At 61.2% G+C, this 54,708-nt stretch carries 61 protein-coding genes (1 of these 61 running past the window's edge); 34 read left to right on the forward strand and 27 right to left on the reverse strand.

From position 1 onward, the window contains the following. A protein-coding gene (locus ACGVKB_RS01630) for a helix-turn-helix domain-containing protein (RefSeq protein ID WP_392349515.1) crosses the window boundary here: on the forward strand, positions 1–542 show its 3' portion. The gene continues 169 nt to the left of window position 1, outside the view; 542 of the gene's 711 nt are visible here — the last part of the coding sequence; the start codon falls outside the window, past its left edge; the stop codon is at positions 540–542. On the opposite strand, the gene ACGVKB_RS01635 is transcribed toward ACGVKB_RS01630, so the two are convergent. Further along, entirely contained in the window at positions 526–2,133 is a 1,608-nt protein-coding gene (locus tag ACGVKB_RS01635) for a Ppx/GppA phosphatase family protein (RefSeq protein ID WP_392349588.1), read from the reverse strand. The genes ACGVKB_RS01630 and ACGVKB_RS01635 overlap by 17 nt on opposite strands. An 88-nt stretch (positions 2,134–2,221) precedes the next feature. Between ACGVKB_RS01635 and ACGVKB_RS01640 the strand changes: the two genes are divergently transcribed. Together ACGVKB_RS01640 and ACGVKB_RS01645 are read left to right on the forward strand one after the other, a co-directional pair. Next, positions 2,222–3,121, forward strand: coding sequence for a 4-hydroxybenzoate polyprenyltransferase (locus tag ACGVKB_RS01640; protein ID WP_392349516.1), 900 nt, complete (start codon positions 2,222–2,224; stop codon positions 3,119–3,121). Next, positions 3,118–4,014 carry an LD-carboxypeptidase gene (locus ACGVKB_RS01645; protein WP_392349517.1) on the forward strand — a complete coding sequence of 299 codons (897 nt, stop codon included), beginning with the start codon at positions 3,118–3,120 and terminating at the stop codon, positions 4,012–4,014. Before ACGVKB_RS01640 ends, ACGVKB_RS01645 begins: the two co-directional genes overlap by 4 nt. On the opposite strand, the gene ispD is transcribed toward ACGVKB_RS01645, so the two are convergent. Then, entirely contained in the window at positions 3,998–4,678 is a 681-nt protein-coding gene (gene ispD, locus ACGVKB_RS01650) for a 2-C-methyl-D-erythritol 4-phosphate cytidylyltransferase (RefSeq protein ID WP_392349589.1), read from the reverse strand. The two genes, ACGVKB_RS01645 and ispD, sit on opposite strands and share 17 nt — an antisense overlap. Before the next feature lie 72 nt (positions 4,679–4,750). Here ispD and ACGVKB_RS01655 point away from each other — a divergent pair, with 72 nt between their 5' ends. Genes ACGVKB_RS01655 through fabG form a run of 3 tightly spaced genes read left to right on the forward strand, consistent with a single transcriptional unit; the run spans position 4,751 to position 7,459 of the window. Next, positions 4,751–5,587 (forward strand): glycosyltransferase family 9 protein, encoded by an 837-nt coding sequence (locus tag ACGVKB_RS01655; RefSeq protein WP_392349518.1) that lies wholly within the window; start codon positions 4,751–4,753, stop codon positions 5,585–5,587. Further along, positions 5,553–6,659, forward strand: a complete 1,107-nt coding sequence (locus ACGVKB_RS01660) for a potassium channel family protein (protein WP_392349519.1) — start codon at positions 5,553–5,555, stop codon at positions 6,657–6,659. Before ACGVKB_RS01655 ends, ACGVKB_RS01660 begins: the two co-directional genes overlap by 35 nt. A 47-nt stretch (positions 6,660–6,706) precedes the next feature. Next, entirely contained in the window at positions 6,707–7,459 is a 753-nt protein-coding gene (fabG, locus tag ACGVKB_RS01665) for a 3-oxoacyl-[acyl-carrier-protein] reductase (protein ID WP_392349520.1), read from the forward strand. A 7-nt stretch (positions 7,460–7,466) separates the two neighbouring features. Here fabG and ACGVKB_RS01670 read toward each other — a convergent pair whose 3' ends face one another. After that, on the reverse strand, positions 7,467–7,652 hold the full coding sequence (locus ACGVKB_RS01670) for a hypothetical protein (protein ID WP_392349521.1): 186 nt from the start codon (positions 7,650–7,652) through the stop codon (positions 7,467–7,469). Positions 7,653–7,782: 130 nt separating this feature from the next. Here ACGVKB_RS01670 and groL point away from each other — a divergent pair, with 130 nt between their 5' ends. Beyond that, positions 7,783–9,471 carry a chaperonin GroEL gene (gene groL / locus ACGVKB_RS01675; RefSeq protein WP_392349522.1) on the forward strand — a complete coding sequence of 563 codons (1,689 nt, stop codon included), beginning with the start codon at positions 7,783–7,785 and terminating at the stop codon, positions 9,469–9,471. 3 nt (positions 9,472–9,474) lie between these two features. Here the strand turns inward: groL and ACGVKB_RS01680 are convergent, their stop codons facing one another. The 6 genes from ACGVKB_RS01680 to ACGVKB_RS01705 are packed head-to-tail and all read right to left on the reverse strand — an operon-like array spanning position 9,475 to position 14,453. Continuing rightward, positions 9,475–10,164, reverse strand: a complete 690-nt coding sequence (locus ACGVKB_RS01680; protein WP_392349523.1) for an N-acetylmannosamine-6-phosphate 2-epimerase — start codon at positions 10,162–10,164, stop codon at positions 9,475–9,477. Between the two features lie 22 nt (positions 10,165–10,186). Then, entirely contained in the window at positions 10,187–10,597 is a 411-nt protein-coding gene (locus ACGVKB_RS01685; RefSeq protein ID WP_392349524.1) for a hypothetical protein, read from the reverse strand. A gap of 5 nt (positions 10,598–10,602) precedes the next feature. Further along, a complete protein-coding gene (locus ACGVKB_RS01690) occupies positions 10,603–11,457 on the reverse strand; it encodes an ABC transporter permease (protein WP_392349525.1) in 855 nt (284 codons plus the stop codon). 40 nt (positions 11,458–11,497) lie between these two features. Further along, on the reverse strand, positions 11,498–12,508 hold the full coding sequence (locus ACGVKB_RS01695) for an ATP-binding cassette domain-containing protein (protein WP_392349526.1): 1,011 nt from the start codon (positions 12,506–12,508) through the stop codon (positions 11,498–11,500). A gap of 48 nt (positions 12,509–12,556) precedes the next feature. Next, a complete protein-coding gene (locus ACGVKB_RS01700; protein WP_392349527.1) occupies positions 12,557–13,534 on the reverse strand; it encodes a heme o synthase in 978 nt (325 codons plus the stop codon). Further along, on the reverse strand, positions 13,527–14,453 hold the full coding sequence (locus ACGVKB_RS01705; RefSeq protein ID WP_392349528.1) for a heme A synthase: 927 nt from the start codon (positions 14,451–14,453) through the stop codon (positions 13,527–13,529). Before ACGVKB_RS01705 ends, ACGVKB_RS01700 begins: the two co-directional genes overlap by 8 nt. 245 nt (positions 14,454–14,698) lie before the next feature. On the opposite strand from ACGVKB_RS01705, the gene ACGVKB_RS01710 reads away from it, so the two are divergent. From ACGVKB_RS01710 to ACGVKB_RS01725, 4 genes are read left to right on the forward strand one after another with little or no spacing between them, the layout of a single operon-like run. Beyond that, positions 14,699–15,511, forward strand: coding sequence for a cytochrome c oxidase subunit II (locus ACGVKB_RS01710; protein ID WP_392349529.1), 813 nt, complete (start codon positions 14,699–14,701; stop codon positions 15,509–15,511). A 3-nt stretch (positions 15,512–15,514) separates the two neighbouring features. Further along, positions 15,515–17,182: a cytochrome c oxidase subunit I gene (gene ctaD, locus ACGVKB_RS01715; protein WP_392349530.1), complete on the forward strand. Its 1,668-nt coding sequence runs from the start codon at positions 15,515–15,517 to the stop codon at positions 17,180–17,182. After that, positions 17,179–17,781 carry a heme-copper oxidase subunit III gene (locus ACGVKB_RS01720; protein WP_392349531.1) on the forward strand — a complete coding sequence of 201 codons (603 nt, stop codon included), beginning with the start codon at positions 17,179–17,181 and terminating at the stop codon, positions 17,779–17,781. Before ctaD ends, ACGVKB_RS01720 begins: the two co-directional genes overlap by 4 nt. Before the next feature lie 54 nt (positions 17,782–17,835). Then, positions 17,836–18,261: an AbrB family transcriptional regulator gene (locus ACGVKB_RS01725; RefSeq protein ID WP_392349532.1), complete on the forward strand. Its 426-nt coding sequence runs from the start codon at positions 17,836–17,838 to the stop codon at positions 18,259–18,261. Here ACGVKB_RS01725 and ACGVKB_RS01730 read toward each other — a convergent pair. Continuing rightward, entirely contained in the window at positions 18,246–18,905 is a 660-nt protein-coding gene (locus tag ACGVKB_RS01730) for a riboflavin synthase (protein WP_392349533.1), read from the reverse strand. The genes ACGVKB_RS01725 and ACGVKB_RS01730 overlap by 16 nt on opposite strands. Before the next feature lie 60 nt (positions 18,906–18,965). On the opposite strand from ACGVKB_RS01730, the gene ACGVKB_RS01735 reads away from it, so the two are divergent. Together ACGVKB_RS01735 and ACGVKB_RS01740 are read left to right on the forward strand one after the other, a co-directional pair. Further along, complete coding sequence (locus tag ACGVKB_RS01735) at positions 18,966–19,517, forward strand: bifunctional nuclease family protein (protein ID WP_392349534.1); 552 nt, start codon at positions 18,966–18,968, stop codon at positions 19,515–19,517. A gap of 50 nt (positions 19,518–19,567) precedes the next feature. Further along, the gene (locus tag ACGVKB_RS01740) at positions 19,568–20,641 is read left to right on the forward strand and encodes an aldo/keto reductase (protein ID WP_392349590.1); all 1,074 of its coding nucleotides are present in this window, start codon (positions 19,568–19,570) and stop codon (positions 20,639–20,641) included. Here ACGVKB_RS01740 and ACGVKB_RS01745 read toward each other — a convergent pair. Genes ACGVKB_RS01745 through topA form a run of 5 tightly spaced genes read right to left on the reverse strand, consistent with a single transcriptional unit; the run spans position 20,630 to position 26,561 of the window. Next, entirely contained in the window at positions 20,630–21,640 is a 1,011-nt protein-coding gene (locus ACGVKB_RS01745) for an ABC transporter substrate-binding protein (protein ID WP_392349535.1), read from the reverse strand. The genes ACGVKB_RS01740 and ACGVKB_RS01745 overlap by 12 nt on opposite strands. Further along, positions 21,637–22,809, reverse strand: a complete 1,173-nt coding sequence (locus tag ACGVKB_RS01750; protein WP_392349536.1) for a nicotinate-nucleotide--dimethylbenzimidazole phosphoribosyltransferase — start codon at positions 22,807–22,809, stop codon at positions 21,637–21,639. The genes ACGVKB_RS01745 and ACGVKB_RS01750 overlap by 4 nt, the downstream gene beginning before the upstream one ends. Then, complete coding sequence (locus ACGVKB_RS01755; protein ID WP_392349537.1) at positions 22,781–23,434, reverse strand: DUF2232 domain-containing protein; 654 nt, start codon at positions 23,432–23,434, stop codon at positions 22,781–22,783. The genes ACGVKB_RS01750 and ACGVKB_RS01755 overlap by 29 nt, the downstream gene beginning before the upstream one ends. Beyond that, entirely contained in the window at positions 23,431–23,871 is a 441-nt protein-coding gene (locus ACGVKB_RS01760; protein WP_392349538.1) for a hypothetical protein, read from the reverse strand. The genes ACGVKB_RS01755 and ACGVKB_RS01760 overlap by 4 nt, the downstream gene beginning before the upstream one ends. Further along, on the reverse strand, positions 23,871–26,561 hold the full coding sequence (gene topA / locus ACGVKB_RS01765; RefSeq protein ID WP_392349539.1) for a type I DNA topoisomerase: 2,691 nt from the start codon (positions 26,559–26,561) through the stop codon (positions 23,871–23,873). Before topA ends, ACGVKB_RS01760 begins: the two co-directional genes overlap by 1 nt. Before the next feature lie 127 nt (positions 26,562–26,688). Here topA and ACGVKB_RS01770 point away from each other — a divergent pair, with 127 nt between their 5' ends. The 3 genes from ACGVKB_RS01770 to ACGVKB_RS01780 are packed head-to-tail and all read left to right on the forward strand — an operon-like array spanning position 26,689 to position 29,394. Then, positions 26,689–28,260, forward strand: a complete 1,572-nt coding sequence (locus tag ACGVKB_RS01770) for an NAD(P)H-quinone oxidoreductase subunit N (protein ID WP_392349540.1) — start codon at positions 26,689–26,691, stop codon at positions 28,258–28,260. Then, positions 28,253–28,993, forward strand: coding sequence for an ABC transporter ATP-binding protein (locus tag ACGVKB_RS01775; protein ID WP_392349541.1), 741 nt, complete (start codon positions 28,253–28,255; stop codon positions 28,991–28,993). Before ACGVKB_RS01770 ends, ACGVKB_RS01775 begins: the two co-directional genes overlap by 8 nt. Further along, positions 28,990–29,394, forward strand: coding sequence for a response regulator (locus ACGVKB_RS01780; RefSeq protein WP_392349542.1), 405 nt, complete (start codon positions 28,990–28,992; stop codon positions 29,392–29,394). The genes ACGVKB_RS01775 and ACGVKB_RS01780 overlap by 4 nt, the downstream gene beginning before the upstream one ends. On the opposite strand, the gene ACGVKB_RS01785 is transcribed toward ACGVKB_RS01780, so the two are convergent. Both ACGVKB_RS01785 and ACGVKB_RS01790 read right to left on the reverse strand, forming a co-directional pair. After that, a complete protein-coding gene (locus ACGVKB_RS01785) occupies positions 29,321–30,523 on the reverse strand; it encodes a sensor histidine kinase (RefSeq protein WP_392349543.1) in 1,203 nt (400 codons plus the stop codon). The genes ACGVKB_RS01780 and ACGVKB_RS01785 overlap by 74 nt on opposite strands. After that, complete coding sequence (locus tag ACGVKB_RS01790; protein WP_392349544.1) at positions 30,516–30,938, reverse strand: PAS domain-containing protein; 423 nt, start codon at positions 30,936–30,938, stop codon at positions 30,516–30,518. The genes ACGVKB_RS01785 and ACGVKB_RS01790 overlap by 8 nt, the downstream gene beginning before the upstream one ends. 51 nt (positions 30,939–30,989) lie before the next feature. Here ACGVKB_RS01790 and ACGVKB_RS01795 point away from each other — a divergent pair, with 51 nt between their 5' ends. Then, a complete protein-coding gene (locus ACGVKB_RS01795; protein ID WP_392349546.1) occupies positions 30,990–31,718 on the forward strand; it encodes a response regulator transcription factor in 729 nt (242 codons plus the stop codon). 13 nt (positions 31,719–31,731) lie between these two features. Here ACGVKB_RS01795 and ACGVKB_RS01800 read toward each other — a convergent pair whose 3' ends face one another. Genes ACGVKB_RS01800 through ACGVKB_RS01820 form a run of 5 tightly spaced genes read right to left on the reverse strand, consistent with a single transcriptional unit; the run spans position 31,732 to position 35,733 of the window. Beyond that, the gene (locus ACGVKB_RS01800) at positions 31,732–32,628 is read right to left on the reverse strand and encodes a M23 family metallopeptidase (RefSeq protein ID WP_392349547.1); all 897 of its coding nucleotides are present in this window, start codon (positions 32,626–32,628) and stop codon (positions 31,732–31,734) included. Further along, a complete protein-coding gene (locus tag ACGVKB_RS01805) occupies positions 32,628–33,365 on the reverse strand; it encodes a biotin--[acetyl-CoA-carboxylase] ligase (RefSeq protein WP_392349548.1) in 738 nt (245 codons plus the stop codon). Before ACGVKB_RS01805 ends, ACGVKB_RS01800 begins: the two co-directional genes overlap by 1 nt. 25 nt (positions 33,366–33,390) lie before the next feature. Then, entirely contained in the window at positions 33,391–34,587 is a 1,197-nt protein-coding gene (locus tag ACGVKB_RS01810) for an aminotransferase class I/II-fold pyridoxal phosphate-dependent enzyme (RefSeq protein WP_392349549.1), read from the reverse strand. Next, positions 34,574–34,900, reverse strand: a complete 327-nt coding sequence (gene trxA, locus ACGVKB_RS01815) for a thioredoxin (RefSeq protein ID WP_392349550.1) — start codon at positions 34,898–34,900, stop codon at positions 34,574–34,576. Before trxA ends, ACGVKB_RS01810 begins: the two co-directional genes overlap by 14 nt. A gap of 59 nt (positions 34,901–34,959) precedes the next feature. Further along, a complete protein-coding gene (locus ACGVKB_RS01820; RefSeq protein ID WP_392349551.1) occupies positions 34,960–35,733 on the reverse strand; it encodes a PspA/IM30 family protein in 774 nt (257 codons plus the stop codon). 65 nt (positions 35,734–35,798) lie between these two features. Between ACGVKB_RS01820 and ACGVKB_RS01825 the strand changes: the two genes are divergently transcribed. Continuing rightward, positions 35,799–36,326 (forward strand): DUF721 domain-containing protein, encoded by a 528-nt coding sequence (locus ACGVKB_RS01825; protein ID WP_392349552.1) that lies wholly within the window; start codon positions 35,799–35,801, stop codon positions 36,324–36,326. On the opposite strand, the gene ACGVKB_RS01830 is transcribed toward ACGVKB_RS01825, so the two are convergent. The 3 genes from ACGVKB_RS01830 to ACGVKB_RS01840 are packed head-to-tail and all read right to left on the reverse strand — an operon-like array spanning position 36,323 to position 40,187. Then, positions 36,323–38,125 carry an ArnT family glycosyltransferase gene (locus tag ACGVKB_RS01830; protein ID WP_392349553.1) on the reverse strand — a complete coding sequence of 601 codons (1,803 nt, stop codon included), beginning with the start codon at positions 38,123–38,125 and terminating at the stop codon, positions 36,323–36,325. The genes ACGVKB_RS01825 and ACGVKB_RS01830 overlap by 4 nt on opposite strands. Beyond that, entirely contained in the window at positions 38,122–39,240 is a 1,119-nt protein-coding gene (locus ACGVKB_RS01835) for a glycosyltransferase (RefSeq protein WP_392349555.1), read from the reverse strand. Before ACGVKB_RS01835 ends, ACGVKB_RS01830 begins: the two co-directional genes overlap by 4 nt. 5 nt (positions 39,241–39,245) lie before the next feature. Continuing rightward, the gene (locus ACGVKB_RS01840; RefSeq protein WP_392349556.1) at positions 39,246–40,187 is read right to left on the reverse strand and encodes a DMT family transporter; all 942 of its coding nucleotides are present in this window, start codon (positions 40,185–40,187) and stop codon (positions 39,246–39,248) included. 53 nt (positions 40,188–40,240) lie between these two features. Here ACGVKB_RS01840 and sppA point away from each other — a divergent pair, with 53 nt between their 5' ends. The 14 genes from sppA (at position 40,241) to ACGVKB_RS01910 (ending at position 51,734) form a co-directional block, all read left to right on the forward strand. Continuing rightward, positions 40,241–41,053, forward strand: coding sequence for a signal peptide peptidase SppA (gene sppA / locus ACGVKB_RS01845; RefSeq protein ID WP_392349557.1), 813 nt, complete (start codon positions 40,241–40,243; stop codon positions 41,051–41,053). Beyond that, the gene (aroH, locus tag ACGVKB_RS01850; protein WP_392349558.1) at positions 41,050–41,433 is read left to right on the forward strand and encodes a chorismate mutase; all 384 of its coding nucleotides are present in this window, start codon (positions 41,050–41,052) and stop codon (positions 41,431–41,433) included. The genes sppA and aroH overlap by 4 nt, the downstream gene beginning before the upstream one ends. Before the next feature lie 80 nt (positions 41,434–41,513). Continuing rightward, on the forward strand, positions 41,514–42,095 hold the full coding sequence (locus ACGVKB_RS01855) for a DUF2808 domain-containing protein (protein WP_392349559.1): 582 nt from the start codon (positions 41,514–41,516) through the stop codon (positions 42,093–42,095). 44 nt (positions 42,096–42,139) lie between these two features. Then, the gene (gene rpmH / locus ACGVKB_RS01860; RefSeq protein ID WP_392349560.1) at positions 42,140–42,277 is read left to right on the forward strand and encodes a 50S ribosomal protein L34; all 138 of its coding nucleotides are present in this window, start codon (positions 42,140–42,142) and stop codon (positions 42,275–42,277) included. Between the two features lie 113 nt (positions 42,278–42,390). Beyond that, positions 42,391–42,777 carry a ribonuclease P protein component gene (rnpA, locus tag ACGVKB_RS01865; protein WP_392349591.1) on the forward strand — a complete coding sequence of 129 codons (387 nt, stop codon included), beginning with the start codon at positions 42,391–42,393 and terminating at the stop codon, positions 42,775–42,777. Beyond that, entirely contained in the window at positions 42,774–43,184 is a 411-nt protein-coding gene (locus tag ACGVKB_RS01870; protein WP_392349561.1) for a PH domain-containing protein, read from the forward strand. The genes rnpA and ACGVKB_RS01870 overlap by 4 nt, the downstream gene beginning before the upstream one ends. Positions 43,185–43,238: 54 nt before the next feature. Continuing rightward, entirely contained in the window at positions 43,239–44,384 is a 1,146-nt protein-coding gene (yidC, locus tag ACGVKB_RS01875) for a membrane protein insertase YidC (protein ID WP_392349562.1), read from the forward strand. Further along, positions 44,381–44,905, forward strand: a complete 525-nt coding sequence (locus tag ACGVKB_RS01880) for a YceD family protein (RefSeq protein WP_392349563.1) — start codon at positions 44,381–44,383, stop codon at positions 44,903–44,905. The genes yidC and ACGVKB_RS01880 overlap by 4 nt, the downstream gene beginning before the upstream one ends. Beyond that, positions 44,902–46,392 carry an AAA family ATPase gene (locus ACGVKB_RS01885; RefSeq protein WP_392349564.1) on the forward strand — a complete coding sequence of 497 codons (1,491 nt, stop codon included), beginning with the start codon at positions 44,902–44,904 and terminating at the stop codon, positions 46,390–46,392. Before ACGVKB_RS01880 ends, ACGVKB_RS01885 begins: the two co-directional genes overlap by 4 nt. An 84-nt stretch (positions 46,393–46,476) precedes the next feature. Then, a complete protein-coding gene (locus ACGVKB_RS01890; protein WP_392349565.1) occupies positions 46,477–46,638 on the forward strand; it encodes a hypothetical protein in 162 nt (53 codons plus the stop codon). A 41-nt stretch (positions 46,639–46,679) separates the two neighbouring features. Beyond that, positions 46,680–47,957, forward strand: coding sequence for a serine--tRNA ligase (serS, locus tag ACGVKB_RS01895; protein WP_392349566.1), 1,278 nt, complete (start codon positions 46,680–46,682; stop codon positions 47,955–47,957). A gap of 24 nt (positions 47,958–47,981) precedes the next feature. After that, positions 47,982–49,064 carry an RIP metalloprotease RseP gene (gene rseP / locus ACGVKB_RS01900; protein ID WP_392349567.1) on the forward strand — a complete coding sequence of 361 codons (1,083 nt, stop codon included), beginning with the start codon at positions 47,982–47,984 and terminating at the stop codon, positions 49,062–49,064. A 62-nt stretch (positions 49,065–49,126) separates the two neighbouring features. Further along, positions 49,127–49,429: a 30S ribosomal protein S14 gene (gene rpsN, locus ACGVKB_RS01905; RefSeq protein WP_392349568.1), complete on the forward strand. Its 303-nt coding sequence runs from the start codon at positions 49,127–49,129 to the stop codon at positions 49,427–49,429. A gap of 139 nt (positions 49,430–49,568) precedes the next feature. Then, complete coding sequence (locus tag ACGVKB_RS01910; protein WP_392349569.1) at positions 49,569–51,734, forward strand: polyribonucleotide nucleotidyltransferase; 2,166 nt, start codon at positions 49,569–49,571, stop codon at positions 51,732–51,734. Here ACGVKB_RS01910 and ACGVKB_RS01915 read toward each other — a convergent pair whose 3' ends face one another. Further along, positions 51,735–52,649 (reverse strand): 3'(2'),5'-bisphosphate nucleotidase CysQ, encoded by a 915-nt coding sequence (locus tag ACGVKB_RS01915; protein WP_392349570.1) that lies wholly within the window; start codon positions 52,647–52,649, stop codon positions 51,735–51,737. Between the two features lie 91 nt (positions 52,650–52,740). Here ACGVKB_RS01915 and rsmI point away from each other — a divergent pair, with 91 nt between their 5' ends. Together rsmI and ACGVKB_RS01925 are read left to right on the forward strand one after the other, a co-directional pair. Further along, positions 52,741–53,607 carry a 16S rRNA (cytidine(1402)-2'-O)-methyltransferase gene (gene rsmI / locus ACGVKB_RS01920; RefSeq protein ID WP_392349571.1) on the forward strand — a complete coding sequence of 289 codons (867 nt, stop codon included), beginning with the start codon at positions 52,741–52,743 and terminating at the stop codon, positions 53,605–53,607. Between the two features lie 22 nt (positions 53,608–53,629). Further along, positions 53,630–53,857: a hypothetical protein gene (locus tag ACGVKB_RS01925; protein ID WP_392349572.1), complete on the forward strand. Its 228-nt coding sequence runs from the start codon at positions 53,630–53,632 to the stop codon at positions 53,855–53,857. Here ACGVKB_RS01925 and ACGVKB_RS01930 read toward each other — a convergent pair. Beyond that, entirely contained in the window at positions 53,845–54,627 is a 783-nt protein-coding gene (locus ACGVKB_RS01930) for a helix-turn-helix domain-containing protein (protein WP_392349573.1), read from the reverse strand. The two genes, ACGVKB_RS01925 and ACGVKB_RS01930, sit on opposite strands and share 13 nt — an antisense overlap. Between the last annotated feature and the right edge of the window lie 81 nt (positions 54,628–54,708).

Here is a 54,708-nt window from a genome sequence, read left to right on the forward strand (position 1 = left end):
AGTTGCCTGAACCGGTGTTCATTCGGGCGATGGTGCGGCGGATTGCCAGCCATCTCCACATCGACCCTGATCCCCTCGTCGCCCAACTGCAGTCGACGGTGACGGTTCCCTCCCCGACACCAGCGGTTGTGCGGCCGACCCGGACGAACAGACGCCCGTCTCTGCTCTGGTTGATGCCTCTGGTCCTTCTGATCGGAGGAGGGGCCGTCCTGGCCATCAACCGCATGCAACAACCAACAACGGCAACGGTTGAAACTGTGCCAACGCAGTCGGCATCGGACCAACGCCCTCCGGCGGTCAGCCAGCGTGCTGCATCGGTAGAAATCAGCAGCGTTCAACGCACCTGGATCGAACTGCAACGCAACGGTGAAACGGAATTCATGGGATGGCTCGAGGGATCACGCCTCATTGATGATCCCGAGGGCGTCAAAATCTACGCCGGGCGCCCCGATCTCATTGTGGTGAGCCGTGGTGAACAAGCCCCGGCCGCCCTTGGTCCCATCACCCCGCTGCGCTGGTATTCCCTCAGTCCTGAACCTTGACCTTCAGGTTCACACCAAGGGCATCACGCACCACATCGATGCAACTTTCCAGGCTCCACTTCTCCAGACTGAGATTCTGATTTTTGCGTTCTGAATGCAACTCAATGTCGAGCGACATTGGGTGGGCCTTGACACGCAGTGAAGACACCACCGGTTCGGGACGTCGGTCGAGAGCCGCAGCCAACCGCAACAACAACGCCATTTCATTCACAAGTCGACGACTCTGTCGATTGCGCAGAGCTTGCCAGGACTCATGCCTCTTTTTCGGGAGGCTGCGACGGTGATAACGCGCAATCGCCGCCACCATCAAATGTTCTGCTTCTGAGTAACCAAGCAGTTCCCCATGACGGATCAAATACCACGAATGCTTGTGATAAGCGCTGAGATTGATGTGTTGACCGCAGGCATGCAACATTGCCGCGGCCCAAAGCAATTCACGTCCCTGCCCATCATCGTGATGCATCACCCCATGGGTGTGGTCGTAGAGCGTCAAGGCATGGGCAGCAACCCGCTCAGCACGCTTCTGGTTCACCGCGAAGCGCTGCACCTGGTGAATCACAGTGCGCTGGCGGATGCTGCTCTGAAACGTAAAACGATCCTCCAAAAGACCGTGGCGAAGCATCCAATCCACGATCAACCCCTCGCGGAGTGCCCGTTCGCTCAGTATGAGTTCGTCGGCACCCAGCATCTGCATCGTCGTCTGCAGAATCAAGGCGCCGGGAACAATGATTTCCGCCCTGCGTTCGTTCAAGGACGACAGCTCACGCCGTTGACTGGGTGTCAACGCAACAAGCTTTTCAACCACCGCATCCAGCCGCTGCCGGGTGACCCGGTAACCGTTCAATTTCAAGGGTGGGCGGTCTTCCTCCTGAGCCGCGAGGGTGCCGATGGCCATGGCGGTTCCACTCGTCGCCACCAGCACCGGTGTCTCACCGGGTTTGATCCGCCGGCGAACCTTATCGACCGCCGGTTCCAGCGATCCCTGAATAAACGCCTGCAGAAAGGCACGTCGATGGGGAGGAATCGGGTCGTCTTTGACAAAGTCCCGCTGCAGGCGCACCGCTCCCACACGGGTGCTGGTCAGCGCCCTTGCATCACGCCCATCGGCCAGGATCAACTCGGTCGAGCCGCCACCGATGTCCAGCAACAGGTGGGGGCGATCCCCAAACGTCATCCCGGAGAGAACACCGAGATAAATCAGCCTGGCCTCCTCAGGGCCACTGATTAAATCGACATCAAGGCCGAGTTCATCCTTGATCAACTGAAGAAAATCCCGCCCGTTGGGCGCTTCACGAACCGCGCTGGTGGCGGCCGTCAGGATCTGCTCAACCTGATGACTATGGGCGAGATCCCTGAAGCGACGCAGGGTTTCAAAGCCCCGCTGGATGGCCGCCTCACTGAGGGCACCCGTCTCAGGGTCGCGCTCGCCGAGGCGGGTCGTGGATTTCTCCGCCTGAATGATGCTGAAGGTCTTTAACTTCGCATCGACCGATGCCACCAACAGATGGGTGGAATTGGTTCCAATATCAATGGCCGCTACACGGCGCAGGGTGGGGACGGTGCTCTGAAGATCAGCCTCGGCGTCGAGCATCGTCAGCCCTGCGGCGAACTGGTTGCACTCTGGCATTGGCATCTGACAATCCAGTGCCCTGACTAGGGTTTGTCAAAGTTCCGTTGTTGTGAGAGATCGCCTTCTGCCAACCGCACTCCAGCCCTGGCTGGAACTCCTGCGATGGCACAAGCCAACCGGTCGTCTCATTCTGTTGATCCCTGCTGGATGGGCCCTGTGGCTGACTCCATCGGCCCCTCCATCGCTTGCCCTCATCCTCCAGATCATGGTCGGCGGGTTGGCCGTCAGTGCAGCCGGTTGCATCGCGAACGACCTCTGGGATCAGCGGATTGATGCCCAGGTGGAACGCACGACTCAACGGCCACTGGCACGGGGAGCCATCCGCCCGGCATCGGCCATCCGGCTGCTGCTGATTCTGCTCGTGGTCAGCCTGGTGGTCGTGCTGACACTTCCCCGCAACAGCCTGCTGCTCTGCTTCTGCCTGGCGGTCTTGGCCCTGCCCCCAATCCTCCTGTACCCATCGGCGAAACGCTGGTTCGCCTATCCGCAGTTGGTGCTGGGCATTTGCTGGGGATTTGCCGTTTTGATTCCCTGGGCCGCAGCGGAAGCCAGCTTGTCGGTGTCTGGTCCCTTGATCGGCTGCTGGCTGGCGACCGTGATTTGGACGTTTGGCTTCGACACGGTATATGCCATGGCCGACCGCCGGGATGACGCTGCCCTGCACCTGCGCAGCAGCGCACTCAGCCTGGGCACAGCAGTGGTGCCCGCCGTTCGACTCTCCTATGGACTCAGTTGCGGCGCCCTCGCCGCCGCGGCCGCCCTCTCGGGAACCGGGCCTCTGTTCTGGCCGATCTGGTTGATCGCCTCGACGTTGATGCAGGTGAGCTGCCGTGGGCTCTCCCGCGCAGGGGCAGGGATTCCGGTCTTCGGGACCCACTTCCGACATCAAGCCCAGCTCGGGGCGTTGCTGTTGCTCGGCCTCATCCTTGGCAAGGCCGTCGGCGGATGAGCACCCAGCGTTGGCCAAGCCCGGTGCCGCTGCGTCGAGGCGACTGGGTGCACGTTGCCGCCACCAGCTCCGCCCTCGATGGCGATCAGGCCCTGCTGGACGGACTGACCGTGCTGGAAGGTTGGGGGTTGCGGGTCGATCGACCTGAGCTGAGTGCCCGGCGCTGGGGATATTTTGCGGGCACCGATCAACAACGCCGGAACGATCTGATCACCGTTCCAAGGGAAGCCAAACTCTTGGCCTGCGCCCGTGGTGGCTGGGGAGCGGCGCGATTGCTCGAAAGCAGTCTTCCTTGGCACCAGGGCTGGCTGCTGGGGTTTTCCGACATCACCGCCCTGCTGTGGTCCCGCCTGGCGGCGGGCCATGCCGGAGGTGTGCATGGTCCCTTGCTCACCACGCTGGCGGCCGAACCCCAGTGGAGTCAGCAGCGCTTGCAACAGCTGCTGTTCGGAGAAGCCGTACCCGACCTCCACGGGGACGGTCTTGGCGGTGGACGGGTTCAAGGGCCCCTCATTGCCGCCAATCTGACCGTGGCCAGCCACCTGATCGGGTCTGGCCACGTGCCGGACCTGAACGGCGCGATCCTGATCCTGGAGGATGTCGGCGAAGCGCCGTACCGCATCGATCGCCTGTTGACCCATTGGCGCCTGAGCGGGTTGCTCCAGAAGGTGGCAGGAATCGGCTTCGGCAGCTTCAGCGGATGTGACGACGACAGCAGACCCAGTGATCAGTGCTTCACCCTCCAGGAGGTTCTGCGGGAGCGCACGGATGACCTGGGCATCCCTCGGGTGATGGCTCTCCCCGTCGGACATGTCTGTGGCAATGCAGCACTGACCCTGGGGGCCATGGCGGAGCTGGATGGCGACAGGGGTCGGCTCAGCCTGCTGACCTGAGGGCCAGGACCGCATCCGCCACCGTCAGGTCAAATGGAGTTGTGACCTTGATGTTGGCCGGGCCGGCATCAAGCACCTGCACGTCCCAACCCAATCGCTCATAGAGCGAAGCGTCGTCGGTGACGGACCAGCCCTGACGCTCCGCTTCGGCATGGCCCCTCCGCAGTTGCTCAACACGGAACGCCTGGGGGGTTTGCGCAGCCCAAAGCTCAGCTCGATCAGGGGTCGCCGTAATCACACCATCGCCGTTGACCCGTTTGATCGTGTCGGTCACAGGTGTCGCGGCAATCACCGCCTGCCCCTCTCTCACAGCCTGGGCGCAACGGTCGAACAGATCCGGCTCCGCCAGGCATCTGGCGCCGTCATGGATCAGCACATGTTCAGCCCCGTCGGGAAGTCCCGCCAGCCCACGCTGCACCGACTCCTGACGGGTGGCCCCACCCTGAATCCAACAAAGCGGTTTAGCCGCCCCTGGAGCCACGGCCATGATCGCCTCGCGGTCGATTTCCTGGCCGACAATCCCGATCCAGCGAATCGCCGGCGCAGCCAACGCAGCCTCCAGGGTCCAGGCGATGACGGGTCTCCCTCGGAGGGGAAGCAGCAGCTTGTTGCGATCCGCACCCATCCGGCGACCACTGCCTGCTGCGGCGATCAACAGATGCACAAGCGACTCCTGCCGCTGGCAGGCGGAAACGGCCTCCATACAATCAGCTCGCTTACGTCCTGAGGCGGTTTGATGCGGGTTCTTGTCCTCAGCCCGGGCCAACTGCATGACCAGCTGCGTCGTTTGCCGGCGATTGCCGCGGTTGGCCAGCAGTTGCAAGCCAGCGTTCAGGTGGCCTGCGCCCCAGGCGTTCGTGCGGTTTGGGACCTGCTGCCAAGCCTCGAGAAGGTGATCCCCTTCGACTTCGAAAGCAACCCCACCCTGGCCGACTGGGCCAATCTTCTGGGCAACGTGCGTGAACCGGACTTTCAGGTTTGCCTGAATTTTTCGGAAGGACAGCAGGTGAACCTGATGTTGTCGATGAGCCACATCCCGACACGGATTGCTGAACGTGGCTTCGCCAGCACCGAGACCGTGGTGCCAGGGTCGGGTGGGTGGCCTGCTCAGACCTTGGCGCCCTATCTGACACCTCTGGGTTGCGAGCTGAATGCCGATCAATTCCGGCTGTCTCTCCCGGCCGCAGAACTGGATGAGATCCGCGCCAGCCAACCCTCCGGTGATGGCCCCCTGCTGTTGCTGGCACCGAATGGCAAGGACGATGACTGGCCAGCGGCTTGCTGGGAGCAGCTGCCCTCCACCATTCGCAATCGACTCGGAAGCCTGCGCAGCGCCACCGTGCCTGCCGCACAGCCCCTGCGACGGCGGGCCGCAGCCATCGCCTGTGCGGATGTCGTCCTCAGCAGCTGTGCGGTCAGCCAGACCCTCGCCGCGTATTGCGGCACCCCGCTTGTGGCCCTTGGGGCGACAGCTGACGACTTACCCCAACGGGGGGACATTCGAAGTCTCGGAAGCGCCTCCCAATTGAACGAACTCGATGAAGCGTCGGTCCTTTCGGCCCTGGGATTCTGATCCCCGCGGGACGTCTGGACGCCGCTTGCGTCATCGTCGCTCGCTGTTGACCATCACGGCCCCCTGGCAGGGGCCAGTGATCGCCTTGATGACCGTGGTGCTGGCAGGGGCCTGCGGCTACCGCCTCACCGAAGGATGGGACTGGGGGGATTGCTTCTGGATGGTGTTGATCACAGTCAGCACCATTGGTTACGGAGAAGTGCAGCCGCTCACCCCGGAGGGTCGCCTCGTCACCGTCCTGATTGTGGTCGGCGGGGTGATCGTGGTCCAGCTGATCATTCAGCGCGTCCTGGGATTGACGGAATCGGGATACTTCCGACAGTTGCGGGAGCTCCGCTTTCAGCAGAGATTGCAACGCATGAAACACCACGTCATTCTCTGTGGTTATGGCCGCATCGGCCAGGAGATCGCCGCCCAACTGCAGCGGGACCAGGTTCCCCTGGTTGTGATTGAAACCGACCCCAACCGTGAGGCCATCGCATCAAGTGCTGGTCTTCAGGTGTTGCAGGCCGATGCAACGGTGGATGAAACCTTGCTCGATGCCGGTCTTGAACACTGCCGCAGCTTGGTCGCCGCGCTTCCAGGTGATGCAGCCAACCTCTATGTCGTGCTGAGTGCACGGGGGCTCAAACCGGACTGCCGCCTGATCGCCCGGGCGAACAGTGATGAAGCTGCCGCGAAATTACGGCTCGCCGGCGCTTCTGTTGTGGTGAGCCCCTATGTCGCCGGTGGACGGGTGATGGCGGCTTCTGCCCTCAGGCCGCTGGCCTTGAACTTCATGGAACTTCTCGCCGGCTCTGATTACGAAATCGAGGAATTCCAACTCAGCCATGACCCCCGCCGTCTACGCAGGATCCAAGGGTTAAGCCTGGCCGAACTGGAGCTTGGCAAACGCAGCGGCGCCCTGGTGCTGGCGATTCGAGACCAGCATGGCCTGATTGCCAACCCCGGCGGTGACACCCTTCTGGCCCCCGGCCAACTCTTGATCGTGCTTGGCAGTCAGGGGCAACTCAGCCAATTCCTCGCTCAGCTCGGCGATGCCGTGGAAGGCATCGAAACGATGACCAGTTGAACCCGACCACGATCGATCCGTACGATCCATCGATCGCAATGGCCTCCATGTCCTCCTCCGCATCGCTCGACGGTCAGACCGCTCTGGTCACTGGAGGTGGTCGCGGGATCGGTCGAGCCATCGCCATTGCCCTGGCTGAAGCTGGGGCTGAGGTGGTGGTGAACTACGCCAATTCAGCCTCAGCGGCTGAAGCCGTGGTGGAGCAGATCAGCAGCGCTGGTGGTTCGGCCTATGCCCTCAAGGCCAACGTCGCCGTTGAAGCCGAGGTGGATGGTCTGATCAAGGCCGTGCTGGACCGCAGCGGCCGGTTGGATGTGCTGGTGAACAACGCCGGCATCACCCGCGACGGCTTGCTGATGCGGATGAAAACCGAGGACTGGCAGGCCGTGATCGACCTCAATTTGAGTGGTGTTTTCCTCTGCAGCCGCGCCGTCGCCAGACCGATGCTGAAGCAGAAGAGCGGCCGCATCATCAACATCACGTCCGTTGTGGGACTGATGGGTAACGCCGGTCAGGCCAACTACGCCGCCGCCAAAGCCGGTGTGATCGGACTGACGAAAAGCACCGCCAAAGAACTAGCCAGCCGAGGCATCACCGTGAACGCGGTCGCACCTGGCTTCATTGCCACGGATATGACCAAGGATCTGAATGCAGAGCTGATTCTCAAGGACATCCCACTCGGCACCTTTGGCACCCAGGAGCAGGTTGCCGGGGCCGTCCGCTTCCTGGCCGCCGATCCCGCCGCCGCTTACATCACCGGCCAAGTTCTTCAGGTGGACGGGGGCATGGTGATGGCCTGAGCTCGATTCAGGAGCGTTCAGCATCGATCGGTTGCGCCAACTCATCACGCAGGCGGCGGATGCGCTGCAGCAGCCGCAAACGTCTGCTGCGCTCCGTGGCCGTTAAAAACACGCGAAGTGGGATGTAAACCAGTGCCATGGCACCGGCCGTCCCCGCCATCAGAACGAAGAAAACGGTGCCTGAATCGTTCATATCCGGACCATAACCAGCCAGTACTGGCCTGCCATCACCGCAGGACAGAGCATTCGGCTTTCACCACCGTTCCCCCCCTGCACGAAGCCACCGGTGCTGTGGGACAGTGCACGACGGCTCATCCGCGACCATGGCCAAACTTCTTTCTTTCTCTGACGATTCCCGGAGCTCCCTCGAACGCGGGGTTGATGCACTGGCCAACGCCGTGCGCGTCACCATCGGCCCCCGTGGTCGCAATGTCGTTCTCGAGAAGAAGTTCGGCGCCCCGGACATCGTGAATGACGGCGACACCATCGCCCGCGAAATCGAGCTCGATGACCCCTTCGAGAATCTCGGAGCCAAGCTGATCCAGCAGGTCGCGTCTCGGACCAAGGAAAAGGCTGGAGACGGAACGACAACAGCCACGGTGTTGGCCCAGGCCATGGTCCGTGAAGGACTGCGCAACACCGCAGCAGGTGCCAGCCCCGTTGAACTGCGTCGCGGCATGGAGATTGCTGTGGCCCACGTCGTCAACGGTCTCGCTGAACGCAGCCAACAAGTCGCCGGGGATGCGATCCAACAGGTCGCCACAGTCAGTTCAGGTGGTGACGACGAAGTCGGCCGCATGATCTCGGAGGCCATGGAACGCGTCAGCGTTGACGGCGTGATCACGGTGGAAGAATCGAAATCGCTGGCCACTGAGCTCGAGGTCACCGAAGGGATGGCCTTCGACCGCGGCTACAGCTCCCCGTATTTCGTCACCGACGGCGATCGCCAGATCTGTGAATTTGAAAACGCGCTGCTGCTGCTGACCGATCGCAAGGTCAGCGCCGTCACCGATCTGGTCCCGGTGCTGGAAGAGGTCCAGAAAAGTGGAACTCCCTTGCTGATCCTGGCTGAGGAAGTGGACGGCGAAGCCCTCGCCACCCTGGTGGTCAATAAGAACCGCGGTGTTCTCCAGGTGGCCGCCGTGCGTGCACCCTCGTTCGGGGAGCGCCGGAAGGCGGCCTTGGCCGACATCGCAATCCTGACCGGCGCAACCGTGATCAGTGAAGACAAGGCGATGACCCTCGACAAGGTCACCCTCGCCGATCTCGGCAAGGCGCGTCGGATCACGATCGGGAAAGAAAGCACAACGATCGTGGCCAACGATGACCACCGCGATGCCGTCCAGGAGCGCGTGGCCGCGATCCGCCGCGAACTCGATGCGACCGACTCCGAGTACGACCGCGAAAAGCTCTCCGAGCGGATCGCCAAGTTGGCCGGTGGTGTCGCCGTGATCAAGGTCGGTGCACCGACGGAGACCGAACTCAAAAACCGCAAGCTGCGCATCGAGGATGCGCTCAATGCCACCCGCGCAGCTATCGAAGAAGGGATCGTCGCCGGTGGTGGCAGCACCCTGCTGACCCTGGCGGACAGCCTGGATGCCATTGCCAGTTCGCTCGACGGTGACCAGCGCACGGGCCTCGAAATCGTGCAACGGGCCCTGACCGCTCCGGTCCATCAGATCGCGACCAATGCCGGAGAAAACGGTGATGTGGTGATCGCTGCCATGCGTGAGTCAGGCCAAGGCTTCAATGCCCTGACCGGTGGCTATGAAGATCTGCTGACAGCAGGAATCGTGGACGCCACGAAGGTTGTTCGCCTTGCCCTTCAGGACTCCGTCTCCATCGCATCCCTGCTGATCACAACGGAAGTGGTCATCGCTGACAAACCCGAACCAGAGGCTGCAGCACCTGCTGAAGGTGGTGATCCCATGGGTGGCATGGGCGGAATGGGTGGCATGGGCGGAATGGGCATGCCCGGCATGGGTGGCATGGGCATGCCCGGCATGATGTGAGCCTCAACCAGCCAGTTGCCGGCAATAGGCGGTCACCTGAAGATCAATTCCGGTGATCGCCGTTCCCACAACGACGTTGTCGGCACCGGCGGTGATGGCAGCACGCGCGGCGGCGGGGGAGGCGATCCCTCCCTCAGCAATCAGCCGGACATCCGCAGGCAGATCCCTGCGCAGATCAGCGAGCAGATGCAGTCCGGGAGGGGTTTGCTCAACGGTGTCCTCCGTGTAGCCAAACAGGGTGGTCCCGACCCAGTCACAGCCGAGGGAGGCAGCCCTCAATCCATTGGCAACACTGTCGACATCGGCCATCAGGGGTGCCTGCAGGTCTGACTTGGCTCGGGCGATCAGATCGGCGAGATCCTGCTGGTCCGGCCGAATCCTGGCCGTGGCGTCGATGGCGATCACATCAGCACCAGCACGCCAAACAGCTTGGATTTCCCGCCATCCCGGAGTGATGTAAACGGAGCTCCCTGGAAACGTGCATTTCCAGAGTCCAATGATCAAGGCATTGGGGCAACGGCGGCGGACAGCACCGATGTGCTCAGGGCTTTCCAGGCGGACGCCAAGGGCTCCATTTCTGAGGGATGCGTCAGCCATGGCCGCGATCACCTCGGGATCTCGCATCGGTGAGCCCTGCGGTGCCTGAACAGACACAATCAGGCCCTTGGCCAGGCCATCAAGACGGGTTGCCATGTTTCTGGTTGATTGGAAAGCGTTAGGACGCCAAGCGATCGATGGCGCTGTCCGTTCCAGGAAGCCAGCGTCGCAGGGACCTTGGAGTACTCAGAGGGGGAGTACTGAGAGAGGGAGTCCTGAGGGTTGGAGTCCTCGTAGGCGCAGAGGTTGTCTCTGCTGCTGCAATGGCAGCACGGGTCTTGACCCCGGAAGAGTGCAGCTTGGCGTTGACCCGTTCCAGCAATCCAGCCGATTGCACCGGCTCATCAACCCGCTCGGGCAAGGCCTCAGAGGGCTCGAGCTCCTTCAACGCTTCGATACCGAAGCGATGGACCAGCTGGCTGCGCATCAACAACGCTTCCGGCTCACGGCCCTGCTGTTCAGCCTCTTGAATCCGTTGGACAAGCTCGCTCTGACGCGATGCAACCGATGGGAGCGATGACTTGGGCACGGGCTTCAGGTGAGTTTGCGGTTGAGCAGGGGACGGATCAAAAGGAACAGTCCGAGGGTGAGCACCGTCAGGATCAGGAGGCAGTTCTGACCCGTGACATCCCCATACGGAGCCTCGAGCAGAACAGCTGAAAGATCGATCGGACCCTGGTAGGCGGCACGAATGGGCTCAATCGCGAAGGTAAGGGGATTCAACGATGCAAGCCAGCCCAACCAACCGGGCATAAACGAAAGCGGAGCCAGTGCGGTGCTGGCAAACAACAACGGCAGGTTCGCCACAAAGATCACCGCAATCAGTTCGATGTGGCCGGGCAAGGCAAAGGCCAAACCGAGACTCAATGCCGTCACGGCGAACACCAGAAGCAACAACGTGACCACAACGATCAGCAATCCGGCTCCCCCGGGCCAGCCGTACCCCAAAACAGCAGCGGTGCCCATGATCGCGAGGCTCTGAACAAGGCTCAATGCGGTGATGTAGATGACTGAGGCCAACACGATCGAACTGCGACTGCGCAGGGGAGCCACGAGCAGGCGATTGAGGAAACCGAATTCACGGTCGAACATCACCGGCAGACCGGCATTGAGCGCAGCGCTGAATGCCGTGAAAACGATCACCCCCGCTCCAAGGAAACGGCCATAGCTCATGCCACCGGGCAACAGGCCTTCAGGAGCGTTGGCAAACAGAGCTCCAAACAAGATCAACCAGATCAGTGGTTGGAGCACACCGGCCACCAGCGTCGACGGACGCCGGGTGAGTTGCAAAAACAGCCGACGGGTCAGGGCGAATGTTTCCTGCCAGAGCTCGGCGAGTGCCCCTGCATCGGCACGATCAGTGGCGGAGGCGTGGCTGGTGCTGGTCATCGCGGTGGCATCGAGACGGGGAACAGGGGAGACCAAGTGATCACATCGACTGACGTCGTTCCTGCTTGGCATCGCGCTGGCCAGCGACGGCCAGTTCGGCATCCATCAGCGTTCGTCCGGTGGCCTGCAGGTAGACATCATCCAGGCTGGGGCGGCTCTGGGCCAAGGCGAACACCGAAAGATTCTCCTCATCCAACCGCTGCCGTAAACGATCGATGACCTCAGGGCCTTCGATCACAAGATTGAGCGAATAACCCTGGGCTCGATTGATCACCACGCGTCGCACCCCGTTCACTGGCTGGAGCAGGGCCTGAACCATCAACGCCTCACTTTCTTGGCTGAATTCACGAACGCGCAGCGTGAGGCGATCCCCACCGAGATCTTGTTTCAGAGCCTCCGGCGACCCTTCAGCAATCACCGTTCCAGCGTCGATGATCGCCATGCGGTCCGCCAGTGCTTCAACCTCCTCGAGGTAATGGCTGCTGAGCAACACACTGGTACCCGATTGAACGAGATCCCGCAGCAGGCTCCAGATCGCAGCACGGCTTTCGATGTCCAGACCCACGGTGGGTTCATCGAGCACCAACAGGCGCGGGCGATGCAAAAGCCCGGTGGCGAGGTCGAGGCGACGGCGCATGCCTCCGGAATAGGTACCGCAGCGCCGATCGATCCAATCAGCCATGGCCAGGCACTCGATCAGTTCATCAATCCGACGATCGCGATCACGGCGGGGCAGGTGATAGAGATCACCCTGAAGTTGCATCAGCTCCCGACCGGTGAGGATCTTGTCGATCGCCACCTCCTGTGCGACATAGCCGAGGGCACAACGGACCGCACGGGGGTCCTGAACAGCATCGATACCGGCGACACGCACGGAACCGCTGTCGGGTGCCAGCAACGTGGCCAAAATTCTGAGCGTTGTGGTCTTGCCGGCACCATTGGGACCAAGCAGGCCATAAAGACAGCCCTCAGGAACGCTGAGGGATAGGCCTTGAAGAGCGTTGACGCTGCCGTAGGCCTTGTGAAGCTGCTGCAGTTCAATCAACGCCATCGAGGCCCGTGATGCGATACAGAGTATTGGCGCGAATCTAAGGAGCGATCAGTGCCCCTGAAGCACCATCCAGATTTGCTGGTCGAGGGTTGAAGCCATGGCTGTTCTGCTGAGCACGAGCAACAGACAGATCCCGAAGAGATAAAGGATGGACCAGCGAAACAATCCCTTGGCCCCCGTCAGACTCTCGGGATCAGCAGCCAGGCCGTTGACCATCTGAACCAACCGGGCGTTGAAGGGAATCAACAGCAACCCGTAGAACCATCCACCGCTGGGGAGGGCAAACAGTCCCAGGCTGCTCAACAGCACCGTGGCCCATCCGTAACGATGAATGGCACGGGCCGTCACAACTGGTCCCTTGACCACGGGGAGCATCGGAATCCCCACAGAGCGGTAGTCCTCACGCAGCAGCAAGGCCAGAGCCCAGAAATGGGCCGGTGTCCACACCATCACCAAACCGAACAACCACCAGCCACCAAGGCCCACATGGCCGGTGGCCGCCGCAGCGCCAACAAGGGGAGGAATCGCGCCAGCAACGCCTCCGATGACGATGTTCTGAGACGTGCGTGGCTTGAGCAACGCGGTGTAGAGCAACACGTAGCTGCAGAGACCAAGCAGCGACAACCCCGCCGCCAGACAGTTCACACCACTGATCAGCAACATCGCCGCCGCCAGCGTGCAGGCGACGGCTCCGAAGAACGCTCCTCTGGCGGAAAGACGGCCCGAGGGCAAGGCGCGGCCGCTGGTGCGCTTCATCCGAGCGTCGAGATCCTGCTCCCAGAGGCAGTTGAGCACCCCCGCCGCGGCTGAAGCCAGTGCCCCGCCACCGAGGGTGCAGACCAGCCGAGGAGAGCTCAACGGCCACCCTTCACTGAGCGCCATCCCCCCAAGGGTGGTGGCGAGGAGCAGAGGAATCAAACGGGGCTTGGCCACCTCGAGCCAGGCCGGCAACTTGATTCGCTTCCGGGAAGGAACAACGTCCTCTCGGGTGGGTGGGGCCGCAATGGCAAGCGTCGAATCAACCATGACAAGCGTCCAAAACAACGGGTTGCGTCAACTCGGGGGCGTGCTCTCGCAGCGACACAGGACCGCGAGCAGCGAGAGCGGCCAACACCGCGACCAGGAGAGCCGCCACGGCCTGGTGCGCCACGGTCACCAGTGGCTCGGCGAGGCCGAGGCGCAGGGCAAACACTCCGAGGGCGATCTGCACAGCCACCAGGGCTCCCGCACTGAGGAGACCAGGCCACTGCGAGCGGCTCCAGCCGCCGGCAAGGAGTGCCACAACGACAAACAGCAGCACCAAGCCGGCCGCAGGCATCGCCCCAGAACGATGGATCGCCAGCCAGCGACAGGATTCACCACTGGCAAGGCAGCGTTGTGCCGCCCAGGACGTTGCCATGCGTCCACCCAGCAAGCACTGACCGAAAACGGCCGCCAGAGCCAGGCCGGAGAGCGCACGCCACCAAAGGGGCCCCCAAGCCATCACCGGATCAAGCAAACGCTGGGTCAGGCCACTCAGCAACACCACAAGGGTGAGCGCCAAAGCCAAATGCGCCGTCACGATCGCCGAAGGCAACAGCTGGACAACCGTCAAAGCGCCGAGCCCACCCTGCATGGCAACAAGGACAACGAGCCCGAAGCAAACCAACGGCAGCCAACCCGGCAAAAGGTGGCGACGCACAACAGTGGCCACCGTCGCCATCAGCAACGCCACGCCGATGATGAAGGCATCGAGGCGATGAAACCATTCCAGAAAAACCTGGAGATTCATCTGGCGGCCAGGAAGAAAAGTCCCGAAGCACAAGGGCCAGTCGGGACAAGCCAAACCCGCTTCCATCACTCGAGTGGCACCACCAATGACCACAAGGGCGATCACTGCGACCACGAGATGTGACATCACTTGAGACAAGCGACGCAGCAGCAAAGGTGAAGAGATTGTGGTCATCATTGAGACCTCATCTTTGACTTGCCATAACGCCGATATCTGGACGCTAGCGATCACAACCATCCCGTCTAGCTGTGACAGGCACTGAAACATTTCAGCCCAACTTCATCTCACTTTCCTGACATCAAAGCGGCCGAGATCCCAGCAGGGCCCAACCGCAGTGGCGACGAACTGACGGCTTAACAATCAATTCACAGAGATCAGATCCGTTCCCCATACTCTGAACAAAGTCAGGATCTATAACCATGCAGATCCCATCCGCCATCATCACGCTGGTGATCGGAATGGTGTTGGTGATCGGTGGATTCTGGTTGAGCCAATCACTCAACCTCCTACCCGTTCAAGCAAGTATCAACGCGCCCATCTACGACGAGCTCTTTAAGGTCCTCTTCACGATTGGCGCCATTCTGTTCATTGGAATGACAGGCTTGCTGGTCTTCAGCCTGATTCGGTTCCGTCGACGGAGTGGACAGGTTGGTGACGGGTTGGCCATCGAAGGGAACCTTCCACTTGAAATCTTCTGGACAGCCGTTCCAGCCGTTGTCGTTCTCTTTGTAGGTCTCTACAGCTACGACATCTATGACCGCATGGGTGGGATGGTCCCCCTGGCCCATGACCATGGCATGGGCGCCCAAGAACAACGGGTCTGGGGCGGCATCAGCTCAGGATCGATCGACAGCGAAATGGCCAGCAATGTTCTGCCCATTGAAGTCACGGCGATGCAGTTTGCCTTTCTCTTTCACTACCCCGAAGGAGACATCATCGCCGGGGAATTACATGTGCCAGCAGGTCGGCCGGTTTCACTCAAGCTTGAGGCCAAGGATGTCATTCACGCCTTCTGGGTTCCTGAATTCCGCCTCAAACAAGACATCATCCCCGGGCAACCGACTCAACTCAGCTTCACCGCAACCCGACCGGGACGGTACCCAATTGTCTGCGCCGAACTCTGCGGCCCGTATCACGGGGGAATGCGTTCAACGGTGGTTGTTGATGAACCCGATGAATGGGACAGCTGGTTCAGCAGCAATGCCAAACCTGCAGCCACGACGGAGGCCTGAACAATGACAGTCGCGACTCCCGAAAATCCGCTAACGACGGATCGACTGCAACCAACAGGATGGTTGCGCTATTTCAGCTTCAGTGTTGACCACAAGGTCATCGGCCTTCAGTACCTGGTTTGTGGATTCCTCTTTTACCTGATCGGAGGAGCACTCGCAGGAGCGATCCGTACGGAATTGGCCAGTCCGGTGGCCGATTTCATGTCGAGGGATGTTTACAACCAGGTGCTGACCCTCCACGGCACCGTGATGATCTTTTTATGGATTGTTCCGGTTGTGAACGGCGCCTTCGGCAATTACCTGATTCCGTTCTATGTGGGCGCAAGAGATATGGCCTTCCCGCGGCTCAACGCCGTGGCTTTTTGGCTGATTCCACCGGCTGGATTAATGCTGATCACCAGCTATTTCTTGACCGGTGCAGCCCAATCAGGCTGGACAGCCTATCCACCCCTGAGCATCACAACCCCAGCCACGGGGCAGGTGATCTGGATCCTCAGTGTTCTGCTCTTGGGCGGAAGCTCAATCTTCGGCGGCATTAATTTCATCGCCACCATCCTCAAACTACGAAGGCCTGGACTGAAATTGATGCAGCTGCCCATGTATTGCTGGGCCATGTTGGGGACCAGCATTCTTGTGGTGCTCTCAACACCAGTGCTTGCAGGCACACTGGTGCTTTTGAGCTTTGACATTGTTGCCCACACAGGATTTTTCAACCCGACAATGGGTGGAAATGTCGTGGTGTATCAACACTTGTTTTGGTTCTATTCACACCCCGCCGTTTACATCATGGTTCTACCGGCGTTTGGGCTCGTCAGTGAAATTCTGCCGGTTCATGCTCGTAAACCGTTGTTTGGCTACGTCACGATGGTTTATTCGATCATGGCCATCGTTGGGCTTGGGCTCATCGTCTGGGCACACCACATGTTCACCAGCGGCACCCCACCCTGGATGCGACTATTTTTCACGATTGCCACAGCCTTTATCGCCGTCCCCACGGGAATCAAATTCTTCAATTGGCTGGCAACACTCTGGGGAGGACGAATCAGTCTCAATAGTGCCGTGTTGTTTTCCTGTGGCTTCATCGTGAATTTCGTGCTGGGCGGAATCACTGGTGTTGCACTGGCTCAGGTTCCCTTCGACATCCACGTCCACGACACCTATTTCGTTGTTGCGCACTTCCACTACATCGTCTTCGGTGGATCCGTCTTTGTGATCTTTGCCTCGATTTATCACTGGTATCCAAAATTCACCGGTCGCATGCTCAATGAATCCCTGGGACGCCTGCATCTCGCCCTCACCTTCATTGGCTTCAACCTCTGCTTCGGCCCACAACACTGGCTGGGCCTGAATGGAATGCCTCGACGGGTGGCTGAATATGACCCCCAATTCACTCTGATCAACCAGATGAGTTCGGTCGGTGCTCTTTTGATGGCCATCAGCACCCTTCCTTTCCTCTGGAATGTGATTCAAAGTGCGCTCACGGGTCCCATTGCAGGTGACAACCCCTGGAATGCCCTCACACCGGAGTGGCTCACCAGCTCCCCACCGCCCGTCGAAAACTGGATCGGCGAAGCTCCACTCGTCACAGAGCCCTACGGCTACGGAGTCCCCGCCGATCAACTTGACCTGGCCGCCACAAGCGGACGTGATCTCTGGAGCAGCGGCAAATGACAACACTTCCAAGCGAGACCGGCGCCGCCCTTCAAGCCGAACAGCATGAGGAGCACCACGGTGACTTCCGCCTCTTCGGACTTGCCACCTTTCTGGTGGCCGATGGCATGACCTTCGCCGGGTTCTTCGCGGCCTATCTCACCTTCAAGGCCGTCAATCCGCTCCCAGAGGGTGCCATCTATGAGCTGGAACTCCCCCTCCCCATCCTCAACACCGTTCTGCTTCTGGTCAGCAGTGCCACGTTCCATCGAGCGGGGAAAGCCCTGCTGAAAGGAGCGATGCAACGCTGTCGACGCTGGCTGCTGGTCACAGCACTCCTGGGCGTGGCCTTTTTGGTCAGTCAGATGGTCGAGTACTTCACTCTTCCGTTTGGACTCACTGACAATCTCTACGCGAGCACCTTTTTCGCGGCCACTGGATTTCACGGCCTCCACGTGACCCTCGGGGCCCTGATGATTCTGATCGTTTGGTGGCAAACCCGTCCCCAGGGCGGGCGCATCACAGCCCAGAACCCCTTTCCATTGGAAGCGGCCGAGTTGTACTGGCACTTCGTCGACGGCATCTGGGTGATCCTCTTCGTCATCCTCTATCTGCTCTAACGCCTTGCCACAGCAGGGGGTGCAGTCCAGAATCCCCTAACCGAGGCGCCGTTGATGCTGGTTGGGAAGGAGTTACTGGACAGAGCCCGGTCGCTGAGCAACCGCCCGGAGGACGACATCGCTCGAGGCTGTGGCTATGTCGGACCGACGGGCCGAGTTCTCCGCAAAAGCTTCTACCGCGCTCTGGTGGAAGCCAAGGGCTATGCGCTTCCCTCAACAGGATCCCAAGGCGGTGGCACCCGCGGCCGCCAAGCGGAATTCAGAACCCGGGTGCATGGCAACGGCAACCTGCTGATCGGCCACGCCTACACCAAGCGTTTAGGGCTGGAACCCGGCCAAGAGTTCAAAATCGAATTGCGTCAGGACAGCGGCGCGATCTGGCTGCTCCCCATGGACCAGGGCGAAGAGGGCTCCACACTCGACGACGTTGACGTTGACGTTGACGTTGACGTTGACGAAACGATTCAGGACCAACCGTGAGCCGACAACCACTCCCGTGACAGGGATGGCTCCGCTCCAGCCGCGCCAGCGGACGATCCAGCCCCATCGAGCAGACGTTCCGCGTAGCGCGCCAGTTGATCAACCTCGAGATTGACGCGATCCCCGACGGCTCGCTTGTTCAAGGTGGTGACCGACCAGGTGTGGGGGATGACAGCCAGGGTGAAATCGACGCCATCGGAGCCACAGCGGGCCACCGTGAGGCTGATTCCATCCACGGCAATGCTGGCCTTTTCGCAGACGTAACGACCAAAGCGAGGCTCAAGCCATCGCAACTGCAGCTCCCAGGACTGCGGCCGAGCATCGATCGCGACCACCTCTCCGATCGCATCAACGTGGCCGCTGACCAAATGACCGCCCAAGCGGTCACTCAACCGCAAGGCCGGCTCCAAATTCACCACCGCACCACGATCGGCTTTGGTTCCCAACGTCGTGCGGGACAGCGTCTCTTCGCTGACATCGGCCAGAAAGCCGTCCCCAGACCGTTCGGCCACGGTGAGACAGACCCCGTCGACGGCGACGCTATCCCCAATCGCCAACGGCGCGAACGCCCCGCAGCCTTCAATCAGAACCCCTGACGAGCGTCGCTGAATCGTGCCGACCGCCTGAATAAGGCCCGTAAACATGCTGCGGGGTTCTGATCACCGTGATCTGGTCATAATCGAAAGAAGGGCCGCGTCATCACCATGGTTGAAATGAGCGTGGCCGGCATTGCTCTCGATGCCGCCAGTCGAACCCCGATCGTGCTGCTGCGTGATTCCAGTGGCCGCCGACAGATCCCCATCTGGATCGATCAGGCACAAGCCCACAACATCATGGCCGGCCTCCAGGGGAGCACACCTCCTCGCCCGCTCAGCCATGACCTGATGGCGACCTTGCTTGTGGTCGCTGGCCTGGAACTCGACCGCGTGATCATCCACGCCATCGAAGAGAACACCTTTCATGCAGCCCTGAAACTGCGGGAAGAAGGCGCAGACAGTGACGAGGACGATGACACCGATCTGATCGACATCGACGCCAGACCCAGTGATGCCATTGCCCTGGCGGTCCGCACGGGCAGCAGCATCTGGATGCTGGAGGAGGTCGTCGCAGAAGCGTCGATCCCTGTGGATGCCGAAGCGGATGCTGCCGATCAGAGTGCGTTCAATCGATTTGTGGACGATCTGAGTCCCGCCGCCCTCGTCCGCCACCTCCAAGACCGGGACAACAGCCAGGGCCATCAGGACCCCAACCGTTGAAGCGTCCGTTTGGTCGCGGCCGATCGGTGAGCCTGTTCACCCTCGGCACCATGCGCGCTCTGTCATCACCGCAGCAGATGACGGCTGTGGTTCAGGCGGCCGCCGCCGCCGGCATCAATCACCTGGAAACGGCCCCCGCCTACGGCCCGGCCGAGGACTTTCTCGGCACAGCGTTGGCCCAGGTCCGCAACAGTGGCGGCGAACCCGACGGCGGCTGGGTCATCACCAGCAAGATTCTTCCGGGGTGCAGCCTGGAGGATGGACAACGCCAGTTGCACGGAATCCTGGGACGCCTGGGCCTCACTCGCCTGGACAACCTGGCCGTTCACGGCATCAACCGACCCGAACATTTGGACTGGGCCCTGGACGGTGATGGTGCCGCCATCCTCCAGTGGGCGGTCGCATCGGGGACGGTCGGTCAGATCGGCTTCAGCAGCCACGGCGACGACGCCCTCATTGACAAGGCCATCCGCAGTGGACTGTTTGGTTTTTGCAGCCTGCATCTGCATCTTCTCGATCCGCAGCGTCTGCCTTTAGCCCGGCTTGCACTGGACCAGGGCATGGGCGTGATGGCGATTTCTCCGGCAGACAAGGGCGGGCGACTGCAGGCACCGAGCACAACCCTGCGAGAAGACTGCCATCCATTTCAGCCTCTGGCGTTGGCCTATCGCTTCCTGTTGGCCCATGGAATCTCCACATTGACCCTGGGGGCAGCCCATCCGAAGGATCTGGAGCTCGCCCAGGCCCTCCGGGCGGCAGATGATCCCCTCAGCCGGCAGGAAGCCCAGGCGATCGAACAACTGGAGCAGCAACGCCACGGGCGCTTGGGGCCTGATCAATGTCACCAGTGTCGGGCTTGTCTGCCCTGCCCGGCAGGCGTGCCGATTCCGGATCTCCTGCGACTGCGCAATCTGGCCATCGGCCATGACCTGATGGCCTTTGCCCAGGAGCGCTACAACCTGATCGGCCGAGCCGGTCACTGGTGGGAACAGGACAACGCGTCCGCTTGCAACCGCTGTGAAGCCTGCTTGCCGCGCTGTCCCCACAGCTTGCCGATTCCGGACCTACTCGCCGACACCCATCAACGCCTCCAAGCGGCGCCACGACGCCGGCTATGGGGCTGACTCCAACCAACGCTGACGCAGGCGTTGTTGCTCTTCAGCCTGCAGTGGCTGCAGTGACCAGCAGCGCGACCACACATCGGCCGCAGGGAGGAGAAGGTCACGCCAACGTTCGGGGAATGCGGCACGGCTCTCCGCCCATGAGTCCATGGCCACCGGCGGCCTCCAACCATCAGCGAGCAGACGTTGGCGCAGGGATCCATCCCAGGCCTGCTCCACCCATGGCTGGGGCAGGGGCTCCCGCGTGGACGCGGGCCGTGTCAACAGGGTCCAGTGCAGGGGCGCTCCAACCTGCGGCAGAGCAGCCGACAACCGCTGATCCCGCCGCACAAGAGCCATACAGCGCTGCAGGGGCAGCACAACAGCCAGCGCCTTGTCTTTGAGCAACCAATTGGTTCCCTGGCGGTCGTCATAGGCCAGAACCTGACGGCGCAGCCGCACCAAGGCATCGTCGCCGGACATCCTGTTGGCCAGCTCGATGACCAGGCGTGAACTGGCAGGAAGCACAAGACGCTGGCGAAGCGACGGCTGCAGCAACCACTCCCAGTCCAGCGGATCCGCCGCCAACTGTGCATGGCGTCGCCACAGAATCACGTAGGGACTGACGGCAATCGGAAGCACGGCGGCGGCCATCTCCGGCGCAAGACCCTTGAGATATTGCAGCGCCTGACCCTCCAGACGGCTGCGCAGGGGATCTGCTGCCAGTGGTTGCAGATCCGCCGCATCACAGCGACTCAACCAGCCATCCGTGAGGGCCAGTAGATCAGCGGTCTTGAACCGTTCGGCATCGCAGGCCACAGCATCGGCACTGCGCTCCAGCCGCCAGGCTGAGGGCAGTGCTTTGGTCCAGACCTTTGGAAGAATGTCATCCGCCACCAGAAGCGTGGGGGGACGATCCTGGCCCCGGCAACCGGCAAGAAGCATCGCTCCGGCCCCACAACTGAAGCGGAGCATCTGGCGACGACTGAAGACCCCAGACCCAGCGACGGAGAGTTGGCTCATTCCGATGAACCTACGGAGGCGGCCTTCAGCCGTTCCATGGCCTGATCACAACGCCGCTGAAGCTCAGGAGTGGAGAGACCACGCAGCTGAGCGAGCACCAGCAAGCCACCCGCCCCGACCCCTTCTTTCACATAGCCATCCTCAAAATCACGCAGTTCCTGATGGCGACTGGTGTTGAACCGCAGCCCGCTGCTCAAGCCAAGCAAGGGAACCTGATAGCGCCCGGCCACGGTGTCAAGCAGACAGCAGAGGGCCGACGCACCGTCGGCGACGCGCTCCGCCGCCAACCATGAGGTTGTCCCAAGGACCACCAACTGGCTCAGGGCTTGACGCTCCCCAGGGGCCATTCCATCCAGCGCCAACGCCAGCACAGCGAGCATCTGACTGCCCCCACCCAGTAACACCGGTTGACCGCTGTGAATCACTCCCCTCAGCAGTCCAGCGGCCATGGCTTGAAAGGGATCACCGACGGCGGCCAGCACGGCGGTGGCGCTGGCCCCGGAAGGCAACGCAGCACGGGCCAAGCCAGCGTCCACCAACTCAGCTTTCTGGACCTTGGGTGGATGGAGTCCACTGCCACTGATCCACTGGCTGACCTCGAAGCCGAGACCAGCCAACACACCGAGGGCCGTGGTGGTCCCCCCCGGCACACACTCCGCCAACACGAGCGGACGGCGCAAGCGAGCCCCGAGTCTGTGGCCTTGCCGCCAAAGCCGCTGGACACGGTGCAGCGGCATGCTCGCACCGGAGGACACGCAATCGGCAGGCCCAAGATCGCTGGCTTCCAGACGGAGATGCGGCTGGTCGGGCTGATGCTCCAAGCCAACGGCTGCGATCTGTGGCGTGAGCGTCAGCCACTCCAGCGCCACATGACTCAACAAGGCTGGACTCACACCGGCGGGCAGTGGAGGAAGGGGCCAACGACGCTGAACGGCTGGACCCGCCAACAGCAGCTCCGCGTCCGCGAGAGCCGTGAACCGGCGGGATTCAGCGGTTGCCCCAGCCGCAGAAATCCCCGCATGCTCGGCGGTACGTGTACCGGCCAACACCAGCAGGAGATCAGCGGCGAAGGAGGGTGCTTGCCAGGGAATCAGCCGCGAAGCCAGCTCACGGGATGAGCAGCCCCCAACAACGCCGACATCAAAGGGGATCAAGCGCGACAAGGGCATGGAGCGCAGCGGGTGGCGCTGGGATCGGAGAACGCAAGCGGGGAAAGATCCAGAAGGCCAACGCATGCAGAGCGAGCACGTAGATCAATTCCTGCACCACCACCAACACAAGCGCCATCAGCTGGACCTCCCCGAGATCCGGTGTCATCGGGAGCTGCAGAACCGTGATCAGACGATCCAGCAAGGCAGCCCCAGCACGGGTGATCACCACCCAGAGATTTTCGCCAACGAGCAGGGACAACACCAACACCCGCACCAGGAAGCCGACTGTTCCCAGCACAACCCCGACCGCCCAGCTCACCCACCAACTCCAGCCACGGCACCAGCTCCAGCCCAGCCATAGGGACAGCAGGCCGTAGGGGAACAGCAGCAAGGGGCCCCGGACGGGGCCCATCAGCGCCGTGAGGAGCAGCACCGCCACCACCAGGCCCTCAACCCCAGCACGACCGCCGCGGCGCAGCTGAAGCAGGGCGAGGGGAAGGGGTAGCGCCAGACGGAACAAAGCACCCCCCACGGGCAGGTAATAGAGCGCCAACCAAATCAAGCCGGTCGTCGCCGCGAGATAAGCACCCTCAACCAGGCGTACTGCTTGCCGTCGGGAGAGTGGCGCCGAATGGGAACTCATGGGGACGGCGCAATGCTCTCGATCCGCTCCACGGCGAAGGGCACATTGGAACGGCGCAGCGCGCGCGTGACCATTTCCGCCGGAGCCGAAGGATCCGCAGCCGACAGACGAATGGTGATCCGATAGGGCTGAGGTTGCAGTGACAGCGCCGGCGGGTCAACAACGGGGAGCGCCGTGGATGGCTGTTGGGCCTGGCCCGGTTCCTCCTGAGCCTTCGGTTGCTGGATCTGCTGATCACCCGTTGCAATCGACTCAGACGGAACGGGCACATCCGCAGGCTGAGCCGACGCAGCACTGGCACTGCGGTCGGGCGCAGGGGTGGCCGTGATTGGCGCCGGTTCACTGAACCGTTGTTCGAGGTCCTGAGCAATCGGGGTGTTCGCACAACCCTGCAGCAACACGATCATCCCGATTGGGAGAACGATCCGCGTCGGCATCAGCTGTTTCCTGGTTTGATCACACGAACCGCACTCGCGCGCAAGCGTCCTGTTTTGGTCGTGGACGGGGCCTTTTTCGCCGCGGGTTTCTTCGCCGCGGGTTTCTTGGTGGTGGTGGATTTGCGTCGGGAGGTCTTCTTGGCTGCAGCCTTGGCTTCAAGCAGTTCAACGGCCTCTTCGAGGGTCACATCATCCGCCCCTTTGCCCTCGGGTAAGGAGGCATTCACCTTGCCCTGTTTGACATACAGGCCGTAGGGACCGTCATAGACCTGGATCGTTTCCTCACTCCCCTCCGGCTTGCCCAGATCCTTCAGGGCCGTGCGACCGCCGCGGCCGCGCTTGGGCATGGCCAGCAGCTCTAGCGCTCGACTTAAACCAATCGCGAGGACATCGTCGTCACCCTTGATGGACCGATAATCCTTTTCGCCCTTGCCCTTGTCCCAGACCACATAGGGACCGAAGCGTCCAAGACCGGCCTGTACTTTGCCGCCATCGGGATGTTCTCCCAACAACCGCGGCAGTCGCAACAAACCCAAGGCGTCGTCGAGGCTGAGGTCCTCCGGCTTCACCCCCTTGGGCAGAGAAGCCCGCTTCGGCTTGGGGTTGTCATCGCTGACTTGTCCCCGCTGCACATAGGGGCCGTACTGACCAAAGAGCAGATACACCAGATCCCCGGTTTCTGGATCTTCCCCGAGGGCTTCGGGTCCATCCGCTTTCTGCTTGAGAATCAGCTCGGCCTGTTCTTCATCGAGATCTGCAGGGGTGATCTCCCTCGGCAGAGTTGCCTTGATCAGCTCCTCTTCTCCGTCCTCACTGACCCGCTTCGATTCGAGGTAAGCCCCGAAGCGCCCAATGCGAACAACGCAGGACAAGCCCTCAAGATCGACCGTGCGGGACGCGCCGGGGTCAATGTCCCCTTCACGCTGCTGAACCTGAAGTTCAAGCCCCTGATTGCCCTTGTAAAAGGTTTCGAGATAGGGCAGCCACTCAACCTGTCCATGGGAAATCTCATCGAGGGTGTGCTCCATCCGAGCGGTGAAGCTGGTATCGACGAGATCCGGGAAGTGCTCCTCGAGCAACGCCGTCACTGCAAATGCCGTGAAGCTGGGTGTCAGGGCGTTGCCCTGAAGGGTGGAGTAACCACGGTCAACGATCGTCCCGATGATCGAGGCATAGGTGGATGGGCGGCCAATGCCCTCTTTTTCCAGCATCTTCACGAGCGATGCTTCGCTAAAGCGGGCCGGGGGCTGAGTCTGGTGGCCAAGCGGTTCCACCGCTTTGGGCTTCGGTGCGTCCCCGACGGCCAGTGCAGGCAGGAGAACCTCCTGACCCTCCAGGGCTGCATCGGGGTCATCACTGCCCTCGACGTACGCACGGAAAAAACCGGGAAAATCAATGCGCGTGCCGCTGGCGCGGAAGCGGGCATCCCCAGAACTGAGATCCACGGCCAGCATCGTCAACCGGGCTTCAGCCATCTGACTGGCCACGGTGCGTTTCCAGATCAGCTCATACAGAGCGAGGTCCCGTCCATCAAGCCCGGTATCGCCTGGGGTTCGAAAGCGTTCACCGGAGGGACGAATGGCTTCGTGGGCCTCCTGGGCATTGCGGGCCTTGGTGCTGAATTGCCTGGGAGCCTTGCTCAGATACTCCTTGCCGTACAGGTCCTCAACGCAATGGCGTGACGCGCTGATGGCCTGATCGGACAGATGAACCGAGTCCGTCCGCATGTAGGTGATGAAGCCGCGCTCATAGAGCCCTTGCGCGCACCGCATGGTCTCCCGAGCGGAGAGACGCAACTTTCGATTCGCCTCCTGTTGAAGCGTGCTTGTGGTGAACGGCGGCACCGGCTTGCGAACCGTGGGCTTCTCTTCAACCTGATCAACGGTCCACGGCGCCTCTGAGACGCGCTGGGCCAACGCCCGGGCCTCCTCTTCACTGAGCAGCCGGACCTCACTGCCGGCTTTGAGTCCACCGGTGCTTTCGTCGAAATCATTGCCGCTGGCCACGCGCTTGCCAGCCACGTGGGTGAGCTTGGCGTCGAAGACCCCACTGGGTTGCTCCAGCTGAGCCTTGAGGTCCCAGTAACTGCCGCTGCGAAACGCCCGACGTGCCCGCTCCCGCTGAACGAGCAACCGCACGGCCACGGATTGGACACGCCCAGCCGACAGCCCCCAAGCCACCTTTTTCCACAGCAAGGGGGACAGGGTGTATCCCACCAATCGATCAAGAATGCGGCGGGTTTCTTGGGCATGGACCAGTTCCATGTCCAGATCACGGGTTTGATCCAGGGCCTTGGCGATGGCCTCTTTGGTGATCTCGTGAAACACCATGCGTTTCACCGGAACTTTCGGGGCCAGCAGCTGAAGCAGGTGCCAGCTGATGCTCTCCCCCTCACGGTCTTCGTCCGTCGCCAGCAGGAGCTGATCAGCACCCTTAAGGGCGTCCTTGAGCTCGCGGACCGTCTTTTTCTTGTCCTTGGGAACGACGTACAGAGGCTCGAAGTCGGCCTCGGTGTTCACGCCGAGATTGGCCCATTTCTGGCCTTTCGCCGACGCGGGAATCTCACTGGCGTTATTGGGCAGATCGCGAACATGCCCCATCGACGCTTCAACCTTGAAGCCCTTGGGCAAGAAGCCGCGAATGGTGCGGGCCTTCGTAGGGCTCTCAACGATGACGAGGGTGTGCGCCACAGATAGGCCGTGAACCGTGACCCTTCTTTATCGCACCGACCTCCGCCGTGCATGAGAAAGACGCGACTTCGAATCTGACTGAGGAGCGCCGCTACAGTCCTCCGGAGACGTTGGAATGCGCCAAGTCATGCCCGAATTGGGTGTCCTGCTCATCGCCACCCAGGCCATGGCCGCTCCAGGCGATCTGCTGAACCTGTCCCTGAACGCCTCGGCGGTGCTTCCGGAGGCCGCCGTGTTGCTAACGATGTTGGCCACGCTGTTGGTCGACTTGGCCGGTGAGAAGGCAGCTGCACGCTGGGTTCCACCGATTTGTTACGTCGGATTGGGCGGGGCCCTGGTCCTGCTGGCCCTGCAATGGGGTGCTCCCCCGGAGCCGTCCTTCTTGGGGGCATTTATTTCCGACAACCTTGCGGTGGCCTTCAGGGCCGTGATCGCTCTCTCCACCCTGTTGTCGCTGCTGATCAGCTGGCGTTACGCCGAGCAAAGCGGAACACCGGTCGGTGAATATGCGGCCATCCTCCTCGCGGCAACCCTCGGCGCGATGTTGCTCTGCGGAGCGACCGATCTTGTCAGCGTCTTCATCTCACTTGAAACCCTGTCTGTCGCTAGTTATCTGCTGTCGGGATACATGAAGCGGGATGCCCGCAGTTCCGAAGCAGCGCTCAAATATCTCCTGGTCGGTTCGGCGGCAGCTGCCGTTTTCCTTTACGGCTCATCCCTTCTTTACGGCCTTAGCGGCAGCACAAGCCTCGAAGAAATTGGCGTTGCCCTGCAGACCAGCACCACCCCCATTGCGGCTCTGGCACTGGTGTTTGTTCTGGCCACGGTGGCCTTCAAGATCGCAGCGGTGCCGTTCCACCAGTGGACTCCCGATGTCTACGAAGGTTCGCCGACCCCGGTGGTGGCGTTCCTGTCCGTGGGCTCCAAAGCAGCTGGCTTCGCGCTTGCACTGCGCATTCTCGTCGGCTGTTTCGGTGCCTTCGACGGTCAGTGGAAGCTGCTCTTCACCGTGCTCGCCGTGCTGAGCATGACCCTTGGCAACGTTGTTGCCCTGGCACAGACATCGATGAAACGGATGCTGGCCTACAGCTCCATTGGTCAGGCTGGGTTCGTGATGATCGGGCTGGTCTGCGGAACTGAAGACGGATTCGCAGCGATGGTGCTCTACATGGCGGCCTATCTGTTCATGAATCTCGGCGCCTTTGCCTGCATCATCCTGTTCTCGATCCGCACCGGAAGCGATCGAATTTCGGATTACGCAGGTCTCTACCAAAAAGATCCTCTGATCACCCTCGGCTTAAGCCTCTGCCTGCTCTCCCTCGGCGGCATTCCTCCAATGCTTGGGTTCTTCGGCAAGATCTATCTCTTCTTTGCTGGATGGGCTGATCACCAGTACCTCCTGGTGGTCGTTGGTCTCATCACATCTGTGGTGTCGATCTACTACTACATCTCGGTGATCAAGATGATGGTGGTGAAAGAGCCTCAGGAAGCATCTGATGTCGTGAAGTCCTACCCCGAGGTGCGCTGGTCGCTGATGGGGATGCAGCCTCTCCGCTTTGCCTTGATTGGTTGCGTCGCCATCACAGCCATCGGCGGAATTCTGTCCAACCCACTGTTCCAGTGGGCGAACGAGGCCGTGACAGAAACACCGCTTCTTCAGCAAGCGATTGCGCAATCCGCTCAGGGGGGCCTTGGCTGATCACGGTGATTTAGCTCCGAATCCCGTTGCTGAACTCAGCAACGTCAGCAAGGTCTATGGAAGCGGTGACCTCGAGGTTCGTGCTCTCGATGGTCTCAATCTGACCGTCAAACGAGGGGATTACCTGGCTGTCATGGGAGCCAGCGGATCTGGCAAAAGCACCGCCATGAACATTCTGGGTTGTTTGGATCGGCCCAGTTCCGGCAGTTACCGATTGAACGGCACCGCCGTTGAGCAGCTGGATGATGATTCCCTCGCCGATGTGCGCAATCAATCGCTGGGATTTGTCTTCCAGCAGTTCCATCTCCTGCCGCAGGCCACGGCGATGGACAACGTGATGCTGCCGATGATTTATGCCGGCGTCCCCGTCGATGAACGTCGCGAACGCGCCCGTGATGCATTGATTCGCGTGGGATTGCGGGAACGTCTCAACAATCGCCCCAATCAACTCTCAGGCGGGCAACAACAACGCGTTGCCATCGCGCGAGCGATCATCAACAGACCAGCCCTGCTGCTGGCGGATGAACCCACAGGAGCACTGGACTCGACGACCACCGCAGAGGTTCTCGATCTCTTCGATGATCTCCATCGCCAGGGGATCACGCTTGTTTTGGTCACCCATGAAGACGAAGTGGCCGAACGAGCCAAAGAGGTGGCTCGCTTTCAAGATGGTCGGGTCGTGGAACTCAATCGCTCTGGCCTGAGCCGGACGAACACGATCCAGCTGCGATGACGGCCCTGTCTGCCCCCCTGACGGTGGCCGTCGTGGAAGACGATCCGCGCATCCGGCGGCTGATCGAAGATGAGGTGGTGGATGAAGGCCACCGCGTGGAGTGCTTCAACAGCGCCGAAGGCTTCCTCGAAGCAATCACGCCCGATCGTTTCGACCTGGTGCTGCTGGATCTCCTGTTGCCTGGGATGACAGGTCTGGACTGCCTACTGGCTCTGCAAGCGTTGCCAACGGCCGAACAACCGACCGCACCGGTCATCGTTGTCACGGCTCTGAACGACGGCGACATGCGCGACCAAGTGCTCAAAGCCGGCGCTCAGGAGTACATCCTCAAGCCGGATCTGTTTCTGCGCCTGCCTGATCTATTGATGCAGACGTCGAAACGGCCAACAGTGGAACCGTGATCGTGACGCTAGTTTCTGTCTGACCTGCCGGCAACAGAGCCTGAGTCAGGGTCATCCCTCCATCCCAGGCCTCAACCAACTGGCGCACCAGGGGTAAACCCAGGCCGGAACCCTCCACATGGCGCCCGTCCCGATCGATCTCCGCCCGGATGAAGGGCCGTTGCCAGCGCTGCAGCTCATCTTCAGACACAGGGGGCTCTGAACCAACACTCAGCAGCTCCAACGCACACACGGACTCAGACGGCCGAGGTCGCACGGTCAAGCGAATGGCCGCATCCGATCGGCCATGACGGACGGCGTTATCCAGAAGCTGATCGAGCACCAGGAACAGGGCGTTGTCATCGACACACACCGGCGGCAGCTCCTGCACCTGCTGATCCTGGATCAGGACCCGAGCCTGAGCCCTGGGCGGGAGCTGTTGATACCAATGATCCAGGAGAGACATCAAGGCTGGCTGCGGATGTCCAGCGCGAGGTGGGTCCACCTGAAGGGAAGTCATCAAGGTGAGGTGTTCCAGCAGCTGATGGATCCGTCGCACTTCTTCCCAGGCCACCTGAAGACGGCCCTGAACAGCGTCCGTCTGCCTGTTGTCGCGAATTAAACGGCGAAGCGTCCCGGTCACAATCGCCAGGGGCGTCCGCAGTTCATGGCTGAGGTCGGTCATGAACTGCTTCTGTTGCCGCAAAGCCTCCTCTTCTGGTGTCAGGTCCTGAATCGTGATCAACAGGAAGCGTGCCTCGGGCAGCGCGATGGGTTGCCAACGCAGACGTTGGGGTTGCGTGAGCCCACCAGCGGGTCGCCGCAAACGAATCCGATCGCTGCCGGCCTGGCTTGCCAACGGCTGTGAGCGATGCAGGCCATGGGATTCAGGCACTGCGTCTCCTTGCTCAGAACACATCAGCATCACGTCCTCGAGCTGGCGATTCAGCAACTGAATCGGGACACCATCCAGCAACAGTGATGCGGATGCCTGATTGGCCCAATGAATACGGCGGGCGGAATCAATGATCAACATCGATTCGCCCGCTGCATCAAAGGCGACCTGGAGCATGCCCAACGATTGACGCAACTGCTGAACCAGGGACGCATCCCATCGAGCAGGATCCCCCTTCCCCATGGCGTCAGTCATCCAGCGACAGCGGCCTGAGGGTGGCTGCAAAGGACCAACTGCCGTCCTGAGACTTCTCCGCAACGATGAAATGTTCGCTGTCGATCGCCACTCCGCTGGCGCAAAAGGTCGCCAACGTCAGGGGGTGGTTGAGCACTTTGGACTCCTCGGTGAGCTTGAAACGTGCAAAACCGGCATGGTGCGCATCCCGGAAATTGGCCGGAAGAATCAAACCGAGGGATTTCCCGAGCAAGGCCTCATCCGTCCACCCATAGACCTCGCGGAAGCGTTGATTGATCTCCACGACCATGCCTGTTGCATCAGCTCTCACGAAGGGGAGATCCTCTTGCTGTCGAAGGGCAGCAATCGCATCTACGGTCCACGGCTGGTTGGGTTTCAACAGCACAAACACGTCCTCCGAAAGCCTAGGAAGCACGAGATGACTGTCCAGAACTGTGACTAAGGTGACGTCAGCCCGTGTTGTCCGATGGTGCCGACCACCTCATCACCCCTACGTGTGCTGGTGGTGGATGACGAACGTCGGTTGACCGAATTGCTCAAACTCGAATTGGATGTCGAGGGTTATGACGTTGAAGTCGCGTCCGATGGAGCCACAGGCCTGATTCGAGCGAAGACCAGTCCGACTCCAGACTTGATCATCCTCGACTGGAATTTGCCGGACTTCAGTGGGATCGACATCTGCCAACGGATCCGAGCCGGAGGTCTGACCACGCCGATTCTGATGCTGACGGGTCATGACGAAATCACCGATCGCGTGACAGCACTGGATGCAGGCGTGGATGACTATCTGGTCAAACCCTTTTCCCTCGATGAATTGATGGCGCGTCTGCGCGCGATGCATCGCCGAGCAGATTCATTCTCTGGACCGTCCTCCAGCAACCCGGTGGAGGAAGAGCTTCGGGTCGGTGACCTCGTGATGAACACACGCACGCGCGATGTGAGTCGAGGCGAGCGCAGCATTCAGCTTTCGGTGAAGGAATACGACCTCCTTAATTTCTTACTGCGCGGAGCCGGACGTGTCCTGGAACGTCAAGAGATCATGCACGGCGTCTGGGGAGAAAACTTCTATGGCGATGACAACTTGCTCGACGTTTACATCCGCTATCTCCGCCAGAAAGTGGAAGAACCCGAGGCTCCGACGTTGATCCACACCGTGCGAGGGGTTGGATTCATCCTCCGGGACACATCCCCCTAAGACACGCACTGCATCAGGGCCGTTTCAGTGCCGACATCAATTCACTGACCAAGACCGCCACAGCATCAAGTCCCTCGAGATCCAGGTGAAGCGAATCCAACGCACCTGGCTCGACGGCCACCCAGCCTCCCCGCTCGGGGCGACGCAGCTCAAAGTGCAGATGGGGGCCGGTGCTCAACCCCGTACTGCCGACGCGCCCGATCACCTCACCCTGGCGAACGCGTTCACCGGCACGGACATACAGCTCGGATAGATGGCCGTAGAGGGTCCTGCGATGGGGCCGTTGATGCTCGATTTCAATGGCAAGTCCGTAGCCACCCGCCAAACCGCTGCTTAACACAACACCGGAACGGGCCGCCACCACTGGGGTTCCCTCCGGAGCAGCGAGATCCCGTCCCGCATGCATCATCCAGCTCTGCAACAGCGGATGGCGCCGCCAGCCGAAGGCGCTGCTGGTGACCGCATGACCCATCACCGGAAACAACAACCGACGATCGTTGTTGCCACGCACTGCCGCGGGACGCGGAGTGACAGCAAAGACCGACTCCAGTGAGAAGCCTCCCCCACCTCCCGCGAGCAGAGCGGAGACCGGGACGACCACCGGGGCTTGATCACTGACACCAGAAGCACGTGCAGCACGGTTGAGGCGTGGTTGATGCCGCGATGAACCCGACGGCATCGCGACACCTGTTGCACATTCCTTGCGGGAGAGAGCACCGGATCGGCATCCCAGCCTCAGAGCCGATGACTCAATGGGCGTGGTGAGAGAACCGCGCTGGAGGTTGCGCCGCTCCTGAGGAGTAATGACCCGCAGCCGCTCCAAACGATCCAGGCTCTGATCAGCACCAACGTCGAGCGTCAACGGCCCAATGAAGACGAGTCCCAGGAGAGGCAGAAACAGACGCAGCATCAACCCCAACGCCGCAGACACCGCCGACTGACCCCGCGTCGAAGACAAAGACCACCGTCCGAGCTGAGTCCCTCAATGCCCCAGACCGTCCCATCGATCGGGTCATGCCAAACGTCGTTCCACAGCCGAGCTTCCGCGGCGGACAGGGACAAGGACAGCTGATCGGCACGGGCCCAGGCCAGACAACGGTCCATCGCCACCATCACCTCAGCAGTCCAGCGGGAGGGACTGCCGGCCGCATCTCCCTGCAAACGCCGCAAGGAGGTGGCCAGCGGTGGCACGGGATTCGTCACATTCAGACCCAAGCCAAATCGCACGAGCCGCAGCTTTGAACCGCGGTAGACCAGCCGGGGCAGCAGGCCAGCCAGCTTGGCCCCATCCACCAGCAGATCATTCGGCCACTTGATCCGCACCGGGACGCCCCTCCGCTCCAGCTGCTCAGCCATCGCCACGGCAAGGGCCAGACCCGCCAGCCCAGCACTCCGACCAACCTGTTGAGGCCAGGGCAACGCAGCACTGACCCAGACGCCTCCATACGGTGCGGACCAGGCTCGACCCCGTTGCCCGGTCGCCCGCGTTTGATGCGCTGCGACAACCGCATACGAGCGCTGCAGAGGGCCAGTCGGTAACGCCTTCAGCCAAGCCTCCAGCCAGGTTTCGGTGCTGCTGCAGACCGGCAACGCGCGCAGCTGCCAGACCGCAGAATCTCCGCCGGTGATCGCCCTGTAATGGGCCATGACCCGACCTGAGCCGAGCCGGGACCTAGACGCAACCATCACGACACCCGGCCAATCGATCGACGGCATCCAACAAGACATCAACCGGCTGGACCAGAGCCATCCGCAACCAGCCGCGGCCCCCATCACCAAAGCCGGACCCCGGCGTCAGGGCCACTCCGCACTGACGCAGCAGATCCGCAGCGCAGCGTTCATCGTCCCAACCCCGTTCATGGGCCCAGTCGGGAAGGGGCATCCAGAGATACAACGCCATCTCGGCATTGGGCACTGACCAGCCCATCGCCTGGAGGGCCAAACGCACCCGATCCCGCCGATCCCGATAGATCGGTCGCAGGCTTGCCGGCCAGTCGCTGCAATCGCGAAGAGCGGTCACGGCACCGCGCTGAAGGGCGAGGGATTGGTTGAAATCAATCACCGATTTCACCTGACGCAAGGCTGTGATCAACGGCGCGGCGCCCACCGCAAAGCCAAGCCGAACTCCCCCCATGCACCAGCCTTTGGAGAAGGAGAAAAACTCAATGCCCTGCTCGCGCCATCCGGGACTGCGGAGCAAACTCGGCGCCTCCCCCGCCAGGGAGAGGTCGACATAGGGATTGTCATGGGCGATGACGACGTCATGACGCAGGCCACGATCCATCACCTGATCCAGAACACCCTGATCGCCGACCCGTGCCGTGGGGTTATGCGGGTAGCCCAAGACAAACAGCTTGAGTCGGTCCCAGGTTGACCCCGAGACGGAGGCGAGATTGGGGACCCAGCCATGGGTCGAGGACAGCGGGAGCCGACAGACCTCTGCCCCCGCCAGCAACAGGCCACCCAAGTGGGAGGGGTAACAGGGATCGAGCACCAGAGCTGGATCTCCTGGGTTCAACACCGCAAGGGGAAGGTGGGCTGTCCCCTCCTGTGAACCGACCAACAACTGAACCTGTGATCCAGGGTCAACCGCTACGCCGAAGCGGTGTAAACACCACTCGGCCACAGCCTCCTGGAACGGAGCAGTGCCTGCATTCAGGCAATAGGCAGAGCTACTCGGCTCAAAGATGGCTTGAGCCATCCCGTCCAGCACCGGCTGGGGAGGGCGTAAATCCGACGACCCCAGGGAGAGATCGATCAGTGGATGCTGACCATGGCTTTCGGCGGCCTGCCGGTAGGCCACCTTGCGCTGATCCGTTCGGGCAAAGACACCTCCACCGAGGGTCTTCAGCCGATCAGAGATGTGCATCCAGGAAGCTCTTCAGCTGGGCCTGAGCAATCGCCCCCTCATGGCGGGCCAGCTCCTTGCCCTCGCGGAACAGGATCAGGGTGGGAATGCCCTGCACCTGATATGCGTCACGGGTCTGAGGGTTGCCATCCACTTCGAGCTTGCCGACGGTCAGGGTGGCTGCATAGGTCTCAGCCGCCCAGTCCATCAGCGGAGCAATCAAACGACAGGGTCCACACCAGGGCGCCCAAAAATCGACGAGCACAGTGCCGGACGACTGCAGGACCTCAGCAGCGAAAACGGAGTCGGTGAACTCGTGGACAGCGTTGGCCAATGGAAAAGCGACAGCGATGGCCTGATCTTATGGAGACCACCGCCCGCGCGTCGACGCACTCAAAGCTTGTCGATGGAACGCTTCAGATCTTCAAGATCAGCATCCACGGCTTCCACCTGGACCGGTTTCACCTCAGTGGAGGCATCCGCGGCAGGCAAAGCAACCGCTTCAGGACCACCCTTCAGTTGGACACGGAGGGCTGCCAGCTCATCGTCGACATCATCACCGCTTTCCAGCGCAGCGAACTGGCTTTCGAGGTCGGCTCCAGCCAACTCAGCCGCAGCCTGACCTGTGGCCTCAAGTGATTCAACCTTCTCCTCCATGCGCTCAAACGCAGCCATGGCGGTATTGGTGCCAAGGTTGCCCACGGCACTCTGCAACTGCTGCTGAGCTTTGGCGGCCTCGGCACGGGCCTTCAGCATGTCCTTTTTGGTCTTCGCCTGGGCGATCTTCCCTTCGAGGGCGACCAGACTCTTCTTCAGAGTCTCGACTTGGCCATCCTGAGCCTGAACCTGCGCACTGAGGGAGGTCGCTGTTTCCTGGAAGGTCTTGCGACGGGTGAGTGCCTCACGGGCCAGATCCTCTTCGCCTTTCTTCAAGGCGAGTTCAGCGCGCTCGTACCAAGTACCGGCCTGTGATGCGGCCTGTTCAGCCTGGTTCCGCAAGCGCTTCTGACTGGCGATCGCCATGGCGACTGCCTGTCGAAGCTTGACCAGATCCGCCTGCATATCGGCGACGGACTGATCCAGGATCTTGGAAGGATCCTCCATGCCGCTGATGGCCGCATTGGCGTTGGCACGCACCAAACGGCTGAGCCGGTCAAAGAAACCCATGGAGCAAGCGTTGATCCCCACAGAGGGTAGCGAGATCAGCAAGAACTCCCTCCTAGGCTGAGGAAATGGCAGTAGCTCCTGACTCCCAGCGCCGCAGGCTCAAGGGCCTTGAACTGCTTCAGGCCGCAGCTCCTCCCCCTGCGGAACAGCTCAAAACCTGTCTCGACACACTGCGCCAGGACTGGCGAAAGGACGGCCACCTGGCTGGTTTATGGCAGGACTGGGATCGAATCGCTGGGTCGCGACTGGCCCCCCATTGCCGCCCTCTGACCCTTCAACGGGGGGTGCTGACCATCGGTGCCTCCCACCCGCAATGGCGCCAGGCCCTGCAATACAACCGACTGCAACTGCTCGCTGCACTGCGCGGGGCAGGACATCCCGTGCGCGACCTCAAGATTCAGCAACACCATGCCCCGACGGCGATGACCCCGGAGGATGAACAACGGATCTGGAATCGGCACCCCAGTCGCATTGATGTGCATGGCATGGGCACGTGCCCAAAATGTCAGCGGCCATCCCCCCAGGGTGAAATCGACCTCTGGTCGTTCTGTGGCTTCTGTCGTCGACAGGAATTAAGCCAAACGTCGGGCTAATACCGTTCCGGTCGGGGGTCCTGCCAATCGCGCGTCACGCCATCCGCCATCAGGTCGTCTGCTCGGGTCTGCAATCGGAGTCGATCCAGTCTCCAGAGCTGATAAATCCCGTGATCACCAAGCACTTCAGGGCTGAGGTTCTGCCAGTAGGGCTTGCTGGACGTGCCTCGATCAATCGCGATGAGCACGGTGGACTCGACAGCACCTGGAGCGACCGGGCGACCGGTCCAACCCCGACGTTGATCGTGGGTCAAGCGGTCCGCCAAATTGACGAGGGCGCCATCGGAGCGGCCCTCGAAAAGGATGACCGTTGATGTGTAGAAGTGAAGCGACGGTTTCATGACACCAACCATCGCCAGGGCTTCATCGGGACGCCGTTGCTGAAGCATCTGCTCCGCCACATCCCGCACCGGACGTTGGCGCAATTGATCGGCGAGTTCCGCGATGGGAATCAGTGCGGTCAGATGGAACAGAACCAGAGGCAACTGCATGGCGATCACCCGCTGAATGGGTGATCGACGCAGCAACAGCACCCCCAACAGACCCGCCACGCTGAACCACCCCGCGGCCCGCAACACGAGGCCGCTGGCCAAAAGGTCGTTGACCAACGTGGGCATTTCCGGATCCTCAATGAGGGGAATCCACTGGCCGGACAACCAGAAGCCGAGCGATAACAAGGCGATCAGAACAACCGTCACACCACTGGCGATCGCCACCCCAGGCGATCGCCGTCGCACCGACAGGGCAATCAGCAGAGCAGCGGCGGGCGTCGCAGGCAGCCAGTAACTGGGAAGTTTGGTGGCGGCGGTGGTGAACAACAACAGCACTGCGACGAGCCAACAGGCCGCAAACTGCTGCAGGGACTGCTGTGGATTGGATCCAGCCCTTCGAATTTGCGCCAGACCCAACAGCAGAAATGCCGTGAAAGGCAGCGCTGCAATCAGCATGAGGGGCAGGAAATACCACCAGGGCTGGAGGTGGTTATTCACGACCGACGTGAAACGCTGAAGGTTGTGATAACCAAAGAAACTGTCCCAGAACGGCTGACCTTCCACCAGCAGTTCCGCGGCATACCAAGGCAGGCTGATCAAGGCCGTGATCAATAGACCAGGCAGGGGACGCAGCCGGGTCCAAAGCAATCCCAACTCGTGGCGCAACAAACCGAACGCCAACAGGGTGAGCCCAGACAGCACAACAGCAACGGGACCTTTGGCCAACACCGCCAATCCGAGCACAACCCAGGCGGGAGACCAGTGCTGACCATCAGGATCAGCAAAACGGCGCCACTGCAGCAGCAGACTCAAGCTGAGCAGGGCACAAAGCAACGAATCGCTGACCGCCGTGCGGCTCCAGATCAACACCAACGGGGACAACGCGAAGCTGAGGGGCGCAGCCACCGCGGTCCAGTGGGGATGCGGATCATGCTTCTGCGGCCAGCGCAGCAACGTGTCAGCCAGGCCGAGCATCACAGCCATGCAGGACAACGCCGAAGGAAGTCGCGCTGCCCAGCTGCCCAGGGGATCCCACAGGCCATCTCCCGGAAGGGCGTAGCCCAATCCCATCAACCAATAAACCAGTGGAGGTTTGTCGTAACGCGGCAACCCATTCACCCGCGGTGTGAGCCAGTCACCGGTTTCCGCCATGGCACGCCCGGCCGCAGCAAAGAGAGGGGGGGTCTCGTCGATCAAGCCCGTTGCCCCAAGCCGCCAAAGGGCGATCAACACACCAAGACCGAGCACCAGAGCCAGCACCCGTCGTCGACTGCGGCAGGACAATTTCTCCAACGCCTGCTCACTCAAGACCTGGTGGAGATGTTGACATCTCCGCCAGCCAGCCCCTCCAAAAGCCAGGTCTCGACGCGCTCCGCGAACACATCACAGGACGCATGGGTTTCAACCCATTGGCGGCAGGCCGCTCGATCGAGTTGATCCAGGTGGTTCAAGGCATCGGTCAACGCAGCGACGTCATCCGGTTGCACCAACCAGCCGGTGGTGCCCGATTGAATGAGTTCACCCGGCCCACCTCGGTCGTAGGCCACAACCGGCACACCACAGGCCAGCGCTTCAACGACAACATTGCCGTAGGCCTCATTCCACTTCGGCGTGTTGATCAGGGCACGACAGCCACCGAGCTGCTTCTGCAGCTGGTTGGTGGGGAGAAATCCCCGCCATTGAATGGTTCCGGCGGGAACACTGGCCTCGACAGCCTCGGCGTAGGCAGCGTCCTCACGGAATCCCCAAACCAGCAATTGCTCTCCCAAAGCAGCGGCCGCCGCCGCGGCATCTTCCAAGCCCTTTTCTGGAGCAATGCGTCCCGCCCAGCCGAGGGAACCGTCCGCCACCGGACGGAAGCTGTAGTGCTGTAGGTCGAAACCATTGCCGACCACGCGTGGGGTTGCAGGAAGCGAAAAATCAGCCGCCTGACGCGCCGTATGAAACGCCAGACGACGCTGATCCCAACCGGCCAAGGCTTCGATCGCATCGCCCATCACTGCGGACTCACGTCCCATGCTGATCAGATGGAACAAGCGCACCGAGAGATACGGCGTCATCCACAGGGGCAGCCAGTCGTAGCCGAAATTCAGCAGGGCATCCGCCCCAACCTGTCGGGCATGGGCATGGGCTCGTTCCAACAGCCGGGGCAGCATCCCATCGGCCGGGATGGTGATGTCAGCCGCGTGATCACTGTGCTGCCAACTCGGCTGATCACAACCACTGACCTCGAGCAGATCCAACCGGGAATCGCTGAACGGCAATGTTGATCCAGCACCCGCAACGACGGTGAGGCGATGGCCACGGGCCAACAACCCCTGGACGAGAGAACGCAGGGTCAGCTCGACCCCTCCACCACGGCCACTCCCAAGTGCACCGATCGGGGTGTTGATCAACACCAGATGCAGGCTTCGATGATCCATGGCGATCACACCATCGCTTCAGACACGGCGGCCTGCTCCCACAGGCGCCGCCGCTGGCTGACACAGATCACCGAAGCCAGGACCAGACCAACGCCCACCCATTGCAGGGGATCCAATCGCTCACCCAGGAACCATCCTCCCGTGGCCAAAGCGAAGACGGGGGTCAGGAAGCCAAGGCTGCTGAAACTGGTGAGATCCCGACGGTTGGCAAACCAAAAAAACAACCCATAAGCCACTGCACTGCCCAAAAGACTCGCAAACCCCATCCGCATCCAATCGGTGATGTGCCACGGAGGCAGGGTCCAACCGCGCTCCAGCACAGAACAACCGAACAGAGGCAATCCGCCGATGAGCATGTGCCAACCCGTTGTGGCAACCGGATCACTGTGCCGGGAGGCATAACGGATCAGAACCGTGCCCAGGGCCATCGCCAGCGCCGCTAACAACATCCAACCTTCACCCGGTTGCAACACCACAGTCAGCCCCGGCGCATCCCGCAACAACCACCAGTGCCCGAGCAACTCACCGGGGACACCCAGGCAGAGGATCCCAGCCAAACCAAGGCCCAGGCCCAGCCAGCCGATGGGGTTGATCGATTCGGCAAAGAGACCTCGAGCGAACAGGGCAACCAATAACGGTTGTGAATCGATCAACACCGAGCCAAGGCCAGCGCCGGTCCCCGCCAGACCCAGCGCCAGCAACCCCTGAAAGAGCACGGCATCCACCAGCGTGAACAAGGCAAACCAGCCGAGGTCGCGACGGTCAATGCCAGTGGAACGACCGGTGGCACGAAGCCAAATCAAAACGGCCAGCCCTGCCGGAAAGAGACGCAGTGCGGCCACCAGCCAAGGTCCACCACTGGGGATGAGCGGCGCCATGGCCGTCATGGCGGTTCCCCAAAGCGCAAAGGGCAGCACCATCAGCAGCCACAGGAGTTGACGTGACATGCGATTCGGGGGCAGAGACCTTTTTAAGATCCGAAAGAACACAGTTGTGAGACATGGTCTGGCCGTGGCGCCGAAAATCACGCCGCCGCATGGCGCGGATCGTTGTTGAGGGCGCGATTTCGGGAAGCACGCGCAAACGGGTGCTCAAGGCACTTCGTGAAGTCGAACGCCGTGAATTTCCTGCCCTGCTGCTGCGGGTCGACAGCCCCGGAGGCACCGTTGGCGACAGCCAGGAAATCCATGCCGCTCTGCTGCGCCTGCGCGACAAGGGCTGCAAAGTTGTCGCGAGCTTCGGCAACATCTCCGCATCAGGGGGCGTCTACATCGGAGTTGCCGCCGATCGGATCGTGGCCAATCCAGGCACGATCACCGGTTCGATCGGTGTGATCCTTCGAGGCAATGACCTGTCACGGGTGTTCGAACGGATTGGGATCCGTTTCGACACGGTCAAAAGTGGGAGGTTCAAAGACATCCTTTCCCCCGATCGGCCCTTGGGCGACGATGAACGTGAACTGCTTCAGCAGCTCATTGACAGCAGTTACGGACAGTTCGTGGGTGTTGTGGCCGCCGGACGACAACTCACGACTGACCAGGTCAAGAGCTTTGCCGATGGCCGCGTCTTCAGTGGTGAGCAAGCCCTCGCCCTAGGCCTGGTGGATGAACTCGGCGATGAGGAGCATGCCCGGCGACTCGCCGCCAAAATCGCCGATCTGGATGAGGAGAAAAGCCGCCCGATCACATTGGGAAAAGAACGACGCAAGTTCAGTGGCCTCTTGCCGGGCTCGGCGGTCCTGCATCAACTCCAGACGCGCGTGAGTCTTGAATTGATGGGCAATGGCCAGGTTCTGTGGCTCTACAGACCATGACTGACCCATCCCTGCATCTGGTTGGCCTACGCGGGGCAACCACGTGCCGCGAGAACTCGTTGACGGCCATCGAGGAGGCCGTTCGAGACCTCATCGATGCGCTGGTCGAGCGCAATGCACTCACCCCGGATCGGATTGTCTCTCTGACCTTCTCAGTCACGACGGACCTTGATGCCTGCTTCCCAGCCGCCGTCGCCCGACGCCGCGATGGCTGGGATGGTGTCGCCTTACTGGATTGTCAGCAGATGGCGGTGCAAGGAGATCTGGAGCGCTGCATCCGTGTTCTCGCCCATGCGTGGCTGCCGCTGGGTCAGAACGCACAACATCCCTACCTCGAGGCGGCCAGCCGTTTGCGACCAGACCGATCCAGTCACAACTGACAGATCAGACGCCGGCCCAGACCGTTCTCGCATCGGCATGGGACTCAGGAGAATCCAGACAACGCCCCACGGTCTCGTCCATGCCCATTCAGAGCAAAAGCCTGCGCCGCTGGATCGGCGCCGCTGCCATGACCGGACTGGCTCTGGTGGTCCCCACCGACTTGATCTCCCAAGGATCAGCGGCACGGGCCCAGGGCACTCCAAGCCTGATGGAATTCCGCTGGGATACCGACCGGAACTACCGGAAGCTGTACTACTACCAAACCTCAACACTCGAAAGCGATCGATCCGAGTGGTACCTCACCCTTCGGGCCAAGGACCGCAAAACCGCCGTCTTAAAACTCACGGTCACCATCCCGGATTATTTCGACGCGAAGCTGAAGCCGAAACGGATGAGCCTCTGCCGGACCACAGCCGGCAGCATGATGAGCCGCACGAAGTGCCTGGAGACCATCCCAGCCACCATCGAAGTCAACGACACGCAAACGGCGATCGAAGTGTTCCCGGATCAGCCGCTACCCATGGACGGTGACTACTCCCTGCGCGTCAAGCTGTTCAATCCACGCGGCAAGCGCATGTATCAGCTGAATGCGCTGATCCAAGCGCCTGGCGACGTCCCGATGTCCGGTTACGCCGGCAGCTGGCTGATCGACGTGGACTGACTGATAAATTAGTTAGCTCTGATCGGACGGACGACACAGACGCCATGACCAAACGCACCCTCGGTGGAACCAGTCGCAAGCGCAAACGCGTGTCGGGTTTCCGGGTCCGCATGCGGTCCCACACCGGTCGTCGGGTCATTCGCACCCGCCGCAAGCGCGGCCGTTCACGCCTAGCAGCCTGATTGAGCTGAGCTCAGCCGAACATCACCAACCTCGAACAGTCATGCCCTAAGTGGCCAAGGCAGTTCGGGGTTTTGTTCTGCTTTTCGATGTCGTTCTGCTTGTGCTCCGGTTGATGGCACTCCCAGCCTCGATGCGACTGCGGGGGCAGCGCTGCTTCAACAGGCTGCTTCGCTCCGCCAAGCGGCACCACGGCCGATGGATGGTTCTCCGCACCATCCAAGGTGATCCGACATTGCTGCGTCCTGAACTGCGCTCCGCACGGCTGCAACGCTGCCGCTGCGCGATCGTGATCAGCAGCAAGGTGAGCAAACGCGCGGTGAAACGCAACCGCTTACGGCGGCTGTTTCATGCCCACCTTCGGGAACGACTCGAATCCTGCGAACAACTTTCAGGTCAATGGCTCCTCATCAGCCTTCGACCAGACGCTTCAGCGATTGATCCCGCGCAGTTGCTCGAAGAATGCGACAGTCTTCTTACGTCAGCCGGCCTGCATCCATGACCAGCAGCATTCCGGAAGAAGTGCACTACGAGGGGGGGCCCGCTCGCGGTGATCTCATCTTCAATATCCTTCTGGGCTTCACTCTGATCGGAATTCCCTTCACGATCGGTGCCGTTGTCCGTGCCTTTTGGCTTCGCTTCCGGATCACCAACCGTCGCGTGTCTGTGAGCGGCGGATGGAAAGGAAACGACAAGACTCAAGTGGTCTACAGCCAGATCAAGGAAGTGCGCACGGTTCCCCGGGGGCTCGGCGCCTGGGGTGACATGGTGCTGGTGCTTAAAGACGGGGCACGACTGGAGATGCGGTCCTTGCCGAATTTCCGGGAGATTGAAGCCTTCATCCTCGAGCGAATCGCAGCACGGGCTGCAGCGCCTTCCGAAAAGCCGGTCGAAGGCTTCGCCGCCTAGGCGGATGCTGTTGCACACTGGCCCCACAACGACTCCAACAACGGGACAACCAACGTGATCGGATACATCTCCGACAACCTGCTGATCCCGATCCTGGATTTTTTCTACGGATTGGTTCCCAGCTACGGACTGGCGATCGTGGCACTCACGATTGTCATCCGTGTCGCCCTCTACCCCCTGAGTGCTGGCTCGATTCGTAGCGCCCGTCGCATGCGGATCGCCCAGCCGGTCATGCAGAAACGGCAAGCGGACATCAAGGCTCGCTATGCCAACAACATGCAGAAGCAGCAGGAGGAGCTGGGCAAGGTCATGAAGGAGTTCGGCAGCCCCCTGGCGGGTTGCCTGCCTCTGCTCGTGCAGATGCCGATCCTGTTTGCGCTGTTCGCAACCCTGCGTGGATCACCGTTCGCGGACGTGCCATACACCTTGAATCTCAAGGTTCTTCCGGCCGATCAGATCGCGGCTGTGGAACCGAAGCCGTTCAACAGCGCCAGCCACTCCATCTTCATTGGCGAAACCGACCACGTGCCGGTGATTGCCAGCCTCCCCCGCGGCACCAAATTCGGCGTCGGGGACAGCGCCACCGTCAATCTCCACACCAAAGATGGGCGCCCCTTCTCGGAAGTTCTCGGAGAACTGGACGACGCCAGTCGTTTCGCGCCGACCTGGACGATCACCAAGGGTGACGATGTCGTCGGCGTCAGTCAGGACGGAACCATCACAGCCCTGAGTGCCGGTGACGCCACGGTGGAAGCCAAGATCCCTGGGCTCGCCGCCCGTAGCGGATTCCTCTTCATCAAAGCTCTTGGCCAGGTTGGCTTCTATGCCGACGGTGCCGTCAATTGGGATATCGCCATTCTTGTTGGTGGGTTTGGCCTGACTCTCTTCCTGTCCCAGCTCCTGTCTGGCATGGGCATGCCGGCCAACCCCCAGCAGGCGACAGCCAACAAGATCACACCGGTCATGATCACCGGCATGTTCCTGTTCTTCCCTCTGCCGGCCGGTGTTCTCCTCTATATGGTGATCGCCAACATTTTCCAGGCTCTGCAGACATTCATCCTGAGTCGTGAACCGCTGCCCGACAATCTGCAGCAGATTCTTGATCAGCAGCTCACGCAGAAAACGGTGGCGGCGACGGCAACATCAGCTGGAGTGGTGTCTGACAATCGCCTGCCCTTCGAACCCAAAGGCGGTAAATGATTGACGGACTCGAGCCCATCCCTTTACAGGAACTGCGGGCCTTGGGCGTAGCCAAGGCCTGGACTGTTGAGGGACAGCTCGAGTCATTGCCGACCCTGACCCCCGTCCGCGGCCAGATGAGTGCCGAACATCGAGGCAATGTGTTGTCGGTGCAGGGGGAGTTGTCCACGATCGTCACCCTCACCTGCGACCGCTGTCTTGGCCAGTTCAATCAGCAGCTGGATTGTCAGCCTTCAGAACTGATCTGGCTGGGGGATGCCCCCCCCACCGACAGCGATCTCCAGGAATCAGAAGACATCGCGGCCATGGATGGACTGGTCGAATCCCTCGACCCCCGTGGACTGTTTGACCCAGAACAATGGGTGTTCGAGCAGCTCAACCTGCTCCTGCCCGTGGTTAATCATTGCGGCAAGCACTGTCCTGGGCCTGGCGTTCCCCTGCGCGAGACCGCTGAAGCCCCGCCACAAGCGGCCATCGACCCTCGCTGGGATGCGCTGCGGCGACTCAGCGAACCATCATGAGCAGCGCCGAATGGAGTGAGCATCTCGACCTGTTAATCCGGGCCAGAACCCCCCTGATCTGGGTTCGCAGCACCGAAGAGCAACGGGTGTTTGAGCTCCTCGAGCAGACCTGCCGAAGACTTCAGCATCGGCTCTGCGACTGGAACTTCATCAGCGGTCTGAGCGGCGTGCTGAACCAGGAAGGACTGGGCAGCCGCCAACCCATGGCCGTCCTGCAGTGGCTCGAGCAACTCGATCCGTCGACGCCCACGCTGCTGCTGGTCCGTGATTTCCATCGCTTCTGCGACGACCCCGGCATCGCCCGAATGCTGCGCAATCTGGCGAGCAGTCTTCGCAGCACTCCACACACCCTGGTGCTCTGCAGTGGCGTCTGGACCCCACCCACGGATCTCGAGGAAGCACTCACCCTTCTGGACCTTCCCCTACCGGACGGCACAGATCTACGCGCCTTGATCAGCAGCATCGCCAGCAGCAGTGGCAATGCGCTGACCACGGAGGTGCTTGATGCCCTGGCCCGGGCTTGCAGCGGTCTGAGTGCCATGCGCGTGCGCCAGGTGGCCGCCCGAGCCTTAGCCAAACGGGGGCAACTGGGCATCGAGGACCTGCCTGAGGTTCTCGAAGAAAAACGCCAAACGATCGCCCGCAGCGAAGTGCTGGAGTTCTGCGCGACCGAAACCGGCACAGAAGCGATCGGTGGCCTGGATGCTCTCAAGGCCTGGCTGGATCAGCGCCAACGTGCTTTTTCGGAGGATGCACGGCGGTTTGGCTTACCCGTCCCTCGAGGTGTGTTGCTGGTCGGCCCCCAGGGAACCGGGAAATCACTCACCGCCAAGGCGATCGCCCGCAGCTGGTCGATGCCGTTGTTGCGCCTCGATGTCGGACGCTTGTTCGCCGGTTTAGTCGGAGCCAGCGAAGCCCGGACGCGAGAAACCATTCAGCGCGCGGAAGCCATGGCACCCTGCGTCCTCTGGATCGATGAAATCGACAAAGGCTTCGGCGGGGATGGACGCAGCGATGGAGGCACAAGTCAGCGCGTGCTGGCCAGTGTCCTGACCTGGATGGCTGAAAAGCAATCGCCGGTCTTTGTGGTGGCAACCGCCAATGGGGTTGAGCAGCTTCCCGGCGAACTTCTGCGAAAAGGGCGGTTCGATGAAATCTTCCTGCTCGACCTCCCGAGCACTGAAGAGCGTCGCAGCATCCTGGAACTTCACCTCAACCGCCGACGTCCTCGGCTCAATTTGCCCCTCGAGACCGTTATCAGTCGCAGCGAGGGATTTTCTGGCGCCGAACTCGAGCAGGTGGTGATCGAGGCCATGCACCTGGCGTTTGCCGAAAGCCGAGAGCTGCGCGAAATGGATCTGATCCTGGCCGCCGCCCAGCTGATCCCCCTATCGCGAACCGCACGCGAACAGCTGGACGCCTTGAAAAACTGGGCGAGCAGCGGTCGGGCCCGACCCGCCTCCATTGCGACACGTAACGAACCCTGAACCCAGGTAACGAAGCCAGCCTTGGCGAAAGACGCGACAGGCAGAGCTACGTACGGTCCGCTCAGCGCCAGAAGAGAAGCTTCCATGAACCGTCCGAGTGACCTCACTGCACAGCTCGCTGTCGCCTGCCTCGGTGCCGGAGTGATTACCACCGTCGCCGTGGCCCAAGGTCAAAACCCCCTGACTGCACTGGGCATCACCGTCTTTTCCGCCGTCGCGGCCGTGATGCTCGGCCAGGTGATCTGATCAAGCTGCCATAGGCTGCCGGCGCTGATGCCCACGGAACCGTGCTCGACCAGCGCCTTGTGCGTGACAATCCCGATGCCATCACCCAGGAGCTGGGTCGCAGGGGAAAAGCCGTCGACCTCACCCGCCTGCAGCTGATTGCCCAGCAACAACGCAGCCTGGAAGAGAAGCGAAGCAACCTCCAAGCCGAAGGCAATCGCATCGGCAAGGACGTTGGTCAACGGATCAAAGCCGGTGCTGATCCCAAGGGCGATGAGATCGCAGAGCTGCGCAAACAGGGCAATGCCATCAAACAAAAGGTTGCGGTCCTTGAAGACGAGGAGAAACAGCTCAACACGGAGCTGAAGGATCAGCTACTCCACTTCCCGAACCTTCCGTCTGCCGAATGTCCGGATGGCAAGGACGAATCGGACAACATCGAGGTGCGGCGATGGGGTCATCCCAGGCAGGACGACGGTCTCGAAGAGCATTGGCAGATCGCCGAACGGCTCAACCTCTTCGACACAGAACGCTCCGTTCGGATTGCCCAAAGTCGCTTCGTCACCCTGATCGGCCAAGGCGCTCGTCTGGAGCGGGGGCTGATCAACTTCATGCTGGATCTCCACACCAGCAAGGGATACAGGGAAGTTCTCCCCCCCGTTCTGGTCAACACAGCCAGCCTGACCGGATCCGGGCAGCTGCCGAAGTTCGCCGATGAGAGCTTTCGTTGCGCCGAGGACGACCTCTGGCTGACGCCAACGGCGGAAGTGCCCGTGACATCGCTGCATCGCGATGAAATCATCCCCGCCGACCAACTCCCCCTCCGCTACGCCGCGTACAGCCCCTGCTTCCGCCGGGAAGCGGGAAGCTATGGCCGTGACACCCGTGGCCTCATCCGTCTGCATCAGTTCAACAAGGTTGAGCTCTACTGGTTCACGCACCCGGATCACTCAGCGGAGGCCCATCAACAGATCACCGCGGATGCGGAGGCCGTGCTTCAGGCCCTTGAGCTGCCCTACCGGGTGCTGGATCTCTGCACCGGGGATCTGGGCTTTTCAGCACAGCGCACCTACGACCTTGAGGTCTGGCTGCCTGGCGCTGGGGCCTATCGCGAAATCTCAAGCTGCAGCGTCTGCGGTGACTTTCAAGCGCGTCGCTCCTCCATTCGCACCAAAGAAGGGAAAAACACCCGCCTGGTGCACACCTTGAACGGCAGCGGACTCGCTGTCGGTCGGACGATGGCGGCCGTACTGGAGAACGGTCAGCAAGCCGATGGCAGCATCCGCCTCCCTGAAGCACTGGTGCCCTACGTCGGCATGGAGCAGCTCAAGCCAGAATGAGCCGAAGTCTTTGATCGAATGCCCATGAATGTGTTTGCGGCCCTTGGGGTTCTGGCCTTGCTGATCGTGATCCACGAAGCGGGGCATTTCTTTGCCGCAACACTGCAGGGCATTCGGGTGAGCGGCTTCTCGATCGGCTTCGGTCCAGCGCTGATCAAACGTCAGCGACGGGGGGTGACCTATGCCCTTCGCCTGCTCCCCCTGGGCGGTTTTGTGGCCTTCCCCGATGACGACGAAGACTCGACGATTGCGAGTGATGATCCAGACCTGCTCAAGAACAGGCCGATTCATCAACGGGCTTTGGTGATCGCAGCGGGGGTCCTGGCCAACCTGTTGCTCGCCTTTGTCGTTCTGTTTGGACAGGCTGCTGTCGTGGGCCTGCCAGCCGATCCCGACCCCGGTGTCCTCGTGGTGGGAATTCAGCCCGGTGGTGCTGCAGAGCGCGCGGGCTTGCAGTCCGGAGATCTCATTCTCACCGTCAATGAAACAGCCCTGAAGGCTGGTCAGGCCGGCGTCCAGGAGATCGTTCGGTTGGTGAAAGCGGCACCAGCGCAAACCCTGGCGATCACCCGTGAGCGCAAGGGCCAGGCCGGTGGCATTGAGTTGACGCCCGACGACATGGCGGGGCAGGGGCGCATTGGAGCGCAACTGCAGACGAACCTCAACGGAGCCACCCGGCCCGTGAACGGTCCTGGCGAACTCATCGGTCACACGTCCACCCAGTTCGCCCGTCTTGTGCAACAAACCATCAGTGGATATGGCGGATTGATCACTGACTTCCAGACAACCGCCGGTCAAGTGAGCGGTCCCGTCAAGATTGTGGAGATGGGAGCGCAGCTCAGTGAGCAGGGAGGCTCCGGTCTTGTGCTGTTCATGGCACTCATCTCCGTGAACCTTGCGGTGCTGAATTCACTGCCCCTTCCACTGCTTGACGGAGGCCAGATGCTGCTGCTCTCGATTGAAGCCCTGCGCGGCCGCCCTGTCCCCGAACGGTTTCAACTGGCCTTCGCCCAGTCAGGTTTTCTGCTGCTGCTTGGGCTGACGGTGGTGCTGATCGTGCGCGACACCAGCCAACTCTCCGCCGTCCAGAACTTGATCAACCGTTGATGCCCTTCGGGGTCAGTCGACCTGTAAACTCCACTATTCGTCCATTCGTTTCTGAGAGCTGCATGGCCAAGAAGTCGATGATCGCCCGCGACGTGAAGCGCAAAAAAATGGTGGAGCGTTTTGCCGCCAAGCGCGCTGCACTGATGGAGGCGTTCAATGCAGCTGAGGATCCGATGGATCGTCTGGAGATTCACCGCAAGATCCAGGCTCTACCCCGCAACAGCGCCCCCAATCGCGTTCGTAACCGCTGCTGGGCCACCGGCAAGCCCCGTGGCGTCTACCGCGACTTCGGACTGTGCCGTAACCAGCTTCGCGAACGGGCCCACAAAGGTGAACTTCCCGGCGTAGTGAAGTCCAGCTGGTGATCCATCGGATTCGGTGGACCCACTGAAATCTGAGCACAAGACAAACAAAAGGGGGATTGGCCTAAAGCCGTCCCCTTTTTTGTTGTGAATGGAAGCGATGAAATGCAAAAATGGAATTGACAAAGGGACATAAACCGACGTGCAAGGACAAACCCAGTCGATTTCGTTTGATGGACGCGAAATTCGACTGACCACAGGGCGTTTCGCTCCCCAGGCGGGGGGATCCGTTCTGGTCGAATGCGGCGACACCGCTGTTCTGGTCACTGCGACACGCTCTTCCGGGCGAGAAGGAATTGATTTTCTGCCGCTGATCTGCGACTACGAAGAACGGCTGTATGCCGCAGGACGTATTCCAGGCAGTTACATGCGCCGGGAAAGTCGTCCCCCTGAGCGGGCCACCTTGACGGCGCGTCTGATCGACCGTCCGATGCGTCCCTTGTTCCCGAGCTGGCTTCGGGATGACCTCCAGGTTGTGGCCACATGCCTGTCCCTGGATGAGCGGGTTCCCGCCGACGTCCTGGCTGTCACAGGTGCATCCATTGCAACCCTGCTGGCCAAGATTCCGTTCAACGGACCGATGGCAGCGGTTCGGGTTGGCCTGCTGGGTGATGACTTTGTCTTGAACCCCAGCTACCGCGAAATTGAACGGGGCGATCTCGACCTCGTCGTTGCTGGCACCCCTGACGGTGTTGTCATGGTCGAAGCCGGTGCCAACCAGCTGCCCGAGCAGGATGTCATTGAAGCGATTGACTTCGGCTACGAAGCGATTTGCGAACTGATCAAAGCGCAGCAGAACCTGCTCAAGGATCTCGGCATCGAGCAAGTGAAGGTCGAAACCCCTGAGCTGGACAACACAGTTCCTGGCTTCCTCGACAAGAAATGCAGCAAGGCCATCGGTGGCGTGCTGAAGAAGTTCGAACAGACCAAGGAAGAGCGCGACAGCGCACTTGATGTCATCAAGTCAGAGGTCGCCGAAACCATCGCAGGGCTCAAGGATGACGATGCTGTGAAGCAGGCGGTGTCCGCCAACTCGAAGCTGCTCGGCAACAGCTTCAAGGCGCTCACCAAAACACTGATGCGCCAACAGATCCTTAAGGATGGCAAGCGGGTTGACGGCCGGGGACTGGATGAAGTGCGTCAGATCAGCGCCCTTGCTGGCGTCCTTCCCCGTCGCGTCCATGGCTCGGGACTCTTCCAGCGTGGGCTGACCCAAGTCCTGTCCACCGCAACCCTGGGCACCCCCAGCGATGCTCAGGAAATGGATGATCTCCATCCCAACACTGAGAAGCTGTACCTGCACCACTACAACTTCCCTCCCTATTCCGTCGGAGAAACCCGACCGATGCGCTCCCCAGGCCGTCGCGAAATCGGTCATGGTGCCTTGGCTGAACGGGCGATTCTCCCGGTGCTTCCGGCGAAAGACACCTTCCCGTATGTGGTGCGTGTCGTCAGCGAGGTGCTCAGCTCCAATGGCTCCACCTCCATGGGCTCAGTCTGCGGAAGCACCCTTTCGCTCATGGATGCCGGCGTTCCGCTGAAGGCTCCCGTGAGTGGTGCTGCGATGGGCCTGATCAAGGAAGGCGATGACGTCCGCATCCTCACGGATATCCAGGGCATCGAAGACTTCCTGGGCGATATGGACTTCAAGGTCGCTGGCAGTGAGAAAGGCATCACCGCCCTTCAGATGGACATGAAAATCACCGGTTTGTCGGTGAAAACCATCGCTGAAGCGGTCAATCAGGCCCGACCGGCCCGATTGCACATCCTCGAGAAGATGCTCGAAGCCATCGACACCCCGCGGGAAGGGCTCTCCCCCCATGCCCCTCGCCTGCTGAGCTTCCGAATCGACCCCGAGTTGATTGGCACCGTGATCGGCCCCGGCGGTCGCACGATCAAAGGGATCACGGAACGCACCAACACCAAAATCGATATCGAAGACAGCGGCATCGTCACCATCGCTTCCCACGATGGCGCCGCCGCTGAAGAAGCTCAGAAGATCATCGAAGGGCTGACCCGCAAGGTGAACGAGGGCGAAGTGTTTTCCGGTTCGATCACACGGATCATCCCGATCGGTGCGTTCGTCGAGATTCTTCCGGGCAAGGAAGGAATGATTCACATCTCCCAGCTCTCCGAAGCCCGGGTCGAGAAAGTCGAAGATGTGGTCAAAGTCGGAGACGAGGTCACCGTTCGTGTGCGCGAAATCGACAATCGCGGACGCATCAACCTCACCCTCCGCGGTGTCCCCCAAAGCGGCGATGCCACAGAGCCTGAGCCTCAGCCCACCCCCGTGGCACCGCTGACCTGATCAGACCTGGAAGCCGGGATCGATCTCGGCCATCGCCCGCGTCGCACGCTCACCCAGTGCGACGTGGGCTTTTCCATGGCTGGCAATCAGACAACCAGCCTGTCGCACATCGCCTGTGTTGTAGGTCAGGGCGCTGGAATCGGCGTGGGTGAAGCGTCCGCCGGCGGCCAGCAACACCGCTTCCGGCGCAGCCATGTCCCAGTCCTTGGGAGCACTACGGCCGGACAGAGACACATACAGATCGGTCTCGCCCCGCAGGATCGTGGCCACTTTGCAGCCCACACTTCCAACCGCTTTGGATCCCCCCAGACCCAGGGCCGTGATCAGTTGCTCCAAGCGATCATCGCGATGGCTGCGGCTCGCGACCAGGATCAGATCAGACAACTCGGTGCGCTCACTGAACCGCACCGGTGAACGCTGACCCTGACGGTCTTCGCACCAGGCTCCCTGCCCGACGACACCAAACCAGAGTTCATCCGCTTCCGGTAGGAGCACAACGCCCAGCACCGGACGTTGACCCCGCACCAGAGCCAAATGCACGGCGTATTCCCCTGTGCCCTGAAGAAAGTCCTTGGTGCCATCAAGCGGATCGAGAATCCAGAGCCATTCCGCTGGCAAAGCCTCCCCCTCGGTCAGCTGCTCCTTAGCGGTTTCCTCACTGAGCAAGGTCCAACCGGCATTCGGGAAGGCCGCCGACAAGCCGTCCAGCAGCCACTGGTTCACCGCGAGATCCGCGGCAGACACGGGCCCTTCACCACCATCGTCAACACTGAGCGCCTTCGGGAACCCGTGGGGGGGCTGCTCACCTCGGGCATAGGCCCGGAGGATATCCGCTGATCCCCAGCTAAGACGCCGCAGTTCAGCGAGCAGATCCTCCTGATCAACACCGGCGGGCAGAACATCTGAGCTGACCATGGGTCACCTGAAGGGGATGGCCATTGTGATGGAACGCCCGACATGGATCGCCTGAAGCCACAATCAAGGGAGTCCCACTGAGCCGGCACAGGTGTCTCCAAAGCAAGGCCAGGAACCCGTTGCCGGAACCCTGTATCTCGTGGGAACACCTATCGGTCATCTCGGGGACCTCTCACCCCGCGCCAAAGCCTTGCTCAGCACAGTCGATGTCATCGCCTGTGAAGACACACGCCACAGTGGACAACTGCTCAGCAGCCTGAACGCCCACGGCAAGCGCCTGTCGTTCCATCAGCACAACACCCGCACGCGCCTGCCACAACTGCTGGCGCTGCTGGCGGAGGATCAAAGCCTGGCGGTGATCAGCGATGCCGGCCTACCGGGCATCAGCGATCCAGGGGAAGAACTCGCTGCGGCGGCCCGCTCCGCCGGACATCCAGTCATCTGTGTGCCCGGGCCCTGTGCCGCCACCACCGCCCTGGTCAGCAGTGGCCTGCCAAGTGGTCGATTCTGTTTTGAAGGCTTTTTGCCAGCCAAGGGCCGGGATCGGAACACTCGCCTGAAGAGCATTGCCCAGGAGGCCAGAACCTCCGTGCTCTACGAGGGCCCCCATCGGCTGCTTCAACTGCTTGAGGAACTCGAGGCTTTATGTGGAGGGGATCGCGCCATTCAGGTCGCCCGCGAACTCACCAAACGGCATGAACAACAGATCGGCCCGGACATCGCGACGGCGATCCAGCATTTCAAGGCCCATCGCCCCCAGGGTGAATTCACCGTGGTTCTGGGTGGGGCTCCGCCTGCCCCATCGGAAGCACCATCGCAACAGGAACTGCTGAGCCTTCTGAAGGCACGCCTGAATGCGGGCAGCAGTGCAAGAGATGCCGCCAGAGATGTTGCCCAAGAAACAGGGCTCTCCAAACGTGAGCTCTATGGATTGCTGCACCAGCAGGGATCAGACTGAGAACAATCGGATTGCAATTGGGATGCTGCTGCGCCTCCGTCTTGTGCTGCTGAGCCTTGGCAGTGGTGTTGTCCTGCTGACGCTGCTCTGTCTGGGAGCTCAAAATCTCGACGACCGCCATCAACTGCAGCTAGGCACGATGCGCTCTGTCGCTTTACCCAGCGGGTTCCTGATCGGCGTATCGCTGGTGATCGGTGTGATCAGCGCAGGCAGCAGCGCCGCAGTCCTGATGCCCAATCAGGACGACTGATCGGAGTCGAGGGCGATCAAGGTGCCATCCAGGACCAAGCGGGTGATCCCCCGTGCAAGCAAGAAAGAACTGGTCCGAACAAAGACCTCCGTGTCAGGAACCTTGATCACCCGTTGATTGCGGTTGCACTGGCGCTTGGCCGCTCGAGGACTGGCATAGAGATACAACCCCTTGAGCTCCTGTTCAGCGGCGCTGAGTGATCCCATATCGGGAAACTCTCGTAGAGGGCGCGCATCCAGCTCGACGACTTTGTCGACCAGCATGTAGGCACTGGTCGGCAACACACTGACCGATAAAGGAATGGGGTTGGCCTCGGAATGGTCCCCCAGGCCCTGGTCCAACGTCAGAGGCACCAACTCGAGGAAAGGATCGGAGGCTGTCGCTACAGCATCGGGATCAACGGGTTCGATGTCCGCAGCGTCTTCGCTGTCTTCCTCATCCGCAGACTCACCGCCGAAATCCTCGGCATCTGCCAAGGCCAGACTGGATGGTGAATCGTCCGCGAGGGTGTCCTCATCGGAGGCATCCTCTGGATCACCGGCAGCCTGGATGGGCTCGGATTCGGGCGACGTGGTCACAGCAACGGGCATCCGCTGGCGACTGACTTTCAAAGCGGCGTAAGCCTCTGCTGGCAACAGAGCCTTCACTGTCCGGGTCACGGTGTTGGGGCTACAGCCGAAGGCGTCAGCCAACGCCGCCGTGCTCTCACCCGATTTGTAGCGACCAACAAGCTCTTGCTTGTCGTTGTCACTGAGACGACGCGGTGCCATCCCTTCGCTACCTCTGCACAGCTTTTAACCTTAGTGGCACCAGGCCACGGACCCCATTGCCATCCCCATTCAGCTGTCAAA

The sequence above is a fragment of the Parasynechococcus sp. genome, from assembly GCF_042954325.1.
Taxonomy (GTDB): Bacteria; Cyanobacteriota; Cyanobacteriia; order PCC-6307; family Cyanobiaceae; genus Parasynechococcus.

Coding starts and splice junctions, on each gene's coding strand:
- ACGVKB_RS01635 (WP_392349588.1), bottom strand. CDS start 2,133: ATGCTCGACGCCGAGGCTGATCTTCAGAGCACCGTCCCCACCCTGCGC.
- ACGVKB_RS01645 (WP_392349517.1), top strand. CDS start 3,118: ATGAGCACCCAGCGTTGGCCAAGCCCGGTGCCGCTGCGTCGAGGCGAC.
- ACGVKB_RS01655 (WP_392349518.1), top strand. CDS start 4,751: ATGCGGGTTCTTGTCCTCAGCCCGGGCCAACTGCATGACCAGCTGCGT.
- ACGVKB_RS01660 (WP_392349519.1), top strand. CDS start 5,553: ATGAAGCGTCGGTCCTTTCGGCCCTGGGATTCTGATCCCCGCGGGACG.
- fabG (WP_392349520.1), top strand. CDS start 6,707: ATGTCCTCCTCCGCATCGCTCGACGGTCAGACCGCTCTGGTCACTGGA.
- ACGVKB_RS01670 (WP_392349521.1), bottom strand. CDS start 7,652: ATGAACGATTCAGGCACCGTTTTCTTCGTTCTGATGGCGGGGACGGCC.
- groL (WP_392349522.1), top strand. CDS start 7,783: ATGGCCAAACTTCTTTCTTTCTCTGACGATTCCCGGAGCTCCCTCGAA.
- ACGVKB_RS01680 (WP_392349523.1), bottom strand. CDS start 10,164: ATGGCAACCCGTCTTGATGGCCTGGCCAAGGGCCTGATTGTGTCTGTT.
- ACGVKB_RS01690 (WP_392349525.1), bottom strand. CDS start 11,457: ATGACCAGCACCAGCCACGCCTCCGCCACTGATCGTGCCGATGCAGGG.
- ACGVKB_RS01695 (WP_392349526.1), bottom strand. CDS start 12,508: ATGGCGTTGATTGAACTGCAGCAGCTTCACAAGGCCTACGGCAGCGTC.
- ACGVKB_RS01700 (WP_392349527.1), bottom strand. CDS start 13,534: ATGGTTGATTCGACGCTTGCCATTGCGGCCCCACCCACCCGAGAGGAC.
- ACGVKB_RS01705 (WP_392349528.1), bottom strand. CDS start 14,453: ATGACCACAATCTCTTCACCTTTGCTGCTGCGTCGCTTGTCTCAAGTG.
- ACGVKB_RS01710 (WP_392349529.1), top strand. CDS start 14,699: ATGCAGATCCCATCCGCCATCATCACGCTGGTGATCGGAATGGTGTTG.
- ctaD (WP_392349530.1), top strand. CDS start 15,515: ATGACAGTCGCGACTCCCGAAAATCCGCTAACGACGGATCGACTGCAA.
- ACGVKB_RS01720 (WP_392349531.1), top strand. CDS start 17,179: ATGACAACACTTCCAAGCGAGACCGGCGCCGCCCTTCAAGCCGAACAG.
- ACGVKB_RS01725 (WP_392349532.1), top strand. CDS start 17,836: ATGCTGGTTGGGAAGGAGTTACTGGACAGAGCCCGGTCGCTGAGCAAC.
- ACGVKB_RS01730 (WP_392349533.1), bottom strand. CDS start 18,905: ATGTTTACGGGCCTTATTCAGGCGGTCGGCACGATTCAGCGACGCTCG.
- ACGVKB_RS01735 (WP_392349534.1), top strand. CDS start 18,966: ATGGTTGAAATGAGCGTGGCCGGCATTGCTCTCGATGCCGCCAGTCGA.
- ACGVKB_RS01740 (WP_392349590.1), top strand. CDS start 19,568: ATGCGCGCTCTGTCATCACCGCAGCAGATGACGGCTGTGGTTCAGGCG.
- ACGVKB_RS01745 (WP_392349535.1), bottom strand. CDS start 21,640: ATGAGCCAACTCTCCGTCGCTGGGTCTGGGGTCTTCAGTCGTCGCCAG.
- ACGVKB_RS01750 (WP_392349536.1), bottom strand. CDS start 22,809: ATGCCCTTGTCGCGCTTGATCCCCTTTGATGTCGGCGTTGTTGGGGGC.
- ACGVKB_RS01755 (WP_392349537.1), bottom strand. CDS start 23,434: ATGAGTTCCCATTCGGCGCCACTCTCCCGACGGCAAGCAGTACGCCTG.
- ACGVKB_RS01760 (WP_392349538.1), bottom strand. CDS start 23,871: ATGCCGACGCGGATCGTTCTCCCAATCGGGATGATCGTGTTGCTGCAG.
- ACGVKB_RS01770 (WP_392349540.1), top strand. CDS start 26,689: ATGCCCGAATTGGGTGTCCTGCTCATCGCCACCCAGGCCATGGCCGCT.
- ACGVKB_RS01780 (WP_392349542.1), top strand. CDS start 28,990: ATGACGGCCCTGTCTGCCCCCCTGACGGTGGCCGTCGTGGAAGACGAT.
- ACGVKB_RS01785 (WP_392349543.1), bottom strand. CDS start 30,523: ATGACTGACGCCATGGGGAAGGGGGATCCTGCTCGATGGGATGCGTCC.
- ACGVKB_RS01795 (WP_392349546.1), top strand. CDS start 30,990: ATGGTGCCGACCACCTCATCACCCCTACGTGTGCTGGTGGTGGATGAC.
- ACGVKB_RS01800 (WP_392349547.1), bottom strand. CDS start 32,628: ATGCTGCGTCTGTTTCTGCCTCTCCTGGGACTCGTCTTCATTGGGCCG.
- ACGVKB_RS01805 (WP_392349548.1), bottom strand. CDS start 33,365: ATGGCCCATTACAGGGCGATCACCGGCGGAGATTCTGCGGTCTGGCAG.
- ACGVKB_RS01810 (WP_392349549.1), bottom strand. CDS start 34,587: ATGCACATCTCTGATCGGCTGAAGACCCTCGGTGGAGGTGTCTTTGCC.
- ACGVKB_RS01820 (WP_392349551.1), bottom strand. CDS start 35,733: ATGGGTTTCTTTGACCGGCTCAGCCGTTTGGTGCGTGCCAACGCCAAT.
- ACGVKB_RS01825 (WP_392349552.1), top strand. CDS start 35,799: ATGGCAGTAGCTCCTGACTCCCAGCGCCGCAGGCTCAAGGGCCTTGAA.
- ACGVKB_RS01835 (WP_392349555.1), bottom strand. CDS start 39,240: ATGGATCATCGAAGCCTGCATCTGGTGTTGATCAACACCCCGATCGGT.
- ACGVKB_RS01840 (WP_392349556.1), bottom strand. CDS start 40,187: ATGTCACGTCAACTCCTGTGGCTGCTGATGGTGCTGCCCTTTGCGCTT.
- sppA (WP_392349557.1), top strand. CDS start 40,241: ATGGTCTGGCCGTGGCGCCGAAAATCACGCCGCCGCATGGCGCGGATC.
- aroH (WP_392349558.1), top strand. CDS start 41,050: ATGACTGACCCATCCCTGCATCTGGTTGGCCTACGCGGGGCAACCACG.
- ACGVKB_RS01855 (WP_392349559.1), top strand. CDS start 41,514: ATGCCCATTCAGAGCAAAAGCCTGCGCCGCTGGATCGGCGCCGCTGCC.
- rpmH (WP_392349560.1), top strand. CDS start 42,140: ATGACCAAACGCACCCTCGGTGGAACCAGTCGCAAGCGCAAACGCGTG.
- rnpA (WP_392349591.1), top strand. CDS start 42,391: ATGGCACTCCCAGCCTCGATGCGACTGCGGGGGCAGCGCTGCTTCAAC.
- ACGVKB_RS01870 (WP_392349561.1), top strand. CDS start 42,774: ATGACCAGCAGCATTCCGGAAGAAGTGCACTACGAGGGGGGGCCCGCT.
- ACGVKB_RS01880 (WP_392349563.1), top strand. CDS start 44,381: ATGATTGACGGACTCGAGCCCATCCCTTTACAGGAACTGCGGGCCTTG.
- ACGVKB_RS01885 (WP_392349564.1), top strand. CDS start 44,902: ATGAGCAGCGCCGAATGGAGTGAGCATCTCGACCTGTTAATCCGGGCC.
- ACGVKB_RS01890 (WP_392349565.1), top strand. CDS start 46,477: ATGAACCGTCCGAGTGACCTCACTGCACAGCTCGCTGTCGCCTGCCTC.
- rseP (WP_392349567.1), top strand. CDS start 47,982: ATGAATGTGTTTGCGGCCCTTGGGGTTCTGGCCTTGCTGATCGTGATC.
- rpsN (WP_392349568.1), top strand. CDS start 49,127: ATGGCCAAGAAGTCGATGATCGCCCGCGACGTGAAGCGCAAAAAAATG.
- ACGVKB_RS01915 (WP_392349570.1), bottom strand. CDS start 52,649: ATGGTCAGCTCAGATGTTCTGCCCGCCGGTGTTGATCAGGAGGATCTG.
- ACGVKB_RS01925 (WP_392349572.1), top strand. CDS start 53,630: ATGCTGCTGCGCCTCCGTCTTGTGCTGCTGAGCCTTGGCAGTGGTGTT.
- ACGVKB_RS01930 (WP_392349573.1), bottom strand. CDS start 54,627: ATGGCACCGCGTCGTCTCAGTGACAACGACAAGCAAGAGCTTGTTGGT.